The sequence below is a fragment of the Burkholderia sp. AU31624 genome, from assembly GCF_020420065.1.
In the GTDB taxonomy this organism is placed as follows: Bacteria; Pseudomonadota; Gammaproteobacteria; order Burkholderiales; family Burkholderiaceae; genus Burkholderia.
On sequence record NZ_JAIZRT010000008.1, the window covers coordinates 341030 to 398700 of the forward strand.

48 protein-coding genes (2 of these 48 running past the window's edge) are annotated in these 57671 nt (G+C 68.6%); 37 read left to right on the forward strand and 11 right to left on the reverse strand.

Going from position 1 to position 57671, the window contains the following annotated elements; translation table 11 throughout:
* The 7 genes from LGM89_RS28560 to sctU all read right to left on the reverse strand — a co-directional run.
* Nucleotides 1-646, reverse strand: partial view of a hypothetical protein gene (locus LGM89_RS28560; protein ID WP_226274687.1) — the 5' portion only. 176 nt of this gene lie to the left of the window's left edge; 646 of the gene's 822 nt are visible here — the first part of the coding sequence; it begins with the start codon at nt 644-646; its stop codon lies off the left edge, out of view.
* Nucleotides 647-658: 12 nt separating this feature from the next.
* The gene (gene sctS, locus LGM89_RS28565; protein ID WP_046547810.1) at nt 659-922 is read right to left on the reverse strand and encodes a type III secretion system export apparatus subunit SctS; all 264 of its coding nucleotides are present in this window, start codon (nt 920-922) and stop codon (nt 659-661) included.
* Between the two features lie 11 nt (nt 923-933).
* The gene (gene sctR / locus LGM89_RS28570; RefSeq protein WP_089458202.1) at nt 934-1584 is read right to left on the reverse strand and encodes a type III secretion system export apparatus subunit SctR; all 651 of its coding nucleotides are present in this window, start codon (nt 1582-1584) and stop codon (nt 934-936) included.
* Nucleotides 1568-2734 carry a type III secretion system cytoplasmic ring protein SctQ gene (sctQ, locus tag LGM89_RS28575; protein ID WP_226274688.1) on the reverse strand — a complete coding sequence of 389 codons (1167 nt, stop codon included), beginning with the start codon at nt 2732-2734 and terminating at the stop codon, nt 1568-1570. The genes sctR and sctQ overlap by 17 nt, the downstream gene beginning before the upstream one ends.
* Before the next feature lie 80 nt (nt 2735-2814).
* Nucleotides 2815-3465 carry a type III secretion system protein SctP gene (gene sctP, locus LGM89_RS28580; RefSeq protein ID WP_089496963.1) on the reverse strand — a complete coding sequence of 217 codons (651 nt, stop codon included), beginning with the start codon at nt 3463-3465 and terminating at the stop codon, nt 2815-2817.
* A 9-nt stretch (nt 3466-3474) separates the two neighbouring features.
* Nucleotides 3475-5568, reverse strand: a complete 2094-nt coding sequence (gene sctV, locus LGM89_RS28585; RefSeq protein ID WP_226274689.1) for a type III secretion system export apparatus subunit SctV — start codon at nt 5566-5568, stop codon at nt 3475-3477.
* 8 nt (nt 5569-5576) lie between these two features.
* Nucleotides 5577-6638: a type III secretion system export apparatus subunit SctU gene (gene sctU, locus LGM89_RS28590; RefSeq protein ID WP_089496961.1), complete on the reverse strand. Its 1062-nt coding sequence runs from the start codon at nt 6636-6638 to the stop codon at nt 5577-5579.
* A 311-nt stretch (nt 6639-6949) separates the two neighbouring features.
* Between sctU and LGM89_RS28595 the strand changes: the two genes are divergently transcribed.
* From LGM89_RS28595 to sctC, 10 genes are all read left to right on the forward strand, one after another.
* The gene (locus LGM89_RS28595; RefSeq protein WP_226274690.1) at nt 6950-7522 is read left to right on the forward strand and encodes an HrpB1 family type III secretion system apparatus protein; all 573 of its coding nucleotides are present in this window, start codon (nt 6950-6952) and stop codon (nt 7520-7522) included.
* An 18-nt stretch (nt 7523-7540) separates the two neighbouring features.
* Nucleotides 7541-7933 (forward strand): type III secretion protein HrpB2, encoded by a 393-nt coding sequence (locus LGM89_RS28600; RefSeq protein WP_226274691.1) that lies wholly within the window; start codon nt 7541-7543, stop codon nt 7931-7933.
* Nucleotides 7934-8005: 72 nt separating this feature from the next.
* Complete coding sequence (sctJ, locus tag LGM89_RS28605; RefSeq protein WP_089496959.1) at nt 8006-8788, forward strand: type III secretion system inner membrane ring lipoprotein SctJ; 783 nt, start codon at nt 8006-8008, stop codon at nt 8786-8788.
* A 3-nt stretch (nt 8789-8791) separates the two neighbouring features.
* Entirely contained in the window at nt 8792-9562 is a 771-nt protein-coding gene (locus LGM89_RS28610; protein ID WP_226274692.1) for a type III secretion protein HrpB4, read from the forward strand.
* A complete protein-coding gene (sctL, locus tag LGM89_RS28615) occupies nt 9547-10395 on the forward strand; it encodes a type III secretion system stator protein SctL (RefSeq protein ID WP_226274693.1) in 849 nt (282 codons plus the stop codon). The genes LGM89_RS28610 and sctL overlap by 16 nt, the downstream gene beginning before the upstream one ends.
* Nucleotides 10392-11738, forward strand: a complete 1347-nt coding sequence (gene sctN / locus LGM89_RS28620) for a type III secretion system ATPase SctN (RefSeq protein ID WP_226274694.1) — start codon at nt 10392-10394, stop codon at nt 11736-11738. The genes sctL and sctN overlap by 4 nt, the downstream gene beginning before the upstream one ends.
* Nucleotides 11738-12253: a hypothetical protein gene (locus LGM89_RS28625; protein WP_047849990.1), complete on the forward strand. Its 516-nt coding sequence runs from the start codon at nt 11738-11740 to the stop codon at nt 12251-12253. The genes sctN and LGM89_RS28625 overlap by 1 nt, the downstream gene beginning before the upstream one ends.
* 6 nt (nt 12254-12259) lie before the next feature.
* Nucleotides 12260-13087 (forward strand): type III secretion system export apparatus subunit SctT, encoded by an 828-nt coding sequence (sctT, locus tag LGM89_RS28630; RefSeq protein WP_226203331.1) that lies wholly within the window; start codon nt 12260-12262, stop codon nt 13085-13087.
* Between the two features lie 134 nt (nt 13088-13221).
* Complete coding sequence (locus LGM89_RS28635) at nt 13222-14685, forward strand: helix-turn-helix transcriptional regulator (RefSeq protein WP_226274695.1); 1464 nt, start codon at nt 13222-13224, stop codon at nt 14683-14685.
* A gap of 39 nt (nt 14686-14724) precedes the next feature.
* Nucleotides 14725-16500, forward strand: coding sequence for a type III secretion system outer membrane ring subunit SctC (gene sctC, locus LGM89_RS28640; RefSeq protein WP_226203329.1), 1776 nt, complete (start codon nt 14725-14727; stop codon nt 16498-16500).
* Between the two features lie 57 nt (nt 16501-16557).
* Here sctC and LGM89_RS28645 read toward each other — a convergent pair whose 3' ends face one another.
* Nucleotides 16558-17787: a hypothetical protein gene (locus LGM89_RS28645; RefSeq protein WP_226274696.1), complete on the reverse strand. Its 1230-nt coding sequence runs from the start codon at nt 17785-17787 to the stop codon at nt 16558-16560.
* A 62-nt stretch (nt 17788-17849) separates the two neighbouring features.
* Here LGM89_RS28645 and LGM89_RS28650 point away from each other — a divergent pair, with 62 nt between their 5' ends.
* The gene (locus LGM89_RS28650; protein WP_226274697.1) at nt 17850-18695 is read left to right on the forward strand and encodes a phage tail tip lysozyme; all 846 of its coding nucleotides are present in this window, start codon (nt 17850-17852) and stop codon (nt 18693-18695) included.
* 513 nt (nt 18696-19208) lie between these two features.
* Nucleotides 19209-20231 (forward strand): DNA-binding protein, encoded by a 1023-nt coding sequence (locus tag LGM89_RS28655; protein ID WP_089496950.1) that lies wholly within the window; start codon nt 19209-19211, stop codon nt 20229-20231.
* A gap of 124 nt (nt 20232-20355) precedes the next feature.
* Here the strand turns inward: LGM89_RS28655 and LGM89_RS28660 are convergent, their stop codons facing one another.
* Nucleotides 20356-21933 carry a hypothetical protein gene (locus LGM89_RS28660; RefSeq protein WP_226274698.1) on the reverse strand — a complete coding sequence of 526 codons (1578 nt, stop codon included), beginning with the start codon at nt 21931-21933 and terminating at the stop codon, nt 20356-20358.
* 306 nt (nt 21934-22239) lie between these two features.
* Between LGM89_RS28660 and LGM89_RS28665 the strand changes: the two genes are divergently transcribed.
* The 8 genes from LGM89_RS28665 (at nt 22240) to LGM89_RS28700 (ending at nt 32134) form a co-directional block, all read left to right on the forward strand.
* Nucleotides 22240-22860, forward strand: coding sequence for a TetR/AcrR family transcriptional regulator (locus tag LGM89_RS28665; protein WP_226274699.1), 621 nt, complete (start codon nt 22240-22242; stop codon nt 22858-22860).
* 234 nt (nt 22861-23094) lie between these two features.
* Nucleotides 23095-24153 carry an NADP-dependent oxidoreductase gene (locus tag LGM89_RS28670; RefSeq protein WP_226274700.1) on the forward strand — a complete coding sequence of 353 codons (1059 nt, stop codon included), beginning with the start codon at nt 23095-23097 and terminating at the stop codon, nt 24151-24153.
* A 100-nt stretch (nt 24154-24253) separates the two neighbouring features.
* Nucleotides 24254-24553: a putative quinol monooxygenase gene (locus LGM89_RS28675; RefSeq protein ID WP_089496946.1), complete on the forward strand. Its 300-nt coding sequence runs from the start codon at nt 24254-24256 to the stop codon at nt 24551-24553.
* 135 nt (nt 24554-24688) lie between these two features.
* Entirely contained in the window at nt 24689-25144 is a 456-nt protein-coding gene (locus LGM89_RS28680; RefSeq protein WP_089432687.1) for a (2Fe-2S)-binding protein, read from the forward strand.
* 1 nt (nt 25145) lies between these two features.
* The gene (locus LGM89_RS28685; protein ID WP_226274701.1) at nt 25146-27368 is read left to right on the forward strand and encodes a xanthine dehydrogenase family protein molybdopterin-binding subunit; all 2223 of its coding nucleotides are present in this window, start codon (nt 25146-25148) and stop codon (nt 27366-27368) included.
* A 15-nt stretch (nt 27369-27383) separates the two neighbouring features.
* Nucleotides 27384-28682, forward strand: a complete 1299-nt coding sequence (locus LGM89_RS28690) for a c-type cytochrome (RefSeq protein ID WP_226274702.1) — start codon at nt 27384-27386, stop codon at nt 28680-28682.
* Nucleotides 28683-28834: 152 nt separating this feature from the next.
* Nucleotides 28835-30280: an NAD-dependent succinate-semialdehyde dehydrogenase gene (locus tag LGM89_RS28695; RefSeq protein ID WP_089462634.1), complete on the forward strand. Its 1446-nt coding sequence runs from the start codon at nt 28835-28837 to the stop codon at nt 30278-30280.
* Between the two features lie 375 nt (nt 30281-30655).
* The gene (locus tag LGM89_RS28700; RefSeq protein WP_226203309.1) at nt 30656-32134 is read left to right on the forward strand and encodes a diguanylate cyclase; all 1479 of its coding nucleotides are present in this window, start codon (nt 30656-30658) and stop codon (nt 32132-32134) included.
* A gap of 54 nt (nt 32135-32188) precedes the next feature.
* Here the strand turns inward: LGM89_RS28700 and tagH are convergent, their stop codons facing one another.
* Both tagH and LGM89_RS28710 read right to left on the reverse strand, forming a co-directional pair.
* A complete protein-coding gene (gene tagH, locus LGM89_RS28705) occupies nt 32189-33661 on the reverse strand; it encodes a type VI secretion system-associated FHA domain protein TagH (protein ID WP_226274703.1) in 1473 nt (490 codons plus the stop codon).
* 44 nt (nt 33662-33705) lie between these two features.
* Nucleotides 33706-34092, reverse strand: coding sequence for a TssQ family T6SS-associated lipoprotein (locus tag LGM89_RS28710; RefSeq protein ID WP_089442474.1), 387 nt, complete (start codon nt 34090-34092; stop codon nt 33706-33708).
* 58 nt (nt 34093-34150) lie between these two features.
* Here LGM89_RS28710 and LGM89_RS28715 point away from each other — a divergent pair, with 58 nt between their 5' ends.
* From LGM89_RS28715 to LGM89_RS28795, 17 genes are all read left to right on the forward strand, one after another.
* Entirely contained in the window at nt 34151-34645 is a 495-nt protein-coding gene (locus LGM89_RS28715; RefSeq protein WP_226274704.1) for a hypothetical protein, read from the forward strand.
* A gap of 77 nt (nt 34646-34722) precedes the next feature.
* A complete protein-coding gene (tssJ, locus tag LGM89_RS28720) occupies nt 34723-35238 on the forward strand; it encodes a type VI secretion system lipoprotein TssJ (RefSeq protein WP_226204199.1) in 516 nt (171 codons plus the stop codon).
* Nucleotides 35235-36653, forward strand: coding sequence for a type VI secretion system baseplate subunit TssK (gene tssK, locus LGM89_RS28725; protein ID WP_226274705.1), 1419 nt, complete (start codon nt 35235-35237; stop codon nt 36651-36653). Before tssJ ends, tssK begins: the two co-directional genes overlap by 4 nt.
* 15 nt (nt 36654-36668) lie before the next feature.
* The gene (locus tag LGM89_RS28730; RefSeq protein WP_089496940.1) at nt 36669-37991 is read left to right on the forward strand and encodes a DotU family type VI secretion system protein; all 1323 of its coding nucleotides are present in this window, start codon (nt 36669-36671) and stop codon (nt 37989-37991) included.
* Nucleotides 37992-37993: 2 nt separating this feature from the next.
* Nucleotides 37994-41620 carry a type VI secretion system membrane subunit TssM gene (gene tssM, locus LGM89_RS28735; RefSeq protein WP_226274706.1) on the forward strand — a complete coding sequence of 1209 codons (3627 nt, stop codon included), beginning with the start codon at nt 37994-37996 and terminating at the stop codon, nt 41618-41620.
* Nucleotides 41602-42297: a type VI secretion system-associated protein TagF gene (tagF, locus tag LGM89_RS28740; RefSeq protein WP_226274707.1), complete on the forward strand. Its 696-nt coding sequence runs from the start codon at nt 41602-41604 to the stop codon at nt 42295-42297. The genes tssM and tagF overlap by 19 nt, the downstream gene beginning before the upstream one ends.
* Nucleotides 42298-42361: 64 nt before the next feature.
* Nucleotides 42362-44758 carry a serine/threonine-protein kinase gene (locus LGM89_RS28745; RefSeq protein WP_226274708.1) on the forward strand — a complete coding sequence of 799 codons (2397 nt, stop codon included), beginning with the start codon at nt 42362-42364 and terminating at the stop codon, nt 44756-44758.
* Nucleotides 44745-45860 carry a type VI secretion system protein TssA gene (tssA, locus tag LGM89_RS28750; RefSeq protein WP_226274709.1) on the forward strand — a complete coding sequence of 372 codons (1116 nt, stop codon included), beginning with the start codon at nt 44745-44747 and terminating at the stop codon, nt 45858-45860. The genes LGM89_RS28745 and tssA overlap by 14 nt, the downstream gene beginning before the upstream one ends.
* A 73-nt stretch (nt 45861-45933) precedes the next feature.
* Nucleotides 45934-46488, forward strand: coding sequence for a type VI secretion system contractile sheath small subunit (gene tssB / locus LGM89_RS28755; RefSeq protein WP_226274710.1), 555 nt, complete (start codon nt 45934-45936; stop codon nt 46486-46488).
* The gene (tssC, locus tag LGM89_RS28760) at nt 46481-47989 is read left to right on the forward strand and encodes a type VI secretion system contractile sheath large subunit (RefSeq protein WP_124576885.1); all 1509 of its coding nucleotides are present in this window, start codon (nt 46481-46483) and stop codon (nt 47987-47989) included. The genes tssB and tssC overlap by 8 nt, the downstream gene beginning before the upstream one ends.
* Before the next feature lie 71 nt (nt 47990-48060).
* Entirely contained in the window at nt 48061-48552 is a 492-nt protein-coding gene (locus LGM89_RS28765; RefSeq protein ID WP_027791618.1) for an Hcp family type VI secretion system effector, read from the forward strand.
* A 16-nt stretch (nt 48553-48568) separates the two neighbouring features.
* Complete coding sequence (gene tssE / locus LGM89_RS28770) at nt 48569-49126, forward strand: type VI secretion system baseplate subunit TssE (protein ID WP_226274711.1); 558 nt, start codon at nt 48569-48571, stop codon at nt 49124-49126.
* Nucleotides 49127-49130: 4 nt separating this feature from the next.
* The gene (tssF, locus tag LGM89_RS28775) at nt 49131-51002 is read left to right on the forward strand and encodes a type VI secretion system baseplate subunit TssF (protein ID WP_226274712.1); all 1872 of its coding nucleotides are present in this window, start codon (nt 49131-49133) and stop codon (nt 51000-51002) included.
* Between the two features lie 8 nt (nt 51003-51010).
* Nucleotides 51011-52090 (forward strand): type VI secretion system baseplate subunit TssG, encoded by a 1080-nt coding sequence (gene tssG / locus LGM89_RS28780; protein ID WP_413227485.1) that lies wholly within the window; start codon nt 51011-51013, stop codon nt 52088-52090.
* Between the two features lie 12 nt (nt 52091-52102).
* The gene (gene tssH / locus LGM89_RS28785; RefSeq protein ID WP_226274714.1) at nt 52103-54766 is read left to right on the forward strand and encodes a type VI secretion system ATPase TssH; all 2664 of its coding nucleotides are present in this window, start codon (nt 52103-52105) and stop codon (nt 54764-54766) included.
* Nucleotides 54763-56967 carry a type VI secretion system tip protein TssI/VgrG gene (gene tssI / locus LGM89_RS28790; protein ID WP_226274715.1) on the forward strand — a complete coding sequence of 735 codons (2205 nt, stop codon included), beginning with the start codon at nt 54763-54765 and terminating at the stop codon, nt 56965-56967. Before tssH ends, tssI begins: the two co-directional genes overlap by 4 nt.
* A gap of 15 nt (nt 56968-56982) precedes the next feature.
* Nucleotides 56983-57671: the 5' portion of a tetratricopeptide repeat protein gene (locus LGM89_RS28795; RefSeq protein ID WP_226274716.1), read on the forward strand. Its footprint extends 577 nt past the window's final position; only the first 689 of its 1266 coding nucleotides appear in the window; it begins with the start codon at nt 56983-56985; the stop codon falls past the right edge of the window.

Genomic DNA, 57671 nt, shown 5'->3' on the forward strand with positions numbered 1-57671 from the left:
CGGCCTCGGGCAGCGCGACGCCGGACTGCTGCACGCGCAGCCAGCGCGCCGACCACGCGTGCACGTGCGCGGCGACGCCGGCACCCGGCTGCGCGGCGAGCGCGCGTGGCAGCGCGAGCAGTTCGCGGGCGCACGCGTCGCGCAGCGCGCGCGGATCGAGGCCGGGCGCAGGGGCAGGTGGCGATTCCGCGGCGCGCGTCGACGCGGCCGGCCCGGCCGTGGGCCTGCGGCCGGTCTTGAACGTGGCCGTGGCGACGCGTTCCGTTTCGTTCGCATCGTCCTGCTCGTCGCCCTGGCTGTCGCGCCCGCCGCCGTTTCCGCCCCGGCGTTCGTGCTCGTCGCCGGATACCTCGAGTTCCGGCGGTTCGCCGGCGGTGTCGGCGCCGTCCGCTCCGTCGAGCGAACCGGCGCCACGTTTGCCGCGTGCGGTGCGGCGGCGCCGGGCGAGCCGCGCGGCCATTTTCTTCGCGCGCTGCATCTGCGCGGCATTCTGCTGTGCCTGCATGCCGCCGTGCGCGAAGCGCGTGCCGCGATACAGCGTCGCGAATTGCCCGGCCGGCTTCGTGCGCGACGGTTTCGCCGACTTCCGGTGCGCGGCCGCCGCCTGCTGGGCGAGTGCGGCGGAGTGGGGTCCGATACGTGTCATCGCGGCCTCGCGTCAGTTGGGAAACGCCGTTCGCATCATCTCGTTCGCGAAATGCAGGATCGCGGCGCAGGACAGCGGGGCGGCGATCACCAGCACGATCGTCACGGCGATCAGCTTGACCGCGAACGGCAGCGCCTGGTCCTGCAGGGACGTGATCGCCTGGACGAACGACACGGCGAGCCCGACCGCGGCGGCCGCGATCACGAACGGCAACGACACCGTCAGGCACAGCAGCATGCCCTGGGTGGCGGCGTGAACCAGAGAATCGACGTCCATGGCGGCTCCGGTCATTTGTAGGTCAGCACGAGCCCGTGGATCAGCGCCGACCATCCGTCCATCACGACGAACAGCAGCAGCTTGAACGGGATCGCGACGTTGGTCGGCGACACCTGGTTGAGCCCCATCGACAACAGCACGTTCGCGATGATCAGGTCGATCACGATGAAGGTCACGTACAGCAGGAAGCCGATCTTGAACGCGTCGGTGAGCTCGGTCAGCGTGAAGGCCGGCGCGAGCACGATCAGGTCGGTTTCCTTCAGCGACTGCGCCTCCTCCTTCGGCCACACGATCGACGCCGATCGCATGAAAAAGCGCTTCTCGCGCTCCTGCGTGTGCTTGATGAGGAACTGCCGGAACGGCTCGCGTGCCGCGTCGGCCGCCTGGATCACGGCCTGCGACGATTGCGGCGAGATCGTCTGGCTGCTCAGCGTCTTCGCCGCCATCATGCCGATGGGCGCCATCACGTACACCGACACGAGGATCGCGATGCCGTTGAGCACCATGTTCGGCGGCACCTGCTGCACGCCGAGCGCGTTGCGCAGCAGGCCCAGAACGACGACCACCTTCGCGTACGACGTCACGACCATCGCGACGAACGGCAACAGGCCGATCGCAACGACGATCAGCAGCAGGCCGGACAGGTCACCGTACTGAACCATGCTCGTGCGCCATGCGGAGAATGCGGATGCCGACGTGTTCGCCGATGCCGACCAGTTCGCCGTAGCCGATCACCTGGCCGTGCGCGACGAGCTTGAGCGTCAGGTCGGCGATCGCGGTCGGCAGCTCGATCACGTAGCCGGGCGCGAGCGACGACACCTCGTCGATCGTCAGCGCAACGGTATCGGCGACGAACTGCACCGGCAGCTCGAGTTCGCCCACTTCGACGGCTTGCTCGGCATCCGGCGCATCGAGCCCGGCGTCCGGCGTGTTCAGGACGGTGGTTTCCGTCATCACGGGTTCCTTCAACAAAGTGATCGTTCGGGTTTGCACGGCCACCGCGGCCCGGCCATGCGCGAGGCCCGCGCTGCCCCAGGTCGCGAAGGCGACGGGGTGCGGCGCGGGGTCCGCACGGGCGCCGGCGCCGTGCAGCCACGCGGCGTCGAGCGACGGATCGAACACGCGCAACAGGATGTCGCCGCCGCGCAAGCTCTGCAGCGTGTCGATCGACAGCGCCTTCACGCCGAGCACGAGGCTGCCCGGCACGCGCAGCGACGCATCAAGCCAGCCGGCGCGCGCGGTGCGCGCCAGGCACGCATCCAGCCACTCGATGCAACGGCCCGGCAACTGCACGAGCGCGTCGTGCCGCCGGTCGCGCAGCGTCAGCGACAGCGCGACGGTCACGCTGTGCGGGCGCGGCGCCGGCCACGCGCCGCGCCGGACCGCGACGACCTGCGCGCCGGTCAGGCCGAGCGTATCGAGACAACCCAGCAGCGGCGCGCACAGCACGTTCGCGACGGCGTTGCGCAGTGTCAGTTCGGGGCTCGTGCGCCGGTCGGCAGCCTGGGCCTCGGACCACGCGCAGACCGACAGGGCGGGGTAGCGTGCGAGATCGAGCAGCAGATGCGCGCTCACGGACCCGGCCGGCGTGTCGATCCGCAGCTCCGCGACGGCCGGGTCCGCATGGTCCGGCGTGTCGACCGCGAAGCCGCAACGAAAATCGCGCACGCAGAGCGTGTCGTGCAGGAACACCGGCAGGCGCGCATCGAACAGCCGGCGCGACGCATGCGCGCGCGCCGGATCGAACGGTGGCAGGACGAGCGGCGCGCACGGCGCGTCGCCAGGGGTGATCGAATGCCGAATCAGTTTCATCCGTGGCCGGAAAATGCCGCCGTTGGCCCGCGCAGGCCGCCCGCCGGGCGTCGTGCTCGAGGCAATTCACGCGGGGCCGGCTACCACACCGTGAGACGGACGGTCCGCGGCTGCCCCCATGCCCGCAGCATCGTGTCGAGTTCCTGTTCGAGCGCGACGCTGTGGGCCAAGAGTAACTGTCGTGCTTCGCGATCCTGTGTTTCGAACCGAAGCTGCAGGTCGAAATGCGAAAGCGACACGTGCAGTTCGGTGGCCGCGAGGATCCGGTCGCTCAGCACGACGTGCGCTTCCCACTGCCCGCCGGCCGCGACCGCGGGATCGCCGCAGAACGCCGCGATCTCGCGCGACAGCACGCCGAGCAGCCCGAGGTGGTCGCGCTGCTCCTGCAGCGTGACTGTCGCGATCGGTGCGGCGGCGCTGGCGATGCGCGCGGCGATGGCGCGACATTCGGCCAGTTCGGCGGGCGTCGGCGCCGGGTCGGAAGCGGGCGCGTCGCGCTCGTTCGAGATCAGCGGGAACGGCTCCGCACGGCCGGACGACGGATCGGCTTCATCGGACGGATCGTTCTGCTGGCGCGACGCGGGCGGCGCATCGGATACCGGGCGCGCCACGGTGCGGCGCGTGGCCAGCAGCGCCGCGTAGTCGAACCGGCGCGCGCCGCGCGCGGTCCGCGGGGGCGCGTCGTCCGGGGGCGGCAGCGCTCGCGCGTCGCGGCTGTCGATGCGGGGCACGGCGCGGCGTCAGACGGTGATGCGGCCGATCGGGCGCAGATCGACGTGCTCGCCCAGTTCCTGGTACGAGTACACCGCCAGCCAGTCGAGCTTCGCCTCGATCATCCGGCGCACGTAGCGGCGGATGTCCATCGACGTGACCAGCGCGACGCCGTCGGTCGGCTGCGGCCCGACGACCGCCTGGATCTTGTCGATCAGCAGGCCGATCTCGTCCGGTGCGAGCGCAAGGAAATTGCCGGTCGGCGTCTGCTTGATCGCCTGCCGGATGTGCTGCTCGATCGGCAGGTCGAGCAGCACGGCCGACAGCGTGCGCTGGCCGCGCGTCGCGCGATGCGCGATGAAGCGCGACAGGTCGCCCCGCACGTACTCGGTCAGCATCAGCATGTCCTTTTCCTTCGGCCCCCACGCGATCAGGCTTTCCATGATGGTCCGCACGTTGCGGATCGAGATCTGTTCCTCGAGCAGGCGCCGCAGCACGTCGGCGATCCGCTGCGGCGGCAGTACCTTCTGGACTTCCGCGACGAGCCCCGGGTGATCCTCGCCGAGCTGCTCCAGGATCCACTGCACCTCCTGGATGCCGAGGAACTGCGTCGCATGGTGGCGCATCAGCGCGACCGACGCGTGCGCGACGACCTGCTCGGGGCCCCACGCCGGGATCCGCGCCTGGGCCTCGCGTGCGTCGACCCAGTGGGTCGGCCGCCCGCCGGGATCGATCGGCGGCCGCGATTCGCCCTTCGCCACCAGCGCGTCGCGCTGCTGCACGTCCTCGGCTGACAGCGGGGTGCCCGTCGCGACGCGCTCCGGCTCCGGCAGCATGACCATGCCGGCCGGCAGCTCGACCAGCAGATGCGGCACGTCGTGAATCAGGATCTCGGCGTGCATCGCGGGCAGGCCCGCATGGGTCCACATCGTGATGCCGGGAAACGGCAGCCCCAGTTCTTCCTGCAGCCGAGCACGCTCCGCGCCGAACGACTTGTCGAGCACCGGCAGCGCCAGCCGCTGCATCAGGTCGGGGGCGACGCGCACGCCGATCGGGCAGGCGAACTGCGGCGCCCGCGTCATGATCGCGGGCGTATCGGCCTTCGCGCCCGAACGCTGCATCGCCTGCAATCCGTCCTGGGCCGGCCCTTGCTGCGGCTGCCGGTCGTTCAGCTTGTACGCGATGAACGCGAGGATCGCGGACAGCAGCAGGAACAGCACGACCGGAAAGCCCGGCACCAGCGCGAAGCCGAGCAGCAGCAGCGCGGCGAAATACAGCGCGCGCGAACTCGAGCCGAGCTGGCGGCCGATTTCCTCGCCGAGCGAGCGCGGCTTGTGGCTGCGCTCGTCCGCGACCCGCGTGATCATCACGCCGGCCGCGACCGACAGCAGCAGCGACGGAATCTGCGACACCATCGCATCGCCGACCGACAGCACCGAGAAGCGGTTCGCCGCTTCGCCCGCGCTCATGCCGTGATAGGCGACCCCGACCGCGATGCCCGCGACGATGTTGATGGTCGTGATCAGCAGGCCGGCGATCGCATCGCCTTTCACGAACTTCATCGCGCCGTCCATCCCGCCGTGCAACTGGCTCTCGATGGCCAGCGTCGCGCGGCGGTGGCGCGCCTCCTCGGGGCTCAGCAGGTTCGCGCGCAGGTCGGCGTCGATGCTCATCTGCTTGCCCGGCATCGCGTCGAGCGTGAAGCGCGCGCCGACCTCGGCCACGCGCTCCGAGCCTTTCGCGATCACGATGAACTGCACGGTCGTGATGATGATGAACACGACCAGCCCGACGACGAGGTTGCCGCCCACCACCAGCTTGCCGAAGCTGTCGATGATGTGGCCGGCCTCGGCGTGCAGCAGGATCGACTTGGTGGACGCAATGTTCAGCGACAGCCGGTAGAGCGTCGTGAACAGCAGCAGCGATGGAAACGCGGACAGCGACACGATGTCCGGCACGTACATCGTGACCATCAGCAGCGTGACGCTGATCGTGATGTTGATCGCGAGCAGGATGTCGATCAGCTCGGGCGGCAGCGGCAGGATCATCAGCGAGATGATCGCGGTCACCAGCAGCGCGATGCCGATTTCGCCGCCTGCCGGGAACTTGAGGGCCTTGAACATCGGAACGCTCAGTGAAGGGGTGGGGTGGAGGGCGAGCCGATCGCGTCGACCCAGCGCAGGATCGCGGCGACCGTCTCGAACAGCTCTTCCGGTATCGGCTGGTTCAGCGTGACCTTGTACAGCGCGCGCGCGACGGGCGGGTTGCCGATGATCGGCACGCCCGCGTCGCGGGCCGCGCGCCGCAGCGATGCCGCGTCCGCATCCATGCCCTTCGCGATCACGACGGGCAGCGGGTGTTCGTCGGGCGCATAGCGCACCGCGACCGCGAAGTGGGTCGGATTGACGACCAGCACGTTGGCCAGGCCGACGCGCGGCTTCGGCGGCGTGCTCGCCAGCTCGCGCGCGAGGCGGCGGCGCTCGCCCTTGAGTTCGGGACTGCCTTCCTGCTCCTTGTGCTCGCGCTTCACCTCGTCCTTGCTCATCTTCATCTTCTTGATGAACAGGAAGCGCTGCAGCTTGATGTCGACGGCGCCGACCAGCAGGAAGATGCCGACGGAGATCGCGCCGAGCTTCGCCAGCATGTCCCAGAACATCAGCGACAGTCCGCCGAGCGGCTGGTAGATCGAGCCGACCACGAGCGGGAACAGCCACTTGATCGACTGCCACATCACCCAGCCGAGGATGATCGCCTTGACGACCATCTTCGCGCAGTCGATCAGGCTCTTCGCGGAAAAGATCCGCTTGATGCCGCTCGCCGGATTCACCGTCTGCAGGTTCGGCGTGACCGGCTTGGTCGCGATGCGGAAGCCCGCTTGCGCGACGGAGCCGGCCGTGGACGCCAGCGCGGCGGCGAACACGCATGGCACGATCAGCTTCAGCGCGGTGGCGCCGAGCCGGAACAGGTCGGCGTGCATGCGCTCCAGCGTGCGGTCCTGCGCGACGAACGACAGCGGGATCGACACGAGCTCGTGCAGCCCGTCGCGAAAGAGCGGCACCGTCGCGACCAGCGCGATCAGCGCGCCGGCCATCGACAACGCGTCGGCGAAGTCGGTGCTGCGCGCGACTTCGCCGTCCTTGCGCGCATCCTCGAGTTTCTTGTCGGTGGGCTGTTCGGTCTTTTCGTCGCTCATGAATGGGCCCGCGGCACATCTCGGCCGGATCGGATCAAAAGGGGCGCGCATTCGCGCCGCTGCGATGACCTTAGCGCCCGCCGTACGCGGCCGGCGGGCGCGATGCGAAGCGGCGCGGCGCATGCCGAAGCGAGCGGCCGGCCGGCGCGGCCCACCGGGCCCGCTTCGCCTCGCGCGTGCTGGCTTCGCATGCGCGCCGGCCGGCCGGGGCGGAATTGCTATGTTGGCAGACGTCGGCATGCATCCGGCGGCGAGCCGCCCGCCGCACGACCGGCCGGACCGTTTTCCTCTCATCGCAGGAGTGCATTGCCATGACCGTAGACACGCCGGAGTACCTGAACTGCAGCCCGGAATTCATTGGCGGGCTGATCGAGACCGTCTCCGTGGCGCTGCTGGACAATTTCCCGAATACGCCCGTCGACCTGTTCGACATCGAGCAGGTGATCGACGCGCTGCGGCTGCTGCGCCCGCGCGTGGTCGAGATCGATGCGCTGGACGGCCTCCTTCGCATGGCGAAGGGACAGTGGCAGGAAGCGAACCAGGTCCTGCTGCGGGTCATCGAGATGCGTCCGCAGTTCGGCTATGCGAAGGCGCTGCTGGCGTTCTCGCTGTCGTCGATGGGCGACCCGTCGTGGCGGCAGATCGCGACCGAGGCGCTCGCGGACGATCCGCACAACAAGGACACGCGCGCACTGGTGCGGGCGCTCGAAGTGAAGGACGAGGTCGATCGCGCGATCCGCGAGCATCGTCCGGGCCAGCCGTTCGTCGCACCGGCGTCGCTCGAGGAAGCCGACGCACGCACCGACGCACCGCAGGACACCGTGCAGCACGCCCCCGCGCCGGCGGCCGAGATGTTCCACGGCGGCGCCTTCCTGCGCGCGTGATTCAGAGGAGGCACCGAGATGTCCATCGATCCCGTCAGCCAGCTCGCACCGGCCGCCCTCGACGCAACGGCGGCGACGCCCGCGGCCGCGCCCCCCGCGACGACCGAGCTGGGCGACAAGTTCACGGCGCTGATGGCCCGCGCGCCGATGGCGCCGCCCGAGCACGCGGGCAGCCATCTGTCGTCGTCGGTATCGAAAGCGATCGAGGCGCAGGACGTGCAGTTCCGGCACACGATCGAGGATGTCGGCAAGCTGACGGCCGACCTGCCGGGCATGTCGATGACGGAGATGACCCAGCGCACGATCCAGATGATGTACGAGATGACCAGCATGCAGATGAACATGCAGGTCAAGATGAGCCTCGCGGAATCGTCGAAGTCGTCGGTGCAGACGCTGATGAAGAACCAATGAGCCCCGCGGTCCGCCGGCGTGCGGAGCGGAACGTCGCGAACGGCAGTGCCCGAAGGGCGGGTGGCAAATCTCATGAAGTCTAATCGTCGCGCGGCGCGCATTGCGGTCGTCGCGCTGTGCATCGCGCTGCTCGGCGGATGCAAGAAGGAGCTGTACGGCAGTCTCACCGAGCAGGACGCGAACGAGATGCTCGTCGCGCTGCTGGAGCAGGGCGTGTCCGCGAGCAAGGACAGCCCGGACGGCGGCAAGAACTGGACGCTGGACGTCGACGACGCGCAGGTCGTGCGCGCGATGGAGGTCCTGCGCTCGCGCGGGCTGCCGCACAGCAAGTTCAACGACCTCGGCGAACTGTTCAAGAAGGACGGCCTCGTATCGACGCCGACCGAGGAGCGCGTGCGCTTCGTGTACGGCATCTCGCAGGAGCTGTCGTCGACGCTGTCGAAGATCGACGGCGTGCTCGTCGCGCGCGTGCAGATCGTGCTGCCGAACAACGACCCGCTCGCGCAGGACATCAAGCCGTCGTCCGCCGCCGTGTTCATCAAATACCGGCCGGACGCCGACATCAACACGCTGATCCCGCAGATCAAGACGCTCGTGATGCACAGCGTCGAAGGGCTGACCTACGACCACGTGAGCGTCACGACGGTCGCGGCCGATCCGGTCGAGCTGTCGAAAGCGCCGCCCCCCGTGTCGAGCCCGTGGTGGATGATCGCGCTCGGCGCCGCCGTCGCGGCCCTGCTGGCGGGCGCGGGCTTCGCCGCGTACCGGTTCGGCTTGACACGCGGCGCACCGCCGCTGCAGGGCTGGCTCGACGCCTTTGCCGGGCGCTTCCGGCCGGCCCGCAAGGAGCCGTAGGCGATGGTGGGTTTCGCAGCGCCAGCCGGGCTCGAGGCCGGCGTGCCGGCCGTGCGCGTCGCGACGGCACTCGACCGTCATCGCGACAACGTCGATTGCGTCGCCGACTGGGTGCACCCGTCGTGGATCGCCGCATCGCTCGGCGTGCCCGAAGCGCACCTGCGCGACTGGCGGGCACTGCTCGCGGGGGCACCGACGAGCGCCGCCGTACGGTGCTCGCGCGCGCTGGTTCGCGCGCTCGGCGTGACGCCGCCGGGTTTCGTCGAATTGTCTCAGGGCGGTTTCGCGAGCATCGGTGCGGCCGTCGCGCCGCAGCCTAACGCGTGCCTGCTGGATGTCGCACCCGCGCCGCTGACGCTGCGGATCTGGCGGATGCGTGCGCTGCTGCTGCGCCGCGGCGAGGTGCGGCGGCTGATCGACCGGCATGCGCAACGGCGGCTCGCCGACTGGACGGGGCTCGACGTGGACGTGCTGATGCGCGGCCCGAACACCGACAGCGCGAACGACGCGGCACGTCTTGCCGCCGTCGCGATGCCGCCGCTCGCGTCGCTGGATGCGCAGGCGCTCGCGATCGAAGGGATGCTGCTGATGCTGCGCGACCTGAAGGGCGCGGCCGGGCTGCCGTTTCCGCTGTCGCGGCTTGCGTTGCCGCGCATGATCGACGTGCCCGCCTGGCTCAACGCGTTGCCGACGCAGCACGACGAAGCGGGTACGGCCCGGCTGTTTCGTCGTCTGCCTGAATTGCTTCGGGAGTGGGCATGGTTATTTGGTTGAACACCAGCCGGCTGACGGCCGGCACCGGCGACACGGGCGAGGGCGGCCCCGCGGTGCGGTTCGGCGTGCATGGCGACGTGGTCCGGCGCGAGACGTTCGGCCATCTGCTGTCGATCGCGGACGCTTACGCGCAGCTCGACGCCGACCGGGCGCGGGTGCTCGAGGACGCGCAGGCCGAGGCCGCCGCGATCGTCGCGGCAGGCGAGGAACAGGCCGAGCTGCTGCTCGACGCCGCGCGCGACACTTACGAAACCGCTGAACAGCGCGGCTACCGCGAGGGTTCGAACCGCGCGCTGTCGGAATGGATGGAGCGGCTCGCCGATGCGACCGACGCGCAGAGCCGCCTGCAGGTCCGCATGCGCGAGCGGCTGGCGGACATCATCGCGTCGGCGGTCGAGAGCATCGTGCACAGCATGGATCGCGAAGCGTTGTTCGAGCGCGCGCTGTCGACCGTCGACCGGATCATCGACAATTCCACCTACCTGCGTGTCGCGGTGAATCCGCAGGATTACGAAGCGGCGCGTGCCGCGTTCGACCAGCTCGCGGCGAAGTGGCGCGACCTCGGCCGGCCGATTCCGGTGTCGATCGTGGCCGACCGGCAGCTCGAGCCCGGCGCGTGCGTCTGCGAGACCGATTTCGGCTCGGTCGACGCGAGTCTCAACACGCAGTTGCGGGCGATGCGCAGCGCCGTCGCCCGCGCACTGAAGCGCTCGATCTACCTCGACGCGGCCGACGTGAACGGCGCGGCGGACGATCCCGATGATGCGGCGGCCGCCGGCACCGGCGACGAAGCGGAAAACGGCGATGCGGCGGCGGCCGAGGTGTCGCGATGAAGGACGGCTGGTTCGACCGGACGCTCGGCTTCGAGCGCCTGACCGACGAGATCGAGCGCGAGATCCTCGCGCGGCCGGGGGTGCTGCGTACCGGCAAGGTGATCGAGGTGATCGGCACGCTCGTGAAGGTCGGCGGCCTCGACGTATCGCTGGGCGAGCTGTGCGAGCTGCGCACGCCGGCCGGCGCGCTGCTGCAGCACGCGGAAGTGATCGGTTTCACGCGCGACTGCGCACTGCTGTCGCCGTTCTCGCGGCTGACGGACATCTCACGCTCGACCCAGGTGGTCGGGCTGGGCCGCTCGCTCGCCGTCAAGGTCGGCGACATGCTGCTCGGGCGCGTGATCGACAGCCTCGGCAATCCCGTCGACGGCGGCCCCGAGATCGAGTCCGACACGCTGCAGCCGGTGTTCGCGTCGCCGCCCGAGCCGATGAGCCGGCGCATGATCGATACGCCGATGGCAACCGGCGTGCGCGTCGTGGACGGGATGATGACGCTCGCGGAAGGGCAGCGGATGGGCATCTTCGCACCGGCAGGCGTCGGCAAGAGCACGCTGCTCGGCATGTTCGCGCGCGGCACCGACTGCGACATCAACGTGATCGCGCTGATCGGCGAACGCGGCCGCGAGGTGCGCGAATTCGTCGAGCTGATTCTCGGGCCGACCGGCATGGCGAGATCGGTCGTCGTCTGCGCGACGTCCGACCGTTCGTCGATGGAGCGCGCGAAGGCGGCCTACGTGGCGACGGCGATCGCCGAATACTTCCGCGATCGCGGGCTGCGCGTGCTGCTGATGATGGATTCGCTCACGCGCTTCGCGCGCGCCGGGCGGGAAATCGGGCTGGCCGCCGGCGAGCCGCCGGCCCGGCGCGGCTTCCCGCCGTCCATCTTCGCGGAACTACCGCGCCTGCTGGAGCGGGCCGGGATGGGCGCGACCGGCTCGATCACCGCGCTCTATACGGTCCTCGCCGAAGACGAGAGCGGCAGCGATCCGATCGCGGAGGAAGTCCGCGGGATTCTCGACGGGCACATGATCCTGTCGCGCGAGATCGCCGCGCGCAACCAGTATCCGGCCATCGACGTACTCGGCAGCCTGTCGCGCGTGATGTCGCAGGTGATGCCCGCGCCGTACGTCGACGCGGCCGCGCGGGTGCGCGCATTGATGGCGAAGTACCGCGAGATCGAGATGCTGCTGCAGATCGGCGAATACAAGCCGGGCGCGAATGCGCTCGCCGACGAGGCGATCGCACGGCACGACGCGATCAAGGCGTTCCTGTCGCAGCCTACCGACGAAATCGTCGCGCTGGCCGACACCGAGGCGCGACTGCATGCACTGACGGCTGCCTGATGGCGGACGCGAACCGACACCGCATCGCCGCGCTCGCACACGCGAATGCGCGGCGCACGCGCGAGATCGATGCCTGGCGCGGCGCGCTCGCCGCGCGACACGACGAACGCGCGGGATTGCTCGCGCGCCGCGCGGCGAAGGTCGCGCAGATCGACGGCGAGACGCGGGTGATCGACGGCTACCAGGCCCGCGTCGCGCAGATGACGGGCGGCAGCGACGGCTTTTCGATCGACGCGTTCAACCAGTGCGTGCGGTACATCGGCGTCGTGACCGACCGCCGGCGCGCGATGGTCGCGGAACTGACCCAGCTCGACGGCCTGATCCAGGGCGTGGACAGCGAGATCGCGCGGATTCAGCGCGACATCGCGCGCAACACGCAGCGGATCGACCAGTGCAGCGAACGGATCGCGACGATCCGGCAGGCGATCGATCTCGCTCGCGAGGACGCGCAGGACGAAGAGAACGAGGAGATCGCCACGTCCCGGTTCATCCGGGCGCGTGCCGCCCAGGGATGACACCGGATGACCCAGACACTCGAACCGCTCGTCGGCCTGCATGGCCTCTTCATCGGCTACCTGACGGTGACCGGCGTCTGTTCGCTGAGGCTGTTCGTGCTGATGTTCGTGTTCCCGCCGACCGCGGACGGCGTGATCCAGGGCACCGTGCGCAACGCGATCGCGATCGTGTTCAGCGCGTATGTCGCCATGGGCCAGCCGATTGCGTTCATCGAAGCACTGCACGGCCTGTTCCTCGCCGAAGTGATGCTGCGCGAGGCGGCGATCGGGCTGGTGCTCGGCTATGCGGCGTCGACCGTGTTCTGGGTCGCGGAAAGCGTGGGCGTCTATATCGACGACCTGACCGGACACAACAACATCCAGATCACCAATCCCGCCAGCCAGGAACAGAGCACGCCCGTCGGTACGTTGCTGCAGCAGGTGGCGATCATGGCGTTCTGGGCGCTCGGCGGGATGACGTTCCTGCTCGGCACGCTGTACGAATCGTATGGCTGGTGGCCGGTATCGACCGGCGCGCCGATCGCGGGCGACATCGTGGCGTCGTTCGTGCTGCGGCAGACGGACACGCTGATGCAGTCGATCGCCAAGCTCGCCGCGCCGCTGCTGTTCATCCTGGTGCTGGTCGACGTCGCGTTCGGCTTCGTGTCGAAATCGGCGTCGAAGCTGGATATTTCCAGCCTGAGCCAGCCGGTGAAGGCCGCGGTTGCGATCGCGATGCTCGCGATCTTCATCGGCTTGTTCGTCGACCAGGTGCACGGACAACTGGCCCTGAATTCCCTCGAGGCGCAATGGAATGGAATTTTCTCAAATCGTGGGAAAGCAGATAATCATTAGTTTACTAATTCATTTCAAACTCAATCTTTCTCAAAAAATGGCCAAAGATTAGATTAATTGAGTTTCTTCATACTTCATTCCATTACGCTGTTCTCCAAGGCGGCCTGACAAGCCGGCACGCACTGGAGTCAGTTATGTTTTCGACACTTTATTTCCCGCTTGCTGCCTATCTGGGAACCCCGGATTTCGCCGCAGGGCGCGAACGTTTCGGCGCCATGCTGTTCAACGGCGACATCGGCGTCGCTCGCCAGCTGGCGAGCCGCTGGGCGGACGAGGCCGATGCGTCGCGCAATCCGCCGTACGCGCTGCAACTGCACGCCGACATGCAGCTGCTCACCGGCGGCGACGTGGAAGCGGAAGAAACCTATCGGGCCGCGCAGCGCCTGAGCCACGCATCGCGCCAGGCAATGCGGGCGGAATCCTGCCGCAACACCGCATGGCAGGCGCTCTTCCGCTACCGGCTCAATACGGCGCTGGCCTGCTTCGGCCGCGCAGCGGACGAGGACGACATTCCGATCGACCGTGTGCTCGAAGTCCGCGTCGGCATCGTCTGCGTGCTCTACGAACTGGGCCGCGTGAGCGAAGCGATCGGCGAACTGGATGAACTGCGCGAACTGGCTCGCGAGGCACCGGAACCGACCATGCCGGCCTGGCATGAGCTGCTCGCGGCGCTGAAGCTCGACATCGCGATGCAGTGCACGCTGCGTTCGTCGGCCTCGCTGCAGGATCACGTCTACTGGCAGTCCGGCTTGATGCACGGCCGCTCCGCGCGGGCGTCGCTGCACGCGTACCTCGACAGCGCGCAAAGCAGGATCGATCTCGCGAGCGTGCATATTCCCGTGCTGCGCTCACGCGTCGATTACCTGTGCCAGTTGCGTGACGCGACCGGCGCCGACCGGAATGCGGTCGACGGACTGCTCAGGCACGTGAACTGGGCACGTGACCACAACCTGCGCGACTACCAGCGCACGCTGCGGCTCGAGATTGCGCTCGCGATGCTGGCATGCGATGCCGCCCAGGTCGCCGACATGATCCTCGAGCCGCTGTACGGCGCCGCGCAGTCGGGCGTCGGCGGACACCGGCAGATCGAATACCTGTACTGCGTGGCCAAGACGCGCCAGGCGCAGGGGCGGCTGAAGGACGCGCAGCAGTTCTACAGCCGCTATGCGCTGACCTCGATGGAGTGCCTGCGTGAAGCGCTGTCGGCACGCGTGCCGTTCCTCGAGCGCAAGATCCGCGAGACGTCCCAGCTCGACGACATCGGCGCGCGCTTGCCGGCCCGTTACCGGCGCGCCTACACCTTCTTGCTCGAGAACCTCGAGCACGCCGACCTGTCCGTGCGCGACATCGCCGCGGAAGTCGGCGTGACCGAGCGGGCGCTGCAAAGCGCATTCAGGAAATTCCTGAACATGTCGCCGACCGAGCTGATCCGCCGCCAGCGGATGGAGCGCATCCGCTCCGAGCTCGTGGACGGCTCGGCGTCCGACGGCGGCGTGCTCGCCACCGCGAGCCGCTGGGGCGTGCAGAACCGCTCGACGCTGATCAACGGCTATCGAAAGCAGTTCGACGAAGCGCCGTCGCACACGCTCGAACGATAACGAACCGAATTTTCCCTCCGTAACGGGTGTGCGACAGCGATGAGATCGAAGGCGATATTTTGCGCGGCGTGGGCCGTGTGGGTGATCGGCATGGGCGCGACGGCGGCAGCGCATGCGGACGCGGTGCGCTGGCGCAGCGGCGTCGCGCACGTGACGGCAGAAGGCAAGGATCTGAAGGATGTGCTGCGCGACCTGCTCGCGAGTCAGGGCGTGACGGCGTCGATTGCGGACAACGTCACCGGAACCGTGACCGGGCGCTTCGACATGCCGCCGCAACGGATCCTCGACACGCTCGCCGCGACGTTCGGCTTCGTGTGGTTCTACGACGGCAGCGTCATGTCGATCAGCAACGCGAACGACGTCACGCGCCAGATCGTCCGGCTCGACAACGCGTCGATCGCCGATCTCAACGCCACGCTGCGCGGCATGCGGCTCGACGACAAGCGTTATCCGCTGACCTACGACAGCAGCGCACGCACCGTGATCATCAGCGGGCCCCCGCAGTACGTGCAGATGGTGGCCGGCGTCGCGAAGCATCTCGACGAGAACATGCAGCGCTCGAACGGCACGGTGGTGCGCGCGTTCAAGCTCAGCAGCGCGTGGGCGGCCGACCACAAGGTGCAGCTCGACGGCAAGAACGTGGTCGTGCCGGGCGTTGCGACGGTCGTGTCGAAGCTCTATCACCCCGAGCAGGGCGGCTCGACGGGCAACCCGTCGGCGCAGACGATCGGCGGCATGCAGCGCCTGTCGCCGATGGCCGACGCGAGCGGCGGCACCACCGGCGGCTCGCCGGTACCGCCGCTGCCGCCTGGCATGGCGGGCGGCGACGCGTCGCGCAGCCTGGTCAGCGGGCTGTTCGGCGGCGGCCAGTCGGGCAGCGGCAAGAACGGCGCCGTGTCGGACGGCACGCAGGGCGGTGCCGCGGATCCCGGGCCGGGCGACCCAAGCCTGCCCGTCGTGGAAGCCGACCCGACCACCAACACGGTGCTGGTCCGGGACACGCCGCAACGCATCGGGCTCTATGCGCCGCTGATCGAGAAGCTCGATGCGCGCCCCAACCTGATCGAGATCGAGGCGCACATCATCGAGATCAACGACGACCTGCTGCGGCAGATCGGCGTGGACTGGCGCGCGCACAACAGCCACGTCGACCTGCAGACCGGCTCGGGCACGCTGCAGCAGAACGGCTACAACGGCAACATCAACCCGAACTTCGGCGTGACGACGCTGGCCGACGGCACCACGTCCGTCGCGGCCACGCCGGTCGGCGGCGCGATCACGGCGGTTCTCGGCAATGCCGGGCGCTATCTGCTCGCGCGGATCACCGCGCTCGAATCGACGTCGCAAGCGCGGATCGACTCGAGCCCGAAGGTCGCGACGCTCGACAACGTCGAGGCGGTGATGGACAACAAGACGCGCTTCTTCGTGCGCGTGCAGGGTTATACGTCCGGCGATCTCTATTCGGTGTCGACCGGCGTGTCGCTGCGCGTGCTGCCGATGGTCGTGCAGGACAAGAACGACGGCACGACGCGGATCAAGCTCGACGTGCACATCGAGGACGGCCAGCTCACCGGCGACAAGGTCGATACGCTGCCGGTCATCACCAGCAGCGAGATCAACACGCAGGCGTTCGTCGGCGAGGGGGAGAGCCTGCTGATCGCCGGCTACAGCACCGACAACGATTCGAACGGCGTCGCACAGGTGCCGTGGGTGTCGAAGATCCCGCTGCTCGGCGCGCTGTTCCGGAATACCGACCGGTCGCACAAGCACATGGAACGCGTGTTCCTGCTGACGCCGCGGATCATTCACTTCTGACCCGGCGGCTATGCGCGGCGCCGTCGATGCCGGCGCAGCCGCATGGGCGGGCGCTCGTCAGGCCGGGTTCCGGTCGGACATCACGATGTTGACCGTCTTGCTCGGATCGCCCGCGAGGCCCATCGCGGCCGCATCGTCGGTCGAATACAGGTATGGGCGGATCGCGTCGCCGTCGCCGGCGGTGCGCCCGTCGGACAGCGTCACGGTCATGTTCTCGTCGTGACCGGCGAAATCCTTGTCGCCGTCGACCTTGCTCACGTCCGGATTGCCCGCGCCGGACGCCTGCCCGTTGTCGGCCCCGCCGTCTTCGTACAGCACCTCGTCCGGATGCGTATTGCCGTTCGCATCGGATGGCGAGATCCGTACGCCGATGTCGTGCGAACCGCCGACGAAGGTGCCGGTCTGGCCCGGTGCGAGCGTGAGGGTCGCCTTGTTCTGGCCTTGCACCGCGTACGTGAACGACTCGGGCCGGTTCGTATTGTTGGTGACGTTGAAGGTCTTGTCGTTGCCCGTACCGGTGTGGACGGTTTGCGTCGACGTCGGGGCGATACCGTCGATCGCGCCGGCCTGCGCCACACCGCCCGCGTTGGTCGACAGTTTCGCCGAGCTTCCGGAGGGCGCTCCGCCAAGCGGCGGATTCTGGTCGTTCCGGGTGCGCGGCGTGTTCGGATCGACCGGCGCATTCCGGCCGTTCGACGGTAATGTCTGCGGCTGGACCTCATGGTTGGCCAACGGCGGGACGGACCGGCCCGTGCTTGCCACCGGTGGCGAGGAGGGCGAGTCGTTGCCGTTTTGCCCTGACAACAGGCTTTTGAGCTCCGCCATCAGTGCCTGGATGATCTGCGCGATCTGTTGCGAACCCGGGCTGTCCGCCGATCCGGCGTCGCGCGCGGGGTCGGTCCGGGAAATCGGGGCGTTGCCCTGGACGGTGATGGTGATCATGAGCGCCGTTCTCCGCGGGGAGTGATCGGGGGAGGCGCGCTCGTCGACCGGCGCGCGTCGCCGTTTGCGCCGGCCGGACTGCGTCAGGCCGGCGTCGTTTGCCGTTTGCCGTTTGCCGTTTGCCGTTTGCCGTTTGCCGTTGGTCGCTTGCCCCTGGCAGCATCGTAGGCCCTTCGACTGTATGCCTCGGCGCAGCGCCCGGGCGGCCCGACACGAAACACCGGCGCGCGACGCGAAGTGCCGAAGCGCAGCGTGGCGAAGCTGGCCGGTGGCGGCGCCGACCGCGCGCGGCGCCGTTCCGATTCGCAAACCCGTCGCCCGCTTCGCGCCGGCCGCACGCGTCATCCGCCATGCGGCCTATAGTCGGTCGAGGTGGCCCGTCCCGCGATTCCCGGAAGGAGGCAGTCATGTCCTTGACAGTGAGTTTGAATTCCACCGGGTCGACGAACTTCGACCCTTCGCAGGATTCCGGTTCGAACCAGGCGCAGATCACGCAGGTGCTGGCCCAACTCGAGCAGATCCTGCAAGCGGTGTTCGCCGCGCTCAAGCAGGCGTCGGCCGCTGACGGAACGCAGCCTGCCGGCGATGGAAACGGAGGCGGGATGCCGTCGATACGGCTGGCGAGCGGCGACGGCGGCGGCAACGACGGCACACCGCTTTCGTTCTCGCTGAACGGGCCGTCGTCGAACGACGCGCCGCCGGCCGGCAGCGCACCGCCGGCGAACGCCAGTATCCCGCCAGGCGGGCAGAGCGACGGGCAGACGCATGGCCAGAGTGGGTCGACGCTCCCCGCGAACACGGGCGGCAGCGCGGCACATGCGATCGCGGACGACCTGCGCAGCCGCTACGGGCTGAACGATACGCAGATCGCGGGCGTGCTCGGCAACCTGCAGCAGGAAAGCGGCCTGAAGCCGAACGTCAACCAGGGCGGCGCCGAAGGCGCGCCGTCGGGCAACTTCGCGGACGACAACGCGAACGGCTGGGGGCTCGCGCAGTGGGGCGGCACGCGCAAGCAGGGCGAGATCGCGTATGCGCAGCAGCACAACCTCGATCCGGGCAGCCTCGACGCGAACATCGGCTACATGAACCAGGAACTCGACGGCCCGTACAGCAAGACGATTTCCGACCTGAAGAACACGACGAACGTGTCGCAGGCCGCCCAGGTCTGGGACACCGACTACGAGCAGGCGACCGATCCGCAGATGGACAACCGGCTCCAGTACGCACAGAACTTCCTGAACGAAGGGCTCTGAGCCGTATCCGCCGTCCGGCGCGTCAACGCGGCGGCGGCCCGCATTCCCGCTTGCCCCGTACCGCGGCCAGCGACGGCACACCTGCCGTTATCGCGACTGGCAACGTGCCGGCGGCATGATGCCTGGGCGCGCATTGGCGCCGCACGACACATCTTCCGCATCGTCCGGTAGATCGGCGGCACGCGTCCGGACGGCGGGCGCACGCGCAGGGTCCCGCTCGACAGCGACGGGAGGAGTACGCGTCCCGGCGTCGCCCCCGGCGATTCGACAGCGCCCCGGCGCCCACACCGCCCGATCTTTCCCCTCGCTCGCCATCCCTGTCGCTACGGCAACATATGCCCGCACACGCCCCCGGTCCTGCCTGGGCCGGCGTCGTGCGCGAGTGCACCGTACGCGACATGGCGATCCATCACGCTCGACATTATAGAAATAATGTCAAATTAAAAGGCACGATAAATTGGGTATTCAACGGTTTACGTTATATTATTTACGAAATCACCAAGCCAACCCGCCATGTCCGATCTCGCTGCCGACGAATCCCGCCTGACCGCCGAAATCGAGCGCCTCAAGGCCGACTTCCCGAAAACCCGCGAGCTGTATCGCGAAGCCTGCGCGCTGCTGTTCTTCCGCTTCGGCATCACGCCGACCGCGAACCGCCTGTACCAGCTCGTCCGCAAGGGCAGCATGAGTACGCCGACGGCCGTCCTCGGCGAGTTCTGGGCCGAGCTGCGGGAAAAGAGTCGCGTGCGCATCGAGCATCCCGACCTGCCGGCCGATCTGCAGGCGGCCGCCGGTGAGCTGGTGGCGGCGCTATGGAATCGGTCGAGCGCCGACGCGGCCGGCGCGCTCGACGCATTGCGCGCGGAGGTCGAGGCCGAGCGGGTAGCGGCAAGGGCGGAAGTCGCGGCATTGCAGGCCGAACTGGCCCGCACCGAAACCGCGCTGGAGCAACGCACGGCCGCGCTGCTGGCCGCGCAGGTGCGCATTCAGGAACTGGAACAGGCGAGGGCGGCGGACGACGCATCGCGGCAAGCGCTGCAAGCGGACATCGAACGCCTCACGGCCGACAACGCGGAAGGCGACCGCGCACTTGCGCAGGCGCGCGCGGATTTCACCACCCAGCTAGACCGGCTGCGCGACGACGCCGGTCGGGCCGAGGAGCGCTTGCGCGCGTCGGAGAAGCGGGCGCTTCAGGAGATCGATCGCGAGCGGCTCGCGGCCGCGCGGCTGCAGAAGGAACTCGAGGCAGCAGCCTTGCGCATGGAGCAGCGCGATGCGCAGCAGCGCAAGGAAATGGCCGCACTGCAGACGCAGCTCGGCGACGCGCTCCACCGATGCGGCGTGCTTCAAGGGCAGCTCGACGGTGCGCAGGCGACCGAGGCGGCACGGGTCAAGGAACTCGATGCGCTGCGGCGCGAAATGACGGCGCTCTCGCGCCGGTCGGCGCTGCGTGGCGCCAAGGCAGCGCCCGCCGCACAACGGGACGAGCGGAGGGCGCGCACGCGAAAGCGCGCGGACGAAGCGCCGCCGCGTTGAAGTAGAAACCACAAGCGTGCGTCAGCCGAAGGCGACGCACGTCCGGAGCCCGGAAGCCTGAAGCGGCCAGGCAAGCGCCCGAGCCCCTCCCCCCCCCGATCGCCCACCCATCCACCGATACCGATCAACTCGACACATACCGCGACGGCAACGCCGGCGCATCCGCCGGAATCGTGACGAGCGACGTATTGAGCCAGCCCTGCGGCGACCCATTCGACTGCGCGTAGGCGCCGACGTACGGCATCATCCGCGTCGTCTGATAGACCTGCGGCGTCCACCCGGCGGGCGCGAGGAAAATCGACGTCGCGCGCTTCTCGCTATACGCGGACGCCCCATACGTCGAGATGTTCCACAGCGTCTGCTGATACGTCGCATAGTCGGCGTTGTGCCGCGAACCGCCGGCCTGCCAGCCTTCGAGCTGGATGAACGTGTTGTACGTGCCGGCGCCCGCGAGCAGGTTGTTCACCGTGCGCCCGTACAGGAACGACAGGATCAGCCCGCAGTTCGCCGGCGCGAAATCGCTGCCGACGCTCAGGTAATAGCGGCCCGTCGTGTTCAACACCGACGCGTAGTGCGAGTTGCCGATATCCGTCGACGTCGTCAGCCCGCTCGCCCCCATGAAGCTGTCGAACGCCTGCATCGTGACGCCCGCCGGCAGGTCGTTCGTCGCGCTGATCGCGACGATATGCGAGCCGGCCGCCAGCAGCGTCAGGAACGCGGACAGCGTGCTCGCGTTCCAGTTGCCCTGCGCATCGACGAACGGAAACGCGCGATAACCCGTCAGCGCGAACACGGCCGGATCGGAACCGGCCTGCCACGCGATCTGCGGCATCCACATCGTCAGCGGGCCGGCGTTCGACGCGCCGGAGACGTACTGCTTCAGCGCGTCGACGAGTTGCGCATCGGCAGCGGGCAGCACGCCATAGGCCGCGCCGCTCTGCCAGCGCTGCACCCATTGCGAGACGAAGCCCGCCAGCTGGCCGCCCGTGAAGTCGGCAGGCGGCACGTAGCCGAGCGGGCCGGTGCTTTGGTACGCGGACTGGATGGCCGCGGCCGTGCGCACGTTGCTGCCGAACATGCTGTTCGCGAAATCCTGGCAGTTGTTGGCCGGCGGCGTCGCGAGCTGCGCGAGCGGGACGACCCACGCGCCGTTCGCGGTCGCGACGCCGCGATACAGCGTGAGATTCGCGACCGAGTCGTGACCGGGAAACGTGGCGGCGTCGGCGCCCGACACGTAGCCGGCGGACGGCGTGACGCTGACGGTGGTCGGTTGCGACCCGAACGGATGCGTGTACGAAATGGCAAACGAGGCGTCGCCGCCGGCCAGGCTGAACGATCCCGTGCAGTCGCCCCAGCTGTTCGACGCGCTGACGGCGGTCGATTGCCCGGTGGCGACCTGCGCTTGCGACGCCTGCGGCAGCGAGCCGCTCTGGCTCGCCGCGTTGCCGTACGCGAGCGTCGTCGACGGGATCGCATTGACGACGTTGATCGTGATCGAGCGGTCGGCGATGCCGTAGCTGCGCGCGGAGGCATCCGCGGCGCCGGCGGCGGCGGCGGCGAACGACGACGCGGACGTCGGGTTGCCGTCGCCGCCGCAGGCAGCCAGCGAGCCGACGAGCGGCGACAGGGTCAGCGCGGCGCCGCGCTGGATGAAGCGCCGGCGGTTCGGCGCGGACGGGCGTTCGGGTTTCGAAGCGGTCATGGACGTTCCTGGTCACGGTTTCGGGAGGCGACAACGACGATCCGGCGCGTTGCACACGTGTGCAATGCCGGTCGAAACGGGTCGATCGCCGGCACATGCGCCGCGCATATTTATGCGGGAGATCGATGAAACGCCTGCGACGAAACCGAGTCGGGCGTGTGACGCCGCGCGCTCGGCGGAGCGGGAAGGAGGGCGGCATGCCGGCGCGACGTTTGGGCGCCAGGCGGGGATCGGGTAAAGTGCCGCTCAACATGCCGGCTCGACGTCACTAGACGACCGGTCTAATCGTTGCTACCATACGCCATCATGAATGCATCTTCGGGCGCGGAAGTCCGCCAGCACATCCTGAATATCGCCAAGCCGATCATGCTCCACAAGGGGTTTTCGGCGGTCGGCCTGAACGAGATTCTCGCTGCGGCGGGCATCCCGAAGGGCTCGTTCTACCATTACTTCGGCTCGAAAGAGGCATTCGGCGAAGCGCTGCTCGAATCGTATTTCGACGGCTATCTCGCGCACCTCGACAACCTGTTCAAGCATCAGGCCGGCACGGGCGCGGAGCGCCTGATGACGTACTGGCGCAACTGGCTGCACACGCAATGCGCCGACGATCCGGAAGGCAAGTGCCTCGCGGTGAAGCTCGGCGCGGAAGTGTCGGATCTGTCGGAAGCGATGCGCGCGGTGCTGCGGCAGGGCACGAGCCAGATCATCGAGCGGCTCGCGGGCGGCATCGAGGCCGGGCTGGCCGACGGTTCGCTGAGCGGGGTCGCCGATCCGTCGCATACGGCCGCGATCCTGTACGAGCTGTGGCTGGGCGCAACGCTGCTGGAGAAGATTCACCGCAATCGCAAGCCGCTCGAACGGGCGATGGTCGAAACGCGGCGCATGCTGAACCTGCCGCCGCTCGAGCCGGGCGACGTGAAGTCGTAACGCGGGCGCGCATCGGCGCGCCTTGTTTTTACCCCGATTCTAGACGACTGGTCTACTCATCCACGCATGACGAACGTGTCACACCGCGTTACGCTGTCCCGATTGATTCAACCGCATGCACGCAGCCGCGCCGGCCTGAGCGCCGATGCAGCCGCCCGCGTGCGTCTCCCGCTGGTCCATCCCTGATCCGATCGTGCCCACGAAGCACGTCCATTCCTGTTGACGGAGGCTCACATGCCACAAAGCAAGACCGCTAATCGCCAGATCATCCTGAATTCGCGCCCGGTCGGCGCGCCGACGCCGGGCAACTTCCGCGCCGAATCCGGTGACGTGCCGACGCCCGGCGCCGGCCAGGTGCTGCTGCGCACGGTCTGGTTGTCACTCGACCCGTACATGCGCGGCCGGATGAGCGACGCACCGTCCTATGCGCCGCCGGCCGAACTCGGCCAGCCGATGGTCGGCGGCACGGTCAGCCAGGTCGTCTCGTCGAACCTGCCCGCGTTCCGCGAAGGCGACCTGGTGGTCGCCGGCGCCGGCTGGCAGGACTATGCGTTGTCCGACGGCCAAGGTCTGATTCCGCTCGGCCGCGACTTCGCGCATCCGTCGTACGCGCTCGGCGTGCTCGGCATGCCGGGCTTCACCGCCTATACCGGCCTGCTGACGATCGGCGATCCGAAGGCCGGCGAAACCGTGGTCGTCGCGGCGGCGAGCGGTGCGGTCGGCGCGGTGGTCGGCCAGATCGCCAAGCTGAAGGGCTGCCGCGTGGTCGGGGTCGCGGGCGGCGCCGACAAGTGCGCGTACGTGACCGATACGCTCGGTTTCGACGTGTGCGTCGACCACCGCGATCCGGCGTTCGCCGCGAAGCTGAAGGAAGCATGCCCGAACGGCATCGACATCTATTTCGAGAACGTCGGCGGGGCCGTGTTCGACGCGGTGTGGCCGCTGCTCAACGACCATGCGCGCGTGCCCGTGTGCGGGATCATCGCGCACTACAACGACGCGGCCTACGACGACAAGGCCGTGTCGACCGGCCGCGACCGCGTGCCGGCACTGATGGGCACGATCCTGCGCAAGCGCATCCGGATGCAGGGTTTCATCATCATGGATCACTATGCCACCGGCTATGCGACGTTCATGAAGGACATGAGCGAATGGGTCGCGCAGGGCAAGGTGAAGACGCGCGAGGACGTCGTCCCCGATCTCGCCGATGCGCCGGAAGCGCTGATCGGCCTGCTGGCCGGCAAGAACTTCGGCAAGGTCGTCGTGCGCGTGGGCCCGGACGAACTGGCCTGACGCCTCGGCACGGCGACACACAACGGCTGCACGCTGGCGTCACGCGACGCCGGCTTGTGGCATGCTCGATTCCGCTATCGACGACTAGGAGAATGACAAGATGGCGCTTCACGTGATTGCTTCCCTGTTCCTGAAACCCGAACACGCGGCGGCCGCCGAGGCCGAGCTGCGCGGCATGGTCGCGAAGACGCGCACCGAACCGGGCAACCGGCGCTACGACCTGTTCCGCGAGCAGGACGGCTCGCCGAACCTGCACCTGTACGAAATCTACGACGACCAGGCCGCGTTCGACGCGCACCTCGCGAGCCCGTATTTCGGCGAATTCCGCGCGAAGTCGGCCGACTGGTTCACCGCGCCGCCGGTCATCAAGGTGCTGTCGGGCATCGACGTCGCCGAGTAACGCCGCCGTACGCCCGTCGCGGCTCGCGCCCACCCGGGCCGCACGGCACCCGCCGCACAGCACGCGGCGGCGATGACAACACCACGCGGCGCATCGTTCGCGCCGCTTCCCCCATACACCGGCCCCGGAGGCTGAATGATCACCCTCAACATCAACGGCGAAACCCGCTCGGTCGACGCCCCCGACGACATGCCCTTGCTCTGGGTGCTGCGCGACGTCGTCGGTCTCACCGGCACGAAGTTCGGCTGCGGAATCGCGCAGTGCGGCGCGTGCACGGTGCATCTCGACGGCGTCGCCGCACGCTCGTGCGTGCTGCCGGTCGCGGCGGTCGCCGGCCGCAAGATCACGACGATCGAAGCCGTCGGCGCGACGCCGGCCGGCCACAAGGTCCAGCAGGCCTGGCGCGCGCTCGACGTCGTCCAGTGCGGCTATTGCCAGTCGGGGCAGGTGATGGCCGCCACCGCGCTGATCGCGTCGAACCCGAACCCGAGCGACGCCGACATCGACGCGGCGATGGCCGGCAACATCTGCCGCTGCGGCACGTACAACCGGATTCGCGCGGCCGTGAAGCAAGCCGCCAAGGAGGCCTGATATGTCACGAGGACTGATCGAAGCCGGTCGGGCCGGCGCGGGCGTGTCGCGCCGTTCGTTCCTCAAGCTCGGCATGTCGCTGGGCGCGGCGGCCGGCGGCGGGTTGCTGCTCGGCTTCAGCATGCCGGCCGCGGGTGACGATGCGCGTCGTTCGGTGATCGGCGGCGATGCCGCCGAGCCGGCTCAACCGGGCGTGTTCGCACCGAACGCGTTCGTGCAGATCGACCGCGCCGGCAAGGTCACGCTGGTGATGCCGAAGGTCGAGATGGGGCAAGGCGTCTATACGGCGCTGCCGATGCTGATCGCGGAAGAACTCGAAGTGCCGCTGTCGAGCGTGACGCTCGACCATGCGCCGCCGAACGAGAAGCTGTTCCTCGATCCGCTGCTCGGCGGCCAGCTCACCGGCGGCTCGACGTCGATACGCTACGCATGGGAACCGCTGCGCCGTGCCGGCGCCACGGCGCGCACGCTGCTGGTCGCGGCGGCCGCGAAGCAATGGAACGTCGATCCGGCAGCCTGCCGCGCCGCGAACGGCGAAGTGCAGCATCCGCCGAGCGGCCGGCGCGCGTCGTACGGCCAGCTCGCCGATGCGGCGGCGAAGCTGCCGGTGCCGAAGGACGTCGCGCTGAAGCAGCCGGCGGATTTCAAGCTGATCGGCACGCCCGCGAAGCGGCTCGATTCGCCGGAGAAGGTCGACGGCACCGCGCAGTTCGGGCTCGACGTGCGCCTGCCCGGCATGCTGGTCGCGGTGATCGTGAACAGCCCGGTGTTCGGCGGCACGGTCGCGAGCGTCGACGACACGGCCGCGAAGAAGATCCCCGGCGTGCGCCAGGTCGTGCGCGTCGACAACGCGGTGGCGGTGGTCGGCGATCACACGTGGGCCGCGAAGCGCGGCGCGTCGGCGCTGGTCGTGAAGTGGAACGAGGGCGCGGGCGCGAAAGTCTCGACCAAGGATCTGTTCGCGGATCTCGCGCAGGCGGCGGCGAACGGCAAGGGCGCGGTCGCACGCAAGGACGGCGACGTCGACAAGGCGTTCGCGAATGCGAAGACGCGCGTCGACGCCGTCTACGAACAGCCGTTGCTCGCGCACGCGACGATGGAGCCGGTGAACTGCACGGTGCACGTGCGCGGCGACGGTTGCGAGATCTGGGTCGGCACGCAGGTGCCGACGCGGGCGCGCGATACCGTGCAGCAGCTCACGGGCCTCGCGCCCGACCGGATCGTCGTGCACAACCACCTGCTCGGCGGCGGCTTCGGCCGGCGGCTCGAGACGGACATGATCGGCCAGGCCGTGAAGGTCGGCAAACAGGTCAACGCACCGGTGAAGGTAGTCTGGACGCGCGAGGAAGACGTGCAGCACGACATGTACCGGCCGTGCTACTACGACAGGATCTCGGCCGGCCTCGACGCGAACGGCAAGCCGGTCGCGTGGCAGCACCGGATCGTCGGCTCGTCGATCATGGCGCGCTTCGCGCCGCCGGCGTTCCAGCACGGCGTCGATCCCGATGCGGTCGAAGTCGCGGCCGAACTGCCGTACGACCTGCCGAACCAACTGGTCGACTACGTGCGCCAGGAGCCGCGCCACGTGCCGACCGCGTTCTGGCGCGGCGTCGGCCCGACGCGCGGCACGTTCGTGGTCGAGAGCTTCATCGACGAACTGGCCGCACAGACCAAGACCGACCCGGTGCAATACCGCCGCGCGCTGCTCGGCAAGACGCCGCGCGCGCTCAACGTGCTCGACGTCGCGACCAAGGCGGCCGGCTGGGGCGGCCCGGCGCTGCCGACGGGGCAAGGGCGTGGCGTCTCGGTGATGCACGCGTTCGGCAGCTTCTTCTCGATCGTCGTCGATGTCGCGGTGGATAACGGCGAAGTGCTCGTGAAGCGTGTCGTGTGCGCGGTCGACTGCGGCATGGTCGTCAACCCGAACACGATCGAGGCGCAGGTGCAGGGCGGCATCATCTTCGGGATTACCGGCGCGCTGTATGGCGAGATCACGATCGAGGAGGGCCGCGTCGTGCAGAGCAACTTCACCGACTACCGGATGCTGCGGATCAACGAGACGCCGCCGATCGAGGTGCATCTCGTGAAAAGCGGCGAGGCGCCGGGCGGGATCGGCGAGCCGGGTACGGCCGCGACCGCCGCGGCGGTGGCGAACGCGATCTTCGCGGCAACCGGCAAGCGGCTGCGCAAGCTGCCGGTCGGCGACCAGCTGAAAACGGCTTGAGGGGAGGAGACGACCATGCAAAACCTCACCCTGAAGATGCTCGGCACGTCGTTGCTCACCGTGTCTGCACTGCTGGCCGGCACGGCCGCATATGCCGCGCAGGCGGCGCAGGCCGACAGCGCGCTCGTCGCGCGCGGCGCGTATCTCGCGAAAGCGGGCGACTGCGTCGCGTGCCACACCGCGCCGCGCGGCACGCCGTTCGCCGGCGGCCTGAAGATGGTCACGCCGATGGGCGCGATCTACACGACCAACATCACGCCCGATCCGGAGACGGGCATCGGCGGCTATACCGAAGCCGACTTCGCCAGCGCGTTGCGCAAGGGCGTCGCGAAGGACGGTCACAACCTGTATCCGGCGATGCCGTACCCGTCGTACGCGAAGCTGAAGGACAACGACGTGAAGGCGCTGTACGCGTATTTCATGCACGGCGTCGAACCGGTGAAGCAGGCGAACCGGCCGTCGGACATCCCGTGGCCGCTCAACATGCGCTGGCCGCTCGCGTTGTGGAACAAGGTGTTCCTCGACACGACGCCTTACGCCGACAAGCCGTCCAGGGACGTGGTGTGGAACCGCGGCGCGTATCTCGTGCAGGGGCTCGGGCACTGCGGGTCGTGCCACACGCCGCGCGGTGTCGGCTTCCAGGAGAAGGCGCTCGACGAAGGCGGCACGGCGTTCCTGTCGGGCGCGCCGATCGACAACTGGTTCGCGTCGAACCTGACCGGCGAGCCCAACACGGGGCTCGGCCGCTGGAACGAGGCCGAGGTCGCGCAGTTCCTGAAGACCGGCGCGAACCGCCATGCGACCGCGTTCGGCTCGATGGTGAGCGTGATCAACCACAGCACGCAGGCGCTCTCCGACGACGATCTGGCGGCGATTTCGCGTTACCTGAAATCGCTGCCGGCGGCAGGCGGCACGGGCGCGCCGCCGTACAGCTACGATCCGAAGGCGACGCAGGCCGCGCTGGGCCGGCCGGCGGCCGATCCGGGCGCGAAGGTGTATAACGCTTACTGCCTGCATTGCCACGGCGCGGACGGGCGCGGTTACGCGCCGCTGCTCGCGCCGCTCGCCGGCAATCCGAACGTGCTCGAAGCCGATGCATCGTCGCTGATCAACGTGACGCTGAACGGCAGCGACACGCTCGTGATCGATGGCGTGCCGTCCGCGTATCCGATGCCGGCGTTCTCGAACCAGTTGAACGACCGGCAGATCGCCGACGTGCTGACGTTCATGCGCGCCGGCTGGAACAACGGCGCGCCGGCCGTGCAGGCAGCGGACGTCGCGAAACTCCGCAAGGCGACGGCGGCCGCGCGCTGAGCGCGGCCCCATGCGGAACGAGGGCGGGCCGGCGTGGCCGCCGTCACTGCCGCCGGGTGCGTGCCTGCCCCGGCGGCGTGGCTTTTTCTGTCAACCGGCGCGCGGCCGTTCGCGGCAGCGCGCGTTTATCGACGCAATGTAGGGGTGTCTGGATGGCTAACGTGACTTATACGGATACGCAACTGCTGATCGACGGCGAGTGGGTCGACGCCGCGAGCGGCAAGACGATCGACGTCGTGAACCCGGCGACCGGCAAGCCGATCGGCAAGGTGGCCCACGCGGGCATCGCCGATCTCGACCGGGCGCTCGCCGCCGCGCAACGCGGCTTCGAGGCCTGGCGCAAGGTGCCCGCACACGAGCGCGCGGCGACGATGCGCAAGGCGGCCGCGCTGGTGCGCGAACGCGCCGACGCGATCGCGCAACTGATGACGCAGGAGCAGGGCAAGCCGCTCACCGAAGCGCGCGTCGAAGTGCTGTCGGCGGCGGACATCATCGAATGGTTCGCGGACGAAGGCCGCCGCGTGTACGGCCGGATCGTGCCGCCGCGCAACCTCGGCGCGCAGCAGACGGTCGTGAAGGAGCCGGTCGGCCCGGTCGCCGCCTTCACGCCGTGGAATTTCCCGGTCAACCAGGTCGTGCGCAAGCTGAGCGCCGCACTGGCCACCGGCTGCTCGTTCCTCGTGAAAGCGCCGGAAGAAACCCCGGCCTCGCCGGCCGCGCTGCTGCGCGCGTTCGTCGACGCGGGCGTGCCGGCCGGCGTGATCGGCCTCGTGTACGGCGATCCGGCTGAAATCTCGTCGTACCTGATCCCGCACCCGGTGATCCGCAAGGTCACGTTCACGGGCTCGACGCCGGTCGGCAAGCAGCTCGCCGCGATGGCGGGCCTGCACATGAAGCGCGCGACGATGGAGCTGGGCGGCCATGCACCGGTGATCGTGGCCGAGGACGCCGACGTCGCGCTCGCGGTGAAGGCAGCCGGCGGCGCGAAGTTCCGCAACGCGGGGCAAGTCTGCATCTCGCCGACGCGCTTCCTCGTGCACAACAGCATCCGCGACGAATTCACGCGCGCGCTGGTCAAGCATGCGGAAGGGCTGAAGGTCGGCAACGGCCTCGAGGAAGGCACGACGCTCGGCGCGCTCGCGAACCCGCGCCGCCTGACCGCGATGGCGTCGGTCATCGACAACGCGCGCAAGGTCGGCGCGAGCATCGAAACCGGCGGCGAGCGGATCGGCTCGGAAGGCAACTTCTTCGCGCCAACCGTGATCGCGAACGTGCCGCTCGAGGCGGACGTGTTCAACAACGAGCCGTTCGGCCCGGTCGCGGCGATTCGCGGTTTCGACAAGCTCGAAGAGGCGATCGCGGAAGCGAACCGTCTGCCGTTCGGTCTCGCCGGCTACGCGTTCACGCGTTCGTTCGCGAACGTGCACCTGCTCACGCAGCGCCTCGAAGTCGGGATGCTGTGGATCAACCAGCCGGCGACGCCGTGGCCGGAAATGCCGTTCGGCGGCGTGAAGGACTCGGGCTACGGGTCGGAAGGCGGGCCGGAAGCGCTCGAGCCGTACCTCGTCACGAAGTCGGTGACGGTGATGGCCGTCTGACGGTCGTCGATCGATCGCGTGCACGGCGCTGTCGGCGTCGCGCACGCGATCGGCGTGGGCCCGGCGGTGCGCCCGGTCTCTCGCCAGTGTCTCGCTCCCGCCGTGCATTCGAACGGCAACGCTCCTCGGTATTTCAATATGCGTGTCACTGCTGGCGAATTGTTTCAATTCCGTCACCGGCAACGACTCGCGCCGCATCCGTCGGCGAATTGACGTCGGCACCTTCCGCCCGATGCCGTTCAGCTCACGTGACCCGCAACCTGGCAAGTACGGACTGCCCCTCGTACCCGGACGTCACACTTTTTGGTATAGCTTATTTCAGAAGAAACCATAACAACCGGTGCGTCAGCATCGGCCCAACCTGAGAGGACACGGATGCATCCGCGGTCGGCAGCGCCGTACTACGTTGTGCTGGCGGGGACCTTGATAGCGTGCGCGCTGATGGGCCTCTGCGTGTTGCAGTTGTTCCAGAGCCGTCACGACGCGCTCGATCGCGCACGCGAGACGTCGCGAAATCTGGCGCTCGTCGCCGAGCGCGACATCGAGCGCAATATCGAGCTGTACGGGCTGTCACTGGAGGCGGTGATCCAGGGCCTTCAGCGGCCGGACGTCATGGCGGCCACGCCGGCCCTGCGGCGCGGCGTCCTGTTCGATCACGCGATGACCGCGCAATTTCTCGGCTCGATGCTCGTGCTGGATGCGGCCGGCAACATCATCCTCGATTCGGCGAACGACGTGCCGCGCCAGGGCAATTTCGGCGACCGCAAATACTTTACGGTTCACCGGGACAATCCGAACGCCGGGCTCTACATCAGCGATCCGTTTGCATCCCGCCTGCGCGGCGGCTCGCTCAGCGTGGCGCTGACGCGCCGCGTGTCGAATCCGGACGGCTCGTTCGGCGGCATTGCACTGATCGCGGTCAATCTCGAGTATTTCCACACGCTGTTCGCCGGCCTCGCGCTCGGCTCGCACGGCGCGATCTCGCTGGTCGGCCGGGACGGCATCATGTTCATGCGCCAGCCGTACGACGTGCGCACCATCGGCCGCGACATCAGCAAGGCGGCGACGTTTCGCCACTTCATGACGGCGCCGGAAGGCTCGTTCATCGAGACCTCGACGATCGACCACGTGCGCCGCCTCTACTACTTCAAGACGTTGCCGCATCTGCCGCTGATCATCATGGTCGCCGAGGCGGAGCAGGACATCTACGCGGCGTGGCGGCGGCGCGCGATCACGATCGGCGCGCTGGTGGCGACCTTCGGCGCGGCGTTCATCGTGCTGTCCTTCTTGCTGGGCACCCAGTTGCGGCGCAGGATGCGGGCCGAATCGGAGCTGGTGATGCTCGCGCGCACCGACGGCCTCACCGGGCTCAACAATCGCCGCTCGTTCGGGGAAGTGCTGGACCTCGAATGGCGCCGCGCACGCCGTGCCCGGTCGGTGTTTTCGCTGCTGTTCGTCGACGTCGACCGCTTCAAGGCCTTCAACGACACGTATGGTCACCAGGCCGGCGACGACGCGCTGGCGGCGGTTGCGCGATGCATCGGCGAGAACATCCGGCGTCCCGCGGACACCGCCGCCCGCTATGGCGGCGAGGAATTCGTCGTGATCCTGCCCGATACGCCGGCCACGGGCGCGACCGAGATCGCCGAACGGATTCGCGCGGCCATCGACGGGCTCGCGATCGAACATGCGGAAAGCGAATTCGGACGCGTCACCGCGAGCATCGGCGTGGCAAGCTGGGCGCCCGGGCAGGAAGGGGAGGTCGAGGCGGTGATCAAGGCGGCCGACGAGGCGCTGTACCACGCGAAGGAAACGGGGCGAAACAAGGTGGCCTCGCATGAAACGGGCACCTGACATCGCCGCCGGCACGCACCGCCCGCCACCGCCGGCGGGCGTGCCGTGCGGCGCTCAATGCCGGCCGCTGCCGCGGTAGCTTTCCACTTCCGCGTCGTACGCGGCCAGAAACGCCTTGCCGAACACCGACGCGAAATCGTCCTCGATCGCGAACACCGTGTCGCGATGGGTCGCCGCGTAGCGATCCCACATCCTCGCCTTGTACAGCACGGGCACGCGCTTCTCGTACCAGCGCATCGCGTCGTCGCGCTCGCGCAGCCGTTGCGGCGAAAAGCGCGTCAGCAGGTCCATCAACGCGGCGCGCATGCCGGCGACCATGCCGATCTGGTGCGCATGCAGATCCTGGAACGCGTCGCTCACCGCGCTCTGCGGCGACATGAAGCCCGGCAGCGGCAGCCCGAACATCTGCCGCAGCACGGCACCGCCGTCCGGCAGCAGCTTCAGCGGGTTGTTCTCGCGATCGAGCAGCATCGTCATGTGCGCCTTCACCTCGCGCTTCAGGATGCTGCGCGACGACAGCAGCTCGACCGTGCCGTTCGCGAACAGCGCCAGCAACTGGCCCGCGATGTACAACTGCTCGGCCGACCACTGATGCGACTCGGCGGCCGTATCGAGCCCCGCGCCTTCGAAGAACGCGCTCAGCAGTTCATCGGGCGTCGGCGCGCGCGCGGCATGCGGCGCCGGTTCGGCGGCCGGCTGCGGATGCGTATCGGCCGCGCGCGCGGCGGCGGGCTGCACCCGCACGTGTTGGGTCCACTCGGGCGCATGGTCGGCCTGGGTCGCGGACGACGCTTCGCGTGCCGTGTTGCCGCGGTCAACATGCGGTGCCGTGCCCGTTGCGCCTGATGTGCCTGATGTGCCGATACCGTCCGACGGCTGCGCGAACAGGTCGAGCGGATCGATCGACAGCTGGTGCAGGTCGCGCTGTGAAGGGGCGGGCGGTACGGTTTGCGCCGCGCGGTTCGCCGGTTGCGTGGCATCCGCCCGTGCAGGGCCACCTGGTCGCGTACCGGTGTCCGCGGCCTTGCCGCGTGGCGCGAGACGATCCTGGAGCAGCCCCCACAGCCGGTTGCCGGCGCCTTTCGTATCGATCCGCGAAGACGATGCGGGCGAGGGCGCCGCCGACGTTCGCGCCTGCGACGGCGGATCGACGTGCACGCCGGTATCGGTCGCCATGTCGATGACCGGTGCATCGTCGCCCAGGCCGCCGTCGTCACGTTCGGCGCGCAGCACGTACGGCCCGATGCGGATGATGTCGCCGGTATTGAGCGGGCGCTCTTGCGCATAGCCGACCGGCTCGCGGTTCACCTCGATCGTCGAGACGCTGCTCAGGTTCTTCAGCAGGCACGCGTCGTCGCCGACCTGCAGCAGCGCCTGCAGGCGAGATATCTGCCGCGTGTCGTCGCGCAACACGAGATGGTTGTCGCTGGCCCGGCCGATGGTGCCGCCGGGCGGATGAAACACGACGGCGTCGTAGGAGTCGTTTTCGACCGGCTCGCCGGCATGTTCGATCACGATCAGTTGCATGTCATACGTCGCTCGGTGAAGCGCTCGCGTGGAAACCGGTTCGTTCAGGATGACGACGCATGCCTGCGGCGCGCGAATTCGAACGCGGGCCCCCAGATCGGATGCCCCTTCTCGGCAGGGGACAAGTCGAAGCGCGGGTTGAGGTCGAGAATTTTCGAGAACTCGGCGCGGCACGGCGTGATGCGGTTCGTCACGCAATAGCTGAACGCGAGGAGCTTGTGCGCGGCCACCTGCGTGTCGGGGTCGGCGCCGTCGATCTCCTTCGCATGGCTCAGCAGTGCGATCGTGCGCCCGTAGTCGCCGCTGTCGTACGCGGCGCGCGCGCTGTCGAGCGTCGCGCGTGCAGCCGACTGTGTCGGGGACGTACTGCACCCGCCGGCCCCCAGCAACAGTGCGCCGAGAAAAAGAACGAGCGATGAACGACCTTTCATTATTGAAATTAAAGATTGGCGTAATTGGAAGGTGGCACACAAGCGCTGTTGGATTCTAGTGCCAATCATCGGCACCCAACCAGCTGTTACGTTTTGTTTCATTTCGGCAATCCGTTTCCACCTGAATGCAGAATCGACTACGAATCTCCGTGCTTGTGAAACCGGAAAAACGGCCTATAGTTCGCTGTGTTTTTCGGATTCATCAGTTGTTTGGTCAGCGCACGTCAATGCACGAAAAACGGTGCCGTCCGTTCGTGCGAAACGAATAGCCTGCCACACCACCTCCGTCGCGAGCGTCCGTTGCCCGGCGGGTGGCTGGCTTGCGCCCCGCGTCCATCCGACAGGTGTCCACGCCATGGAACCGGGCAGCCCGCGTGCACCGGCCGGATTAACCTTTGCCATTAATTTACCAATCCCGATTCAATTGCCCATCATCTCGCCAAAGCGGCTTTCAAAAATCATTAATGATATGACCCGGCTTTTTACAAGAATAATTTGCCGACACGAATTGCAATGGATGGATATGCCGGTTACACAATTACCGATCAATTAATTGTCCCTTTTTCAATCAGGCCATCCGGTTTCGAAGTCGAAAACCGGCGCACGGCTATTGGGTGGCGAGGGTGGAATATGCAATGGCGGTCGAGCAGTTTCATCGTATGGGGATGCGTGATGCTGTTGCCGGGGTGCGGTGCGACGGAGCACGCCGCGGCGGTGCCGTATGCGATCACCGTTGACGTTGCGCCGGACGTCAACCCTGACATGAACCGCAAGCCTTCGCCGATCGTGCTGAAGGTATTCCAGCTCCGCGCGGCGGCGTCGTTCGGCAGCGCGGATTTCTTCTCGCTGCAGGACAAGCCGGAAAACGTGCTCGGCGCGGACCTGCTCGGCACCGACCGCGTGATCCTGCGGCCGGGCGAGTCGCGCACGCTGCACTATCGCGGCAACGTCGAGGCCGGCGCGATCGGCGTGGTCGCCGAATACCGGATGCTCGACAAGAACCGCTGGCGGCTGACGGTGCCGCTGCCGCGCGCGAAGCAGCTCAATCTCTACAAGTTCTGGCAGACGTCGCCGGGCGAGCTGAAGCTGTCGATCGCCGTCCGCAATGGCGGCGTCGCGCTGAACGATGCGAAGGGGCGCCCATGACCGAACCGACGATGTCCGCGACGCCGGTCGCGGCGCTCCGCCAGCGCGTGGTGTGGACCGAGGGGATGTTCCTGCGGCCGCAGCATTTCCAGCAGCTCGAACGGCACTGGGAACGCTACGTCGCGCTGCGCTGCCTGCCGCTGCAAGGCTTCTACTGGGGCTTCGACACGCTGGAACTCGATCGCGAGCAACTGGCGCTCGGCAAGGTCGCGCTGCGCACCGCATCGGGCGTGATGCGCGACGGCACGCCGTTCGACCTCTCCCATCCGGACGATCTCCCCGAGCCACTCGACGTGCCCGCCGATGCGAAGGACCAGCTCGTCGTGCTCGCGCTGCCGCTGTGGCGTGGCGGCGGCGAGGAGGTGTCGTTCGGTGCGGGTGCACGTGCAAGCGGCGCCAATGCCGCGATCGGCGCAAGTGGTACGCATAGCAGCGCCGACGTCGCGCGCTACGTCGTTCGCGAATACGAAGTGGCCGACGCGAACGCGGTCGCGCTCGGCCCCGCGCTGCTGCAGACGGGCCGCCTGAACGTGCGGCTGATGCTCAAAGCCGAGCTGACCGGCGACTGGCACGCGCTCGGCGTCGCACGGATCGTCGAGCGGCGCACCGACGCGCGGCTGCTCGTCGACGACGGCTACATTCCGCCGCGCCTCGTCGCGCAGCACGACGCCGTGCTGCTGGCGTATGCGCGCGAGCTGCACGGGCTGCTCACGCAACGCAGCGAAGCGCTCGCTGCACGGCTGTCGGAGCCCGGGCGCGGCGGCGTGTCGGAAGTCGCGGATTTCCTGCTGCTGCAGCTCGTGAACCGCTATCTCGCGCTGACCTGGCACGCGCAGCAGCACGTGTCGACGCACCCGGAGGCGCTGTTCTGCGACTGGCTGAAGCTCGCCTGCGACCTGAGTACGTTCACGGCGGCCGGCCGGCGCCCGCAGTCGCTTGCGGTCTACGTGCACGACGACCTGCGCACGAGCTTCGCGGAGCTGATGACCGAGCTGCGCCGGTCGCTGTCGACGGTGCTCGAGCAGAACGCGATCCAGATCGAGCTGCGCGATGCGGGCAACGGCATCCGCGTCGCAACGCTGGCCGACCCGGCGCTGCGCGACACGGCCGGCTTCGTGCTCGCCGTGCGCGCGGACGTGCCGGCCGACAGCCTGCGCGCACGGTTTCCCGCGCAGGCGAAGCTCGGGCCGGTCGAACGGATCCGCGATCTCGTGCAGCTGCAGCTGCCGGGCATCACGATGCGCCAGCTGCCGGTCGCGCCGCGGCAGATTCCGTATCACGCGGGCCATACGTACTTCGAGATCGACAAGGGCAGCGACCTGTGGAAGCAGCTGGCGCGCTCCGGCGGTCTCGCTTTCCATTTCGCCGGCGAATTCCCTGGGCTCTCGATGGAGTTCTGGGCGATACGCGGGTAAGGGCGGGGCGACGCGATGAATTCCTCCTCCGATTCGATCTCCCCCGGCGCCGGCGGATTCGTGCCGCCGAATCCGGGCGGCATGCATCCGGCCGCGGCGGGCGCGGCCGGCCCGACCGCGACGCAGCCGCGCCCCGGGCGCTGGGCCGCGAGCGGCACGAACCCGCTCGTCGCGGCCGCAAATCCGTTGCTCAACCTGGTGCCGCAGATCCGCTCGACCGTCCATCACCCGAATCCCGCGTGGCTGCGCGAGCACCTGGTCGTCGAGATCCGGCAGTTCGAGGCGCGGGCGCAGGAGGCCGGCGTGCCGTCGGAAGCGATCATCGGCGCGCGCTACTGCCTGTGCACCGCGCTCGACGAGGCGGCCGCGCTGACGCCGTGGGGCGGCAGCGTGTGGTCGTCGCACAGCCTGCTGGTGTCGTTCCACAACGAGACGTGGGGCGGCGAGAAATTCTTCCACCTGCTCGAACGCCTGTCGCAGCAGCCGCGCCAGCATCTCGACCTGCTCGAGCTCCTGTATTTCTGTCTCGCGCTCGGTTTCGAGGGCCGCTATCGCGTACTCGATAACGGCCATGCGCAGCTCGACGCGCTGCGCCACCAGCTCGCGCTGACGATCCGCTCGGTGCGCGGCGAATTCGAACCGGCGTTGTCGCCGCACTGGCGCGACGTCGTCACGCGCGACGTCGCGCGCCGCTTCGGCGTGCCGCTGTGGGTGTGCGTGGCGCTCGCGCTGCTGATCGGCTTCGGCGTGTTCGTCGGGCTGCGGATCGCGCTCGCCGGGCATTCGGATCGGCTGTTCGCGTCGATCGACGCGCTGCACGTGCCGAAACTGCAGCCCGCGCAGGCGCCGCCGCGCCCGGCGCAGGCGCCGCGCATCGCGAAGTTCCTGGAACCGGAGATCGCGGCCGGCCTCGTGGCGGTGCGCGACCAGGCCGACCGCAGCGTGATCGTGCTGCGCGGCGACGGGGTATTCAAGTCCGGCTCGACGTCGGTGATCGACCGCTACGTGCCGGTGCTCGCGCGCGTGGCCGATGCGTTGAACAAGGTGCCCGGCAACGTGCGCGTGACCGGCTATACCGACGACACGCCCGTGCATACGGCGCGCTTCGCATCGAACTGGGACCTGTCGCGCGAACGCGCGGAAGCCGTGCGCGGGATGATCGCCGCGCGGCTCGACCATCCGGAGCGGCTCGCGGCGGAAGGGCGCGGCACGCTCGATCCGGTCGCGCCGAACGATTCGCCGGCGAACCGCGCACTGAACCGGCGCGTCGAGATCACACTGCTGCCGGCGCCCGGCAGCGCCGCCGTCGGCGCGAGCGCCACGCAGGGAGCCAATTGACCATGAACCAGGCTGTCGCGCGTTTCGTCCGGCCGTTGCCGTCGCGGGAGATCTGGACCTTCGCGGGTCTCGTCGTGCTCGCGTGCTTCGTGTGGCTCGCGGGGCCGCTGTTCGCGTTCGCCGAGGTCCGGCCGCTCGAAAGCGGCTGGGCGCGCGGGCTCACGATCGCGGTGCTGTTCATCGCGTGGGGCGCACGCGTCGCGTGGCGCAGCTGGCGCGCCGGCCGGCTCAACGCGCAGTTGCTGAACCAGCTGCGCGAGGCCGCGCCCGGGCCGGCCACCGCCGACGATCCGGCGAAAGCGCAGCTCGACGAGTTGCGCAGCCGCTTCGACGAAGCCGCTTCGCTGCTGAAGAAGGTGCGCTTCGGGCAGGCCGACACCGTGCGCAAGGGCTTGCCGCGCTGGTTCGACCGGATGTCGCGCCAGTATCTGTATCAGTTGCCGTGGTACGTGTTCATCGGCGCGCCGGGCTCGGGCAAGACCACCGCGCTCGTGAATTCCGGGCTGAGTTTTCCGCTGGCCGAGCAGTTCGGCCGCGCGGCGATCCGCGGTGTGGGCGGCACGCGGCATTGCGACTGGTGGTTCACGAACGACGCGGTGCTGATCGACACGGCCGGCCGCTACACGACGCACGAGGGCAACCGCGCGCTCGACGAGGCCGAATGGAAAGGCTTCGTCGACCTGCTGAAGAAGTACCGCACACGCCAGCCGCTGAACGGCGCGATGCTGACGATCAGCGTGGCCGACCTGCTCGGTGCGTCGGAAGCCGAACGCACGCAGCACGCGATGGTGCTGCGCAAGCGGCTGCTCGAGTTGCGCGCGCAGCTCGGCATCCGCTTTCCCGTGTACCTGCTCGTGACGAAGGCCGACCTGCTCGCGGGCTTCGCCGAGTATTTCAGCCACTACGGCCGCGCCGAATGCGCGCAGGTGTGGGGCTTCACGTTCCCGCTCGCGCAGAGCGAGGCGCCGGGCTTCGACCTGCGGGCGGCATTCGACCGCGAATACCGGCTGCTGCACCAGCGGCTGAACGACGGGCTGCCCGAACTGCTCGCCGCGCAGACCGACGCGCGCCAGCGCGAGATGACCTACCTGCTGCCGCAGCAGATCGCCGACCTGCAGGACATGCTCGGCCAGTTCGTCGCCGAGGTGTTTTCCGTGTCGAGCTACGAGCCGATGCCGATGCTGCGCGGCGTCTACCTGACGAGCGGCACGCAGGAGGGCACCGCGTTCGATCGCGTGATGAGCGGCATCAAGCGCTTCCTGAAGATCGAGGGCGTGCCGCCGGTCGCGCAGGTCGGCTCGACCGGGCGCAGCTTCTTCCTGAAGTCGCTGCTGCAGGAACACATCTTCCGCGAGGCCGCGCTCGCCGGCAGCGACCTGCGCTGGCACCAGAAGCGGCGCGTTTTGCAGATCGCCGGCTACGTGCTGCTCGCGCTGGTGTGCGTGGCCGTGCTGTTTGCGTGGCTGCGCAGCTATTCGAACAACCGCACGTATCTCGACCAGATCGCCGGGCGTGTGCCGGCCGTCGATGCGCAGATCGCCGGCGCGACATTCTCCGATGCGGCCGACGTCGCGCGCCTGCTGCCCGTGCTCGACGCGCTCGGCAACCTCGCGAATGCGGGCGGCGTCGACCTGCAGCATCCTCCGCTCGCGTACCGGTGGGGGTTGTTCCAGGGCGAGAAGATCGACGAAGCCGTCGACGCCGTGTACCGGCGCGCGCTCGAAGACGTGCTGCTGCCGATCGCCGCGAGCCGGATGGAGGCGGCGCTGCGCGACGCACGGCCCGACGAGACCGAATATGCGTATGCGGCGCTGAAGGCCTACCTGATGCTGTACGACAGCGCGCACTACGATCCCGCGTTCGTGCAGGCCGTCGTCGACCTCGAGATGGAACGCGCGCTACCGCCCGATTTCTCGCCGGCCGAACGCGCCGCGCTGCGTGCGCATCTCGCCGCGCTGTTCGGCAACCGGGTCGCGGTGTCGCCGTATCCGATGAACGAGCGGCTCGTGGCCGACGTGCGCGACCGGCTGCGCCAGGTGCCGTTCTCGCAGCGGCTGTACCGGCAGATGACGATGACGCTGCGGCCGGCCACCTCCGCGTTCGACTTCAGCGTGGCGCGGGCGGTCGGCCCCGACGCGTCGCTGGTGTTCCGCCGGCAGAGCGGCAAGCCGCTGTCGGAAGGCGTGCCGGGGCTCTACACGCGCAACGGCTATCGCAACGTGTTCGCGCCGCGCCTGGCCGGCGAGGTCGAAGCGTACGGGCGCGAGGAGGTGTGGGTGCTGAACCTCGGGCTGTCCGAGATTCCCGGCCCGAACGACGCGGCCGCGTGGGCGCGCGATATCCGCCAGCTCTACCTGAACGACTACCTGAAGATCTGGGACGACTATCTCGCCGACATCAAGCTGCAGCGCACCGCGACGCTCGCGCAGAGCATCCAGGTGGCGCGTGCGTTGTCCTCTGCCGATTCGCCGCTCACGCGGCTGATGGTGGCGCTCGCACGCGACACCGCGCTCGGCGACGCACCGGGCGGGGCGCGCAATCTCGCGGCGCGTGCGCAGGACAAGGTCGACGAGGCGCGCAGCTCGCTGTCGCAGATCTTCGCGGGCCAGGGCAGCAATTCGAGTGCGTCCGCGGCGGCGCCCGCGAGCGCCGAGCAGATCGTCGACAGCCACTTCGCCGGGCTGCGTGCGTTCGCGCCGGGCAGCGGCGACCAGGCGTCGGCATTCAACGACGTGCTGAAGTCGATCGACGCGCTGTACACGTACCTGACGGCCACCGACGACGCGCTGAGGAGCGGCGCGCAGCCGCCGCCGTCCGATGCGCCCGCGAAGCTGCGTGCGCAGGCCGGCCGCCTGCCGACACCGTTCCGCGAAGTGCTCGACGACCTGTCGAACGTCGCGAACGGCAGCGTGGCGACCGTCGAGCAGCGCAGCGTCGCGACGCGGGCCGGCGCGAACGTCGGCGACTTCTGCCGGCAGGCGATCGCGGGCCGCTATCCGTTCGCGCGCGGCGCGGCGCGCGACGTCGCGCCGGCGGATTTCGCGCAGATGTTCGCGCCCGGTGGGCTGATGGACGACTTCTTCCAGAAGAACCTGCAGTCGATCGTCGATACGACGTCGCACCCGTGGCGCTTCGCGAACCGCAATGCGGACGCCGATCCGTCGGCCGCCGCGATGCTGGCGTCGTTCGAGAAGGCGGCGGTGATCCGCGACGTCTACTTCGGCGGCGGCGCGCGCACCGCCCAGCTGAAGGTACAGATTCAGCCGCTCGAAATGGACCCGTCGATCACGGAGATGGTGCTCGACGTCGACGGGCAGATCGTCCGCTACGCGCACGGCCCGCTCGTGCAGAGCGCGGTGAACTGGCCGGGCCCGCGCGGCAGCAACCAGGTGCGGCTGCAGGTGTCCGGGCAGGCCGGCGCGACCGACGGCTTCTCGACCGACGGGCCGTGGGCGCTGCACCGGCTGTTCGACCGCGCGGGGGTGTCGGCCGGGCGCGGCTCGGACCAGATGATTGCGCGCTTCACGGTCGACGGCAAACCGATCGTGCTGCAAGTGAATGCGGGCAGTGTCCGCAACCCGTTCAGGCTGCCCCAGATGGAGTCCTTTACATGCCCGCCGAAGCCATGAGCCCGACACCGCCGTTCACGCGTACCGACGGCGATGCGCCGGCCTGGTACGGGAAGATTCCCGGCGCCGGCGACTTCGTGAACAGCCGGCTGCCGCATGCGCTTGCGCTGTGGTGGGAGCGCTGGCTCCAGCAGGGCATGGCCGCGATGCGCCAGCGCGGCGCGGACGAGATCGAGCGCCACTACACCGTCGCGCCGGTCTGGAATTTCCTGATTCCGGCGGGCGCGGGGGCGTCGTGCATTCAGCCGGGCTGCCTCGCGCCGAGCTGCGACCGCGTGGGGCGCTACTACCCGGTGATCGTCACGCTGCCGATGCGCGCCGTCGATTACTGGAACGGGCTGCCGGATGCCGCCGACACGTTCTACTGGCAGGTCGGCCAGGCGCTGCTCGACACGATCCGCCATGCCCGCGCGCCCGGCGATCTCGAGCAGATGCTGGCGCGCGTGCGGCTCACGCCGGGCGACGACACCTACGCCGACATCGTCAACGGTATGCCGGCGCCGCCGCCGGAACGGCCGGCCCCGGCCGCGTGGCCCGGGCTGTCCGGTTACTTCGATCCGCACGGCGGCACCAGTTTCTGGTGGACCAACCGCGCGGACGGATCGCCGCTGCGCACGCACGCGCATACGGGCACGCCCGACAACGCGCTGTTCCTGACGCTGTTCGGCGGCAGCTAGCGACCCGGCTGACGGACGGCGGGTGCGGCGGGTGGAATGGACGCGGTTTCGAGAGGTGGTGGAGATGAAGGACGCTGGATCGAGAGACAACGAGCACGACACGGCGACACGCGGCGACGCATCCGAATTCACGGTGCGGCCGCTGCCGCTCGGCCATCGCCTGGGCGAACTGCAGCTCGACGAGGTGCTGGGCATCGGCGGCTTCGGGATCGTCTATCGCGCGTTCGACCGCACGTTGCGGCGCGCGGTCGCGATCAAGGAATACATGCCGTCGATGCTGGCGACGCGCGGCGGCGACTACACGGTATCGCTGCGCTCCGAGCGGTTCGCGCAGGCCTTCGACGCCGGCCGCGGCGCGTTCCTCAACGAAGCGCGCCTGCTCGCGCAATTCGATCATCCGGGGCTCGTCAAGGTCCTGCATTTCTGGGAAAGCCACGGCACCGCGTACATGGTGATGCCGTTCTACGAAGGGCGCACGCTCAAGCAACTGCTCGACGGCGGGATGCGGATCAGCGAGACGCAGTTGCGCAATATCGTCGGCGCGCTGCTCGGCGCGCTCGACACGCTGCATCGCGCGCAGTGCTTCCATCGCGACGTCGCGCTCGACAACGTGCTGATCCGGCCGAACGGCAGCGCGATCCTGCTCGACTTCGGCGCGGCGCGCAAACGGATCGGCGACCTGGTCGACGACGGCGCGATGATGATCAAGCCCGGCTACGCGCCGATCGAGCAGTACACCGACGATCCCGCGTTCAGCCAGGGGCCGTGGACCGATCTCTATGCGCTCGGCGCGGTGATGCACGCGATGATCACCGGCGAGCTGCCGCCCGCGGCCGTCGTGCGCAGCATCAAGGACACGTACCGGCCGCTCGCGTCGCGCGAACTGCCGGCCGGCGAGGTGTACAGCCCGGCGTTTCTCGCGGCGGTCGATCATGCGCTGCAGTTGCGGATTCCGGATCGGCCGGAATCGGTCGCGGCGTTCGCGGCGGAACTCGGGTTGCGGGACGTCGGGACGGGCGGCGGGTATGGCGCGGCGGTCGTGCCGCCGGCGGGTGAGGCAGGCAGGAGCGGGGAAGGGAAGGGGGAGGCTTCTGCTGCGTCCGGCGTCGCGTCGGCTGCTGCGGCGGCTTCGATCGGTGCTGGCGGGACCGCTTCGGGCAACGCTGCGGCGGATGGGCGGGCGTCGACGCCAGTTGGTGCGGATCATGGGTCTGCGCCTACGGATACGGCATCCGCATCGTCTGGCGTGTCCGGCGCCAAGCCGGAGGCCGATGCGCCTTCGACGTCCAGAACCATCGCGCAAGGCGCCGCCGTTGCGGCTGTGGGCTCGCTCGCAGCGTCTGTTGCATCGCATACGTCTCAATCGTCTGCGAAACCGGTTGAAAAACCGGTCGAATACGAAACGCCGAACGGAAACGTCGAACGCAAGCAAGAAGCGCCCGCTGCACGAACTGACACACGCGACGCAGCCGGTACGCGATCCCCAATGACCGACAACGAAGCCGGTACGCGATCAGCGAATACGGCCCCGGACATCGACGCGCAAGGTGCAGCCGGTTCCGGCAACGCGAACGCATCCGCGGCTGCCGGCGCCGCCGCTTCGACCGCACCGCATCCCGCCGCATCGGCGTCGGCCTCGTCATCGAGTGGCGCATCCGTGCCGACCGGCGCCCAACGCGGCCACGCTCCGCCTGGATCGCGCAATCGCCGCCTGCCTGTCTACGCCGGCAGCGCACTCGTTGCGTTGATCGCCGTCGGCCTCGCGGCGACTTATCTGGCGCGTCCCGCCCGCGTCGCCGACGAAGCCGCATCGGTCGCGAGCCAGCCGCAGGCCGGTACGTCACCGCCCGCGAGCACGCCGGGCGCCACGCTTGCCCAGCAAGGGCCGACACCGACCGTCGTGCCGCCGTCCAGCCTGCCGGCCGGATCGTCCGCGCAGGTTCCACCGCCCGCCGTCGCCGCCGCGCCGGCCAGCGCGCCTGCCGTCGAAGCCGCCACGCCCGCGCCGCAGGTTGCGACCACCGTGACGAACCCGGCTCCGTCCCCGTCGGGCCCCAGCTCGGGCATCGCCCCCGCCGGCAGCCTCGATTCGTCGGAACGCGTCGTCAACGTGCCGCCGTCGGAAGCGGCGGCTGCGCCGGCAACCACGCCCGCGACGAAATCGAAGCCACCATCGGAAGCCGACACCGCGGTCGCCGCCGTGAACGTGCTGCCTGCCGAGCAACAGCCGCGTCCGCCGAAGGCCCAGGAAACCGTGCAGGTGCGTTTCAACGTGCGGCCGTGGGGCGACGTCTACGTGAACGGCGCGCGGCGCGGCGCGAGCCCGCCGCTGCGCTCGGTATCGCTGACGCCGGGCGTCTACGTGATCGAGATCCGCAACGGCACGCTGCCGCCGTTGCACCGCACCGTGGCGATCGACTTCGGCAGCAAACCGGTCAACATCGACTATGCATTCGAATGACGTCAGCCAGGCGGCGCTGGCCGCCGCCGCATATGCCACGGTGCCGCCCGGCCTGCCGGCGACGCCGCGCGCCGACCTGATCGGCCAGCTGCTCGCGGATGTCGCACCCGATGCGCGGTGCGGCGCGAACCTCGAATACGACGCCGAGTTCCTGCAACTGCAGGAGCGCGCGACGCCGCGTGCCGAGCAGCAATACGGCGACACCGTGATCCCTGCAGAAGCGCCCGACTGGCGGGCGGTCGAGCGCCTCGCGCTGGCGCTGTCGGCGCGCACGAAGGATCTGCGCGTCCTCGCCTGTCTCGCACGAAGCTGGATCGAGCAACACGGTATTCCGGGCTATGCGGACGCGCTCGCGCTCGTCGCAAACCTGCTCGAACGCCGCTGGGACGACCTGCATCCGCGGCTCGACGCGGACGGCGAACCGGACCCGACATTGCGGATGAACGCGCTCGCCGAGATAGCCGGCGCGCACGACTGCGCGCGCGCGGCGCGCCGCCAGCCGCTGTTCGACGGCGGGCCGAGCGTGCGCGATGCGGAACGGCTGCTCGACGGCCGCGACGACGCCGGCAGCCCCGTGGCGGGCAGTCGCGACAGCCTGCTGGCTGCGCTGTCGGCCGCGCGCAGCAACGGCACGACGCCGCTCGACGCGGCGCGCGCGGCACTGCACGCGCTGGAGGCGATCCGCGCGGGCGTGACGGACCGGCTGGGCCGCGAATGGACGCCCGACGAAGGCGACGCCGAGAAGGCGCTGCAACGGATCGTGCGCGAAGTGCCGCTGCCCGAGCCTCAACCGGGGTCGCCCGACATGCAGCAGGCCGCGCCCGGCGACACGGCACAGCCAGGCGCCGCCGCAACCGCACCGGGGGCAATACCGAACGCCCACACCTGGCGCGATGCCGAGGTCACGAGCCGCGACGACGTGCGCATCGGCCTCGACAAGATGTGCCGCTATTTCGAGCAACACGAGCCGAGCCATCCGGCGCCGCTGCTGCTGCGGCGCGCGCAACGGCTGCTCGCGCTCGACTTCTACGAAATCATCCGCGATCTCGCACCGGAGAGCCTGCCGAAGCTGGACCTGCTGAGCGGCGAGCGGAGCGAATGAAACGAGCGAGCGCCGCCGCGATGTGGGCGGTGACGACCAACTGCGCAACCTGATCGATGTGAAGGAGTGGACGATGACGGACAGAACCAAGGCGGCAGGCAGCGGACAGAAGTTCATCGCGCGCAATCGTGCGCCGCGCGTGCAGATCGAGTACGACGTCGAGACCTACGGCGCCGAACGCAAGGTGCAGTTGCCGTTCGTGATGGGCGTGATTTCCGACCTGGCGGGCAAGCGTGCGGAGCCGTTGCCGGACTTGCCGGAGCGGAAATTTCTCGAGATCGACGTCGACAACTTCGACGAGCGGATGAAATCGATCGCACCGCGCGTCGCGTTCCAGGTGCCGAACACGTTGACGGGCGAAGGGATGCTCAACGTCGACATGACGTTCGAGCAGATCGACGATTTCTCGCCGGCCGCGATCGCGCGCAACGTCGACGCGCTGCGCCGGCTGCTGGAGGCGCGCACCGAGCTGTCGAACCTGCTGTCGTACATGGACGGCAAGCACGGCGCCGAGCAGTTGATCGAGCGCGCGATCAACGATCCCGACCTGCTGAAGACGCTCGTGCGCAATCCGCACGAGCCCGCGCAGAGCGGCGACGCGACCCAACCGGAGGCCCGCGATGAATGATCCCGTCCAATCCCGCGCGGACACGCGCGACGCCGCGCAACCGGCCGTCGCGCACGACGAATTCGCCGCACTGCTGCAGAAGGAGTTCAAGCCGAAGACGGCCGAGGCGCGCGAGTCGGTCGAGCGCGCGGTGCGCACGCTCGCGCAGCAGGCGCTCGAACATACGGTCGGCATGACGACCGATGCATACGGCAGCGTGAAGCAGATCATCGCGGAGATCGACCGCAAGCTGTCCGAGCAGATCAACCAGATCCTGCATCACAACGAGTTCCAGACGCTCGAAGGCGCGTGGCGCGGGCTGCATTACCTCGTCACGCACACCGAGACCGACGAGCTGCTGAAGATCAAGGCGCTGCCGGCGTCGCGCAACGAGGTCGCGCGGGTGCTGAAGCGCTACAAGGGCGTCGCGTGGGATCAGAGCCCGCTGTTCCGCAAGATCTACGAAGAGGAATACGGGCAATTCGGCGGCGAGCCGTTCGGCTGCCTGGTCGGCGATTTCCATTTCAACCACAGCCCGCCGGACGTCGAGATGCTCGGCGAGCTGTCGAAGATCGCGGCGGCCGCGCACGCGCCGTTCATCGCCGGCGCGTCGCCGGAGCTGATGCAGATGGATTCGTGGCAGGAGCTGTCGAACCCGCGCGACCTGACGAAGATCTTCCAGAACACCGAATACGCGGCGTGGCGCAGCCTGCGGCAGTCGGAGGATTCGCGCTACATCGGCCTCGCGATGCCGCGCTTTCTCGCGCGGCTGCCGTACGGCGCGCGCACCAACCCGGTCGACGAATTCGACTTCGAGGAAGACACCGACGCCGCGAACCACGACCGCTACACGTGGGCGAACTCGGCGTATGCGATGGCCGCGAACATCAACCGCTCGTTCAAGCAGTTCGGCTGGTGTTCGTCGATCCGCGGCGTCGAATCGGGCGGGGCGGTCGAAGGGCTGCCGAGCCACACGTTCCCGACCGACGACGGCGGCGTCGACCAGAAATGCCCGACCGAGATCGCGATCAGCGACCGCCGCGAGGCCGAGCTCGCGAAGAACGGCTTCATGCCGTTCGTGCATCGGAAGAACTCGGATTTCGCGGCGTTCATCGGCGCGCAGTCGCTGTACCAGCCGGCCGAGTACCACGATCCCGACGCGACCGCGAACGCGCGGCTGTCCGGCCGCCTGCCGTACCTGTTCGCGTGCTGCCGCTTCGCGCATTACCTGAAGTGCATCGTGCGCGACAAGATCGGCTCGTTCCGCGAACGCGACGACATGGAGCGCTGGCTGAACGACTGGATCATGAACTACGTCGACGGCGACCCCATCAACTCGTCGCAGGAAACCAAGGCGCGCAAGCCGCTCGCGGCCGCGCAGGTGGTGGTCGACGAGGTCGAGGACAACCCCGGCTACTACACGTCGAAATTCTTCCTGCGGCCGCACTACCAGCTCGAAGGGCTCACGGTGTCGCTGCGGCTCATCTCGCGGCTGCCGACCGCGAAGGCGGCCAACGAGTGAGCAGCGCAGCAAGCAACGATCGGCATTCAACGCGGCATTCATCCTGACATCGCACTGAAACGGAGACGGCAATGGGCGTGGCAATGTTTATGAAGGTGGACGGCGTGACCGGCGAATCGGCGGACGCGCAGCACAAGGGCTGGACCGACATCCAGTCGTTCACGTGGGGCGCGAGCCAGCCGGGCGCGATGGCGAGCGGCAGCGGCGGCAACGCGGGCAAGGCGAGCTTCAACGATCTCGTCGTCGCCGCGTACATGGACAAGGGCGCGCCCGCGATCATCAAGAACTGCGCGAACGGCAAGCACCTTTCGTCGGTCGAGATCTCCGCGTGCAAGACGGGCGGCACGCAGGTCGAGTTCATGCGCGTGACGCTGCAGGAGGTGCTCGTCACGTCCGCGCAGGTCGCGGGCATCGATCCGGGCGACGTCGCCGACCGGCTGATGATGCATTACGGCTTCCAGGCCGCGAAGGTGAAGAAGCAGTACTGGCAGCAGAACGACAACGGCGGCAAGGGCGCGGAGGTGACCGTCGGCTGGAACATCAAGGAAAACACCGAGATGTGACGGCGCGGAGATGACGATGGACGACCCGCGAACCCGCGACGGACGCGACGGCAGGGAAGGCAGCCTGCGCGACCGGCTCCAGCCCGCGCTGCTCGACCGGCTCACCGACGACTCGCCGCAGCGCGCCGCCGAAGCGCCCGGCGCGCAGTGGATCGGCACCGAACGCCTGCGCGCGGCCGTGCTGCGCGATCTCGCGTGGCTGCTCAACACGCGCAACGCCGAGGACGGCTTCGTCGACTGGTCGGCGTTCGCGCACGCGCAGGCGTCGGTGCTCAACTACGGGATGCGGCCGCTCGTGGGCAAGCCGATGTCGGGCGTCGAGCGGATGTCGGTCGAGGCGTCGATCCGCGACGCGATCCTCCGCTTCGAGCCGCGCATCGCGCCCGACAGCGTCGAAGTGCGCAGCGTGATCGACGCCGCCGGCGGCCGCGCCGGCGAACGGCGCCACAACGTGCTGCTGTTCGAGATTCGCGGCACGCTGTGGTCGATCCCGCATCCGCTCGAATTCGTGCTGCGCTCCGACCTCGATCTCGAGACGGGCGCGATGTCGCTGCAATCGGTGGCAGGAGCCTGACGCGATGGATACGCGCCTGCTCGACTACTACAACCGCGAACTCGCGTACCTGCGCGAGCTCGGCGGCGAATTCGCGCAGCAGTTCCCAAAGGTGGCCGCGCGGCTGCGGCTCAATGAATCGGGGCCGCCCGACCCGTACGTCGAGCGGCTGCTCGAAGGCTTCAGCTTCCTCACCGCGCGCGTGCAGCTCAAGATGGACGCCGAGTTTCCGCGCTTCACGCAGGCGCTGCTCGATGCCGTGTATCCCGGCTATATCGCGCCGCTGCCGTCGATGGCGATCGTGCGGTTCGCGCCGCTGCTGAACGAAGGCAGCCTTGCGCAAGGCTGGCGGCTGCCGGCCGGCACCGCGCTGCGCGCGCGTCCGGCCGCGTCCGAGCAGACCGCTTGCGAATTCCGCACCGCGCATGACCTGACGCTGTGGCCGCTCGAACTGACCGATGCGACCGTCACCGGTGCGCCGTCGTGGCTGCCGCGCGGCGCGTTCGCCGCGCGGCAGGACGTGCGCGGCGCGCTGCGCATCCGGTTGGAGGCGCGCGGCGGTGCCAAACTGTCCCAGTTGCCGCTCGACCGACTGACGTTTCATCTCGCCGGCCCCGAACGCGACGCGCTGCACCTGCTCGAACTGATCGCCGCGCATGCGCTCGGCGTCGTGTGCCACGATCCGGCGCAGCCGCCGCGCTGGCTGCATACGCTCGATGCCGACGCGATCGTCCACGAGGGCTTCGATCCCGCCCAGGCGATCCTGCCCGACGACGGCCGTAGCTTCCACGGCTACCGGCTGCTGCGCGAGTATTTCGCGTTTCCGGCGCGTTTCCTGTTCTTCAGCATCGGCGGGCTGCGCGCCGCGCTCGCGCGCGCGACCGGCGACGCGTTCGAGCTGACCGTGCTGTTCGATCGCCACGATGCGGCGCTCGAGGCGGCCGTCAGCGCGAAACACCTCGCGCTGAACTGCACGCCGGCCGTGAACCTGTTCGCGCGCCGCGCCGACCGCATTCCGCTGCAGCCGGGCGCGCGCGAGCACCATGTCGTCGTCGATCGCAGCCGGCCGCTCGACTACGAGGTCTATGCGGTGCAGCGGCTCGCGAGCGAGCAGCGCGACGATGGCCAGTCGCGCGAATTCCGGCCGTTTCATGCATCGTTCGCGAGCGACGACGGCAATCACGGCGCTTACTACACGGTGCGGCGCGAACCGAGGTTGGTGTCCTCTCAGGCACGTACGAACGGCACGCGCACCGGCTACGTCGGCAGCGAAACCTACGTGTCGCTCGTCGACAGCCAGTGCGCGCCGTACGACGAAACGATGCGTTACCTGGCGGCCGATACTCTGTGCACGAATCGCGATCTCGTGCTGCTGCAGCCACCGGGCGATGCGAACACGTTCACGCTGCGCGTATCGGCCCCCGTCGAAAGCATCGTCGCGATCCGCGGCCCGTCGCGGCCTCGGCCGCCGATCGCCGACGCACAATCCGCATGGCGGCTGATCCGCCATCTCGGGCTGGCCCGCCACACGCTGACCGATCTCGACGACGACGAGGGCGCGCATGCGCTGCGCGCACTGCTCGGCCTGCATGCCGACCCGGCCGATGCCGCGATGCGCCGGCAGATCGACGGCGTGCTGCGCGTGGCGTTCTCGCCGGTGTTCCGCCGGCTGCCGGCGTCCGGGCCGCTGATGTTCGGGCGCGGCGTGCAGGTCGACGTGACCGTCGACGATCACGCATTCTCCGGCGACAGTCCGTTCCTGCTCGGCGCGGTACTCGAACAGTTCTTCGCGCGCCACGTGTCGATCAATGCGTTCGCCGAATGCGTGCTGACCAGTGCGCAGCGCGGCACGCTCGCTCACTGGCCGGCGCGCATCGGCAGGCGGCCCGCGATATGAAGCGCGATATGTCTCCGGCCGCCGGGCCGGCTGCCGAAGCCGCACGCCGCGACGCGTGGTGGGCACGCCTGCGCGCCGCGCCGCACGGTTACGACCTGTTCCAGGCGCTGCGCTGGCTCGATGCGCTGTCGCCCGGCCGCGCGCCGCTCGGCCATGCGACGCGGCCGCGTGACGAGCCGGTGCGGCTCGGGCAGCAGCCGTCGCTCGCGTTCGCGGCGTCGATGCTGGCCGGCGTGAGCGACGAGGGCAGCGGCATGCCGCCGCGCATCGCGATCCACGGGTTCGGGCTGTTCGGCCCGAACGGGCCGCTGCCCACGCACCTGACCGAATACGCACACGAACGCGCGGCGCAGCACGACGACCCGACGTTCGCCGCGTTCGCCGACCTGTTTCATCACCGGCTGATCCTGCTGTTCTACCGCGCCTGGGCCGATGCGCAGCCGACGGTGAGCCTCGATCGCCCGGAACGCGCACGGTTCGACGGTTATGTCGCGAGCTTGATCGGCCGGGCGGCACACGGCGACAAGCCGGCCGCGAAAGCCGATACCGACATGCTTGCGCCGCATGCGCGCTTGTTCCACGCGGGCCATCTCGTGCGGCACACGCGCAACCCGGAAGGGCTCGTGCAGATCCTGCGCCGGCATTTCGGTGTCGAGGCGCGCATCGTCGAGCACGTGCCGCAGTGGGTCGCGATCGAACGTTCGCAGCGCTGCACGATCCGCGCGACGCGGCCGACGTTGCGAGTCGGCGCCGTCGCGCTCGGTGTGGCCGTGCGCGATGCGCAGTCGCGCTTCCGGATCGTGCTCGGCCCGCTGTCGCTCGACGCGTACCGCCGTTTCCTGCCGGACGGCCCGCACGCCCGGCAGCTCACGCAATGGGTGCGCGAATACGTCGGCATCGAGTTCGACTGGGACGTGCAGCTCGAACTGGCGGCCGACGCGGTGCCGGCGATCGCGCTCGGCGCGCCGCAGGGCATCGGCCGCACCGCGTGGCTCGGGCAACGGCTCGACCACGGCCCCGCGCGCGACCTCGTCGTTCGCTACGACGTGCGGCGCGGCGGCGCCCCCCTTCATCGCGAAACCGCCTAAACGGGAACCGTCATGTCCGATATCGGCCGCGCCAACCTGTTCGGAAAGCTGAATCCGTTCCTCTACGAGACGCTCGAGCAGGCGACCGGCTTCTGCCGGCTGCGCGGCAATCCGTACGTCGAGCTCGCGCACTGGTTCAAGCAGATGCTGCAGCGGCCCGATGGCGACCTGCCGCGCGTGCTGCGCCACTTCGGCGTGGACGCCGCCACGCTCGACCGCGGGCTCGTTACCGCGCTCGACAAGCTGCCGCGCGGCGCGGGCTCGGTGTCGGATCTGTCCGTGCACATCGACGATGCGGTCGAACGCGCGTGGGTCTACGCGACGCTGAAGTACGACGCGACGCGTATTCGCGGCGCGGTGCTGCTGCTCGCGATCCTGAAGACACCGCAGTTGCGCAACGTGCTGCTGGCGATTACGCGCGAATTCGAGCGCATCGTGCCGGACGTGCTCGCCGACGAACTCGCGTCGATCGTCGAAGGCTCGCCCGAAGCGCCACCGGCCGGGCAGGCGGCGCCGGGCGGCGACATGACGATGCGCGGCGCGACCGCCGCCGCCTCCGACGGCTCGGCGCTTGCACGCTTCGCCGTCGACCTGACCGCCCGCGCGCGGGCCGGCGAGATCGATCCGGTGATCGGACGCGATCCGGAAATTCGTCAGATCGTCGACATCCTGCTCCGACGCCGGCAGAACAACCCGCTGCTGGTCGGCGAGGCCGGCGTCGGCAAGACGGCGGTCGCGGAAGGCTTCGCGCTGCGGATTGCCGACGGCGACGTGCCGCCGTCGCTGCAGGACGTTGCGCTGTACCTGCTCGACATCGGGCTGCTGCAGGCCGGCGCGAGCGTGAAGGGCGAGTTCGAGAGCCGGCTGCGCGGCGTGATCGACGAAGCGATGTCGTCCGAGCGGCCCGCGATCCTGTTCATCGACGAAGTCCACACGCTCGTCGGCGCGGGCGGGGCCGCCGGCACCGGCGACGCCGCGAACCTGCTGAAGCCCGCGCTCGCCCGCGGCCTGCTGCGCACGATCGGCGCGACCACGTGGTCCGAGTACAAGCAGTACATCGAGAAGGACCCGGCGCTGACACGACGCTTCCAGCTCGTGCACGTCCATGAACCGGAGGAAGCGGCCGCGCTGACGATGCTGCGCGGCCTCGCCGGGAAGCTCGAAAGCCATCACCGCGTGCTCGTGCTCGACGCTGCGCTGGAGGCCGCCGTCACGCTGTCGCACCGTTACATTCCCGCCCGCCAGTTGCCGGACAAGGCGATCAGCCTGCTCGATACGGCCTGTGCGCGCGTCGCCGTCAGCCAGCACGCGGTACCCGCGCCGATCGAAGATGCGCGCCGCCGCATCGACAGCCTGCGCGTCGAACAGGAGCGGATCGGGCGCGAATGCGCGCTCGGCACCGGCGATACGGCGCGGCGCGATGCGATCGAGCACGACATTGCCACCGCCCGGACCGAACTCGACCGGCTCGACACCCGCTGGCAAACCGAACGCGACGCCTTGACCGCGATCGTCGATGCCCGTGCGTTGCTGCTCGACGACGATCCGTCCCACGCACTCGATGCGGATGCACGCGCTGCGGCACAAACCCGTCTCTCGGCCGCGCAGCAGGCGCTGGCCGACCTGCAGGGCGATGCGCCGCTCGTGCTGCCCGCCGTCGACACCCACGCGGTGGCCGCCGTCGTGGCCGACTGGACCGGCATTCCGCTCGGCCGCATGGTGCGCGACGAAACGCAGGCCGTGCTGAAGCTCGCCGATACGCTCGGCGAGCGCGTCGTCGGCCAGAAGCACGCGGTCGAGCTGATCGCCGAACGCATCCAGACCGCGCGCGCCAAGCTGGACGATCCGAAGAAGCCTCATGGCGTGTTCCTGCTGTGCGGGCCGTCCGGCGTCGGCAAGACCGAGACCGCGCTCGCGCTGGCCGACACGCTGTACGGCGGCGAACACAACGCGATCACGATCAACATGAGCGAATTCCAGGAAGCGCATACGGTGTCGACACTGAAGGGCGCGCCGCCCGGCTACGTCGGCTACGGGCAGGGCGGCGTGCTCACCGAAGCCGTGCGCCGCCGCCCGTACAGCGTCGTGCTGCTCGACGAGATCGAGAAGGCGCACCGCGACGTGCACGAGATTTTCTTCCAGGTATTCGACAAGGGCTGGATGGAGGACGGCGAGGGGCGCGACATCGATTTCCGGCATACGGTGATCCTGCTGACCTCGAACGTCGGCGCCGATCGCGTGATGCAGCTGTGCCGCGATCCCGAGCGCCTGCCCGACGTGCAGACGCTCGCCGATGTGCTGCGCGCGCCGCTGCTCGACGTGTTTCCTGCGGCGCTGCTCGGCCGGTTGACCGTCGTGCCGTACTACCCGCTCACCGACGCGACGCTCGCGCGAATCGTCGCCTTGCAATTGCGGCGGATCGAGCAGCGGATCGACGCGCACCACGGCATCCGGCTGCGCTGCACCGATGCGGCGACCGCGCTGGTCGTCGAGCGTTGCCGGACGATCGAATCCGGCGGCCGGATGGTCGACGCGATCCTCACGCACACCGTGATGCCGCGCATCGGCCGCGCGATCCTGCAGGCCACGCTGGAAGGCCGCACGCTGTCGTCGATCGAGCTGAGCGCCGCCGACGGCGAATTCACGTACCGGTTCGACGAGGAGGAAACGACTTGAATCGCGTATTCACACTCGACAGCCCGCACGGCGACGGCCTCAAGTTCCATACGCTCGACGGCAGCGATGAACTCGGCCGCCTGTTCGAATTCCGGATCGAGGCGCTCGCCGACAGTCACAGCCTGTCGCTGAAGGACATGCTCGGCAAGCCCGTGACGGTCCGGATCGAACAGCAGGACCTGTCGACCCGCTACCTGAACGGGATCGTTGCGCGCGCATCGCTTTCCGGCCGGCGCGCCGAGCGCTACTACGGCTACGAGCTGATCGTGCGCCCGTGGCTGTGGCTCGCGACGCGCCGCTCCGATTGCCGGATCTTCCAGAACAAGACGGTGCCCGAGATCGTGCAGGAGGTGCTGTCGACGTACGGCTTTCCGATCGAGAACCACCTCGCCGAATCGTATGTGCCGCGCGACTATTGCGTGCAGTACAACGAGACCGACGCCGCGTTCGTGTCGCGGCTGATGGAGTTCGAGGGGATCTACTTCTGGTTCCGGCATGCGGAGGACACGCATACGCTGATGCTCGGCGACGCGATGTCGTCGCACACCGTGCTGCCCGGCTACGAGACGATTCCGTACATCGCGCGCGACCGCACCGCGATCGCCGACGAGGAGCACATCGACGGCTGGCTGCCCGCGCAGGCGGTGAGCGTCGGCCGGCACCAGACCACCGACTACGACTATACGAAGCCGCGCGCCGATCTTTCGTCGCAGAAAGTCGATCCGCGTGGGCACGATCACGACGGTTTAGCTTCGTTCGAGTGGCCGGGGGGGTATCGCGACGATGCACCCGGTGCGCATTACAGCCGCGTGCGGCTCGAGGAACAGCAGGCGGAACATGAGCGGGCGAACGCCGATACCGATGTGCGCGGTGTCGCACCCGGTTATCTGTTCACGCTCGAACATTGCCCGCGTGCGGACCAGAACCGCGAGTACCTGATCGTGCGGTGCCAGTATCGGTTTCAGGAGAACGCGTATGCGAGCGACCAGGGTGCGGAGGCCGTCGTGCATCAGACGATGATGCTCGTGCAGCCGTCGAGCCTGCCTTACCGGTCGCCGCGCGAGACGCCGCGGCCGCGCACCAACGGGCCGCAGACGGCCACCGTCGTCGGGCCGCCGGGAGAGGAAATCTGGACCGACCAGTATGGGCGCGTGAAGCTGCAGTTCCGCTGGGACCGGTACGGGCAAAGCAACCAGGATTCGTCGTCCTGGGTGCGGGTGTCGAGTCCGTGGGCCGGGGGTGGGTTCGGGGGCGTGCAGATTCCACGGGTGGGCGATGAGGTCGTCGTGGATTTTCTGAACGGCGATCCGGACGAGCCGATCGTGACCGGGCGCGTTTACAACGGCGAGAAGATGCCGCCGTGGGGACTGCCGGGGAGTGCGACGCAGAGCGGGATGTTGTCGCGATCGTCGCCGGGCGGGACGACCGACCACGCCAATGCGTTCCGGTTCGACGACAAGAAGGGCGCCGAGCAGCTTTGGATGCACGCGGAACGGAATTTCGATGCGGAGACGGAGCTCGATCATTCGCTGTCTGTCGGGAACAACCATACGCACACGGTCGGGAACGACGAAACGATGCAGGTGAAGAACAACCGACAGCGGAGCGTGGGGCAGAACGAGACGGTGAATATCGGGCAGAACCGGGTCGCGCAGATCGGGGCGAACGAGACGCATGGGGTTGTCGGCAACCGGACGCGGACGGTCGGACAGAACGAAACGGTGACGATCGCCGCGAATCGCGACGCGACGATCGGTGGCGTGCATACCGAGACGGTCGCCAAAGCCAAGACCGAAACGATCGGCGAGGGCAAGACGTTGAGCGTCGCGCAGCTTTATCACACGACGTCTCAGGACATGAAGACGCAGGTCGGGTCCACGCATACCGAGGAAATCGGCACGCGAACGTCGACGATCGCGAACGCGCATACGCACACGGTCGGCGGCGAACACACCGTCAACGTCGGTGCGAACCATACGACAAACGTACAGCATCAGGTGACCGTCAACGCCGGCGACCAGCTTTCGCTCGTCTGCGGAATGTCCAGCATCGTGATGAAGAGCGACGGCACGATCACGATCCAGGGCGTCAACGTCGCGTCGACCGGTACGAACACCCACAGCGTGAACGGCAAGACGGTAACGTCGTCGGCGACCGCCGAGCACACGGTCGAAGGCGCCGTCCTGAAACTGAATCCGTGACGGAGACACGCGCGAATGCAGAACTGGCAGCCGACCAACCCGGTGGAGCGCAGGTTCATGGATGCGCATACGGACTGGATGAGTTTCGCGCAAGAGCGGGACGCGCGATTGATGATCTGGCAAACCGACGAGACGGATGCGGAACTCGTGCACTTGTATTTCCAGATTCAGGACGAGACGTCGTGCGCGGTCAGGACGATGCGGGCATCGTTTATCAATGAAGCGGGTTATGCGAAGGCGTTGACGGATGAACTGATCGCGTTCTACGACAGCCGGCGAGAGGCGTCCCATGCACATGGCATACATGCGGATTGGCAAGCGCCGTACGACGACGGCAAGAATCCCGTGCTCTATCTGTTCGCTGTGACCGACAGCCTGATGCAGCACCATCCGGACGTTTTTCCGGCGATGGTGTTCGTGCTGGAACCTGTGAAAGTGCGAGATGAAACGGCATGGGTGCGATGGATGGACGATTTGCTGTCGATCATTGCGATCGCGCCGCAGCTTGCCGAGCGCGTGCGCTTCGTCGTGCCGCGTATCGATATCGCGTCGTTTGCTGCGCTGATGCAACGGCATCGCGCCGCGGTTCGCGTCGTGCACGGCAAGTATTCGATGGCGAGCGTGCCTCGCGAGTTACTGGCGGAATCGGGCGAGCGCGGGCCGAGCGGGGAGTTTCGACGGCATTTCGTGATGCTGACCGAGAT

Bases quoted from the DNA above. Each gene is read 5' to 3' on its own strand.
- sctQ (WP_226274688.1), bottom strand. From the start codon at position 2,734: ATGAAACTGATTCGGCATTCGATCACCCCTGGCGACGCGCCGTGCGCG.
- tssJ (WP_226204199.1), top strand. From the start codon at position 34,723: ATGCAATGGCGGTCGAGCAGTTTCATCGTATGGGGATGCGTGATGCTG.
- sctL (WP_226274693.1), top strand. From the start codon at position 9,547: ATGGTTATTTGGTTGAACACCAGCCGGCTGACGGCCGGCACCGGCGAC.
- sctN (WP_226274694.1), top strand. From the start codon at position 10,392: ATGAAGGACGGCTGGTTCGACCGGACGCTCGGCTTCGAGCGCCTGACC.
- tssC (WP_124576885.1), top strand. From the start codon at position 46,481: ATGAATGATCCCGTCCAATCCCGCGCGGACACGCGCGACGCCGCGCAA.
- tssF (WP_226274712.1), top strand. From the start codon at position 49,131: ATGGATACGCGCCTGCTCGACTACTACAACCGCGAACTCGCGTACCTG.
- LGM89_RS28710 (WP_089442474.1), bottom strand. From the start codon at position 34,092: ATGAAAGGTCGTTCATCGCTCGTTCTTTTTCTCGGCGCACTGTTGCTG.
- sctR (WP_089458202.1), bottom strand. From the start codon at position 1,584: ATGGTTCAGTACGGTGACCTGTCCGGCCTGCTGCTGATCGTCGTTGCG.
- LGM89_RS28690 (WP_226274702.1), top strand. From the start codon at position 27,384: ATGCAAAACCTCACCCTGAAGATGCTCGGCACGTCGTTGCTCACCGTG.
- tssE (WP_226274711.1), top strand. From the start codon at position 48,569: ATGGACGACCCGCGAACCCGCGACGGACGCGACGGCAGGGAAGGCAGC.
- LGM89_RS28680 (WP_089432687.1), top strand. From the start codon at position 24,689: ATGATCACCCTCAACATCAACGGCGAAACCCGCTCGGTCGACGCCCCC.
- LGM89_RS28610 (WP_226274692.1), top strand. From the start codon at position 8,792: ATGGTGGGTTTCGCAGCGCCAGCCGGGCTCGAGGCCGGCGTGCCGGCC.
- tagH (WP_226274703.1), bottom strand. From the start codon at position 33,661: ATGCAACTGATCGTGATCGAACATGCCGGCGAGCCGGTCGAAAACGAC.
- LGM89_RS28600 (WP_226274691.1), top strand. From the start codon at position 7,541: ATGTCCATCGATCCCGTCAGCCAGCTCGCACCGGCCGCCCTCGACGCA.
- sctU (WP_089496961.1), bottom strand. From the start codon at position 6,638: ATGAGCGACGAAAAGACCGAACAGCCCACCGACAAGAAACTCGAGGAT.
- LGM89_RS28595 (WP_226274690.1), top strand. From the start codon at position 6,950: ATGACCGTAGACACGCCGGAGTACCTGAACTGCAGCCCGGAATTCATT.
- LGM89_RS28765 (WP_027791618.1), top strand. From the start codon at position 48,061: ATGGGCGTGGCAATGTTTATGAAGGTGGACGGCGTGACCGGCGAATCG.
- LGM89_RS28660 (WP_226274698.1), bottom strand. From the start codon at position 21,933: ATGACCGCTTCGAAACCCGAACGCCCGTCCGCGCCGAACCGCCGGCGC.
- LGM89_RS28675 (WP_089496946.1), top strand. From the start codon at position 24,254: ATGGCGCTTCACGTGATTGCTTCCCTGTTCCTGAAACCCGAACACGCG.
- LGM89_RS28685 (WP_226274701.1), top strand. From the start codon at position 25,146: ATGTCACGAGGACTGATCGAAGCCGGTCGGGCCGGCGCGGGCGTGTCG.
- tssG (WP_413227485.1), top strand. From the start codon at position 51,011: ATGTCTCCGGCCGCCGGGCCGGCTGCCGAAGCCGCACGCCGCGACGCG.
- LGM89_RS28695 (WP_089462634.1), top strand. From the start codon at position 28,835: ATGGCTAACGTGACTTATACGGATACGCAACTGCTGATCGACGGCGAG.
- LGM89_RS28745 (WP_226274708.1), top strand. From the start codon at position 42,362: ATGAAGGACGCTGGATCGAGAGACAACGAGCACGACACGGCGACACGC.
- sctT (WP_226203331.1), top strand. From the start codon at position 12,260: ATGACCCAGACACTCGAACCGCTCGTCGGCCTGCATGGCCTCTTCATC.
- tssH (WP_226274714.1), top strand. From the start codon at position 52,103: ATGTCCGATATCGGCCGCGCCAACCTGTTCGGAAAGCTGAATCCGTTC.
- tssA (WP_226274709.1), top strand. From the start codon at position 44,745: ATGCATTCGAATGACGTCAGCCAGGCGGCGCTGGCCGCCGCCGCATAT.
- LGM89_RS28645 (WP_226274696.1), bottom strand. From the start codon at position 17,787: ATGACGCGTGCGGCCGGCGCGAAGCGGGCGACGGGTTTGCGAATCGGA.
- sctC (WP_226203329.1), top strand. From the start codon at position 14,725: ATGAGATCGAAGGCGATATTTTGCGCGGCGTGGGCCGTGTGGGTGATC.
- LGM89_RS28670 (WP_226274700.1), top strand. From the start codon at position 23,095: ATGCCACAAAGCAAGACCGCTAATCGCCAGATCATCCTGAATTCGCGC.
- sctS (WP_046547810.1), bottom strand. From the start codon at position 922: ATGGACGTCGATTCTCTGGTTCACGCCGCCACCCAGGGCATGCTGCTG.
- tssB (WP_226274710.1), top strand. From the start codon at position 45,934: ATGACGGACAGAACCAAGGCGGCAGGCAGCGGACAGAAGTTCATCGCG.
- LGM89_RS28650 (WP_226274697.1), top strand. From the start codon at position 17,850: ATGTCCTTGACAGTGAGTTTGAATTCCACCGGGTCGACGAACTTCGAC.
- sctV (WP_226274689.1), bottom strand. From the start codon at position 5,568: ATGTTCAAGGCCCTCAAGTTCCCGGCAGGCGGCGAAATCGGCATCGCG.
- LGM89_RS28665 (WP_226274699.1), top strand. From the start codon at position 22,240: ATGAATGCATCTTCGGGCGCGGAAGTCCGCCAGCACATCCTGAATATC.
- LGM89_RS28700 (WP_226203309.1), top strand. From the start codon at position 30,656: ATGCATCCGCGGTCGGCAGCGCCGTACTACGTTGTGCTGGCGGGGACC.
- LGM89_RS28625 (WP_047849990.1), top strand. From the start codon at position 11,738: ATGGCGGACGCGAACCGACACCGCATCGCCGCGCTCGCACACGCGAAT.
- LGM89_RS28635 (WP_226274695.1), top strand. From the start codon at position 13,222: ATGTTTTCGACACTTTATTTCCCGCTTGCTGCCTATCTGGGAACCCCG.
- LGM89_RS28655 (WP_089496950.1), top strand. From the start codon at position 19,209: ATGTCCGATCTCGCTGCCGACGAATCCCGCCTGACCGCCGAAATCGAG.
- tssM (WP_226274706.1), top strand. From the start codon at position 37,994: ATGAACCAGGCTGTCGCGCGTTTCGTCCGGCCGTTGCCGTCGCGGGAG.
- tagF (WP_226274707.1), top strand. From the start codon at position 41,602: ATGCCCGCCGAAGCCATGAGCCCGACACCGCCGTTCACGCGTACCGAC.
- sctJ (WP_089496959.1), top strand. From the start codon at position 8,006: ATGAAGTCTAATCGTCGCGCGGCGCGCATTGCGGTCGTCGCGCTGTGC.
- LGM89_RS28730 (WP_089496940.1), top strand. From the start codon at position 36,669: ATGAATTCCTCCTCCGATTCGATCTCCCCCGGCGCCGGCGGATTCGTG.
- tssK (WP_226274705.1), top strand. From the start codon at position 35,235: ATGACCGAACCGACGATGTCCGCGACGCCGGTCGCGGCGCTCCGCCAG.